Raw genomic sequence first — 54,259 nt, forward strand, 5'->3', positions numbered from 1 at the left:
GAACTGCCAGAAGGCACCGAAATGGTAATGCCTGGTGACAACGTGAACCTGACTGTTGAGCTGATCGCTCCGATCGCCATGGACGAAGGCCTCCGCTTCGCAATCCGCGAAGGTGGCCGTACCGTTGGCGCCGGCGTTGTAGCTAAAATCATCGCGTAATTTAATCACGGCGCCGGGCCTTGTTCCGGCGCCACTGTTAAGGTGTTAGATCAATGGAAGCGCAAAATATTCGCATCCGCCTGAAGGCTTTTGACCACCGTGTGCTTGACCAAGCAACCGGTGAAATCGCCAACACGGCTAAGCGTACGGGCGCCATGGTTCGCGGGCCTATCCCGATGCCAACCAGGATCGAAAAATTCACGGTACTGCGTGGCCCACACGTAAACAAAAAGTCTCGTGAACAATTCGAAATGCGTACCCACAAACGCTTGCTCGACATTGTCGACCCAACTCCACAGACCGTAGACGCGCTGATGAAGCTCGACCTCGCTGCTGGCGTTGATGTTGAAATCAAACTGCAAGGATAAGACCCATGCGTACTGGTTTGATTGCAAAAAAGCTTGGTATGACTCGCGTATTTAACGACGCCGGTCACCACGTGCCTGTAACTGTCCTGCAGCTCGACGGCTGTCAGGTTGTTGCCCAGCGCACGATTGAGAAAGACGGTTACACCGCTCTGCAACTTGGTGCGGGTTCCCGTAAAGTAAAGAACGTTTCGAAGGCACAGCGTGGCCACTTCGCGAAAGCAGAAGTTGAGCCAAAAGCGAAACTCGCTGAGTTCCGTGTTGCCGCTGATGCGCTCGTTGAAGTTGGTGCTGAACTGACTGCAGATCACTTCCTGGTAGGCCAGCGCGTTGACGTTGTTGGCACGTCCAAGGGTAAGGGTTTTGCTGGTGCGATGAAGCGTCACAACTTCGGCGGTCTGCGTGCCTCCCACGGTGTATCCATCTCCCACCGTTCACACGGTTCCACGGGTCAGTGTCAAGACCCAGGCCGCGTGTTCAAGGGCAAGAAGATGGCTGGTCACCTTGGTGATGTCCGCAAAACTGTGCAGAGCCTTGAAATTGTTGAAACGCGGGTTGATGAAGGCCTCATCCTCGTTAAAGGCGGTATCCCTGGTTCCAAAGAGGGCTGGGTACTGATCTCTGACGCTGCGAAGAAGGCTGCTCCGGAAGGTCTGCCGATGCCGGCTGCATTCCGCGCCCCTGCGAAAGCAGAAGCTCCTGCTGCTGAGGCTCCGGCTGAAGCACCAGCAGAAGCGCCTGCAGAAGCTAACGAGGAATAAGCGTCATGAAGACGAACGTCCTTACATTAGACGCCAAGAAAGCCGGCGACATCGAACTCGATGAGGCTATCTTCGGTGTGACTGCACGTGCAGACATCCTGCACCGTGTGGTGAACTGGCAGCTTGCCAAGCGCCGGGCCGGTACTCACGCTGTGAAGTTCCGTTCCGACATCGCTCGCACTGGTAAAAAGTGGGGCCGCCAAAAAGGTGGTGGTACCGCTCGTCACGGCGACCGTCGCTCCAACATCTTCATCGGTGGTGGTCGCGCTTTCGGTCCTGTTGTGCGCGATCATGGCTTCGATCTGCCGAAAAAAATCCGCAAGCTCGGCCTCAAATCGGCTCTGTCCGCTAAACAAGCAGACGGCAAGCTGATCGTGGTTGATGTTGCTGAACTGAAGGAAGGCAAGACGAAAGAACTGGCAGCCAAGCTCGAGAAGCTCGGCCTTGCTAATGCTCTGTTCGTTGACGGTGCTGAAGTGAATGAAAACTTCAAGCGCGCCGTTGCCAACATTCCGAATGTTGATGTGCTGCCAAGCCAAGGTGCGAACGTGTACGACATCCTGCGTCGTGACACGCTGGTTCTCACCAAAGCTGCAGTCGCCAAACTCGAGGAGAGGCTCAAATGAGCATGGTCAAGCATTATGACGTGATCAAGAGCCCTGTAATCACCGAAAAGGCGACTCTCGGCTCTGAAAACAACCAAGTAACCTTCAAGGTTGCGATCGATGCTACTAAGCCAGAGATCAAAGCCGCTGTCGAAGCTCTCTTCGACGTGAAGGTGAAGAAGGTCAATACGCTGCGCCAAGAAGGCAAGGTAAAACGTTTCCGTGGTGTAACCGGCAAGCGCGCCGAATACAAAAAAGCCATGGTAACGCTTGCTGAAGGTAACAGTATTGACGTGACAACGGGGGTTTAACCGATGGCACTCAAGCAATATAAACCGGTGACCCCGGGCCAGCGTGGCCTCGTTCTTGTTGACCGTGACGGTCTGCACAAGGGCAAGCCTGTAAAAGCGCTGACCGAAGGTCTCACCAAATCCGGTGGCCGCAACAACAAAGGCCGCATCACTGCCCGTCGCATTGGTGGTGGTCACAAGCGCTCTTACCGGATCATCGACTTCAAACGGACGAAATGGGACGTTCCAGCAACTGTTGAGCGTCTTGAATACGATCCTAACCGGACCGCATTTATCGCCCTGATCAAATATGAAGATGGTGAACTGTCTTACATCATCGCGCCACAGCGCCTCGCCCCTGGCGACACTGTGATTGCCGGTGACAAAGTAGACGTGAAACCAGGCAACGTGATGCCGCTCGCCAACATGCCAATCGGTACCATCATCCACAATGTGGAGATGAAGAAAGGCAAAGGCGGCCAGATCGCTCGTTCCGCTGGTGCATATGCCCAGCTGATCGGTCGTGACCGCGGTTACGCACAGCTCCGTCTGTCTTCGGGTGAAGTACGCGTGGTACGCGGCGAGTGTGTCGCAACCGTTGGCGCTGTATCCAACCCTGATAATCAAAACACGAAGCTCGCTAAAGCGGGCCGGAACCGTTGGTTGGGCAAACGCCCAAGCGTTCGTGGTGTTGCCATGAACCCGGTTGATCACCCACATGGTGGTGGTGAAGGCCGTACTTCCGGTGGTCGTCACCCAGTGACGCCATGGGGTAAACCAACGAAAGGTAAGAAGACTCGGTCTAACAAAGAGACTGACAAGCTTATCATCCGGTCGCGCCACGAGCGCAAGAAACGCTAAGGAGTCCTGAATATGGCACGCTCTGTATGGAAAGGCCCTTTCGTTGACATGCACCTTCTCAAGAAGGTGGAAGGCGCCCTGGAAAGCGGCAAAACGGCTGCAGTAATTCAGACCTGGTCTCGCCGGTCTACAATTCTGCCGAACTTCGTTGGCCTGACCTTCAATGTCTACAATGGGCAAAAGTTCATTCCGGTTTATGTGACCGAAGACATGGTTGGTCACAAGCTGGGTGAATTCGCTCCAACGCGGACCTACTACGGTCACGCTGCGGACAAGAAAGCGAAGAGGAAATAACTGTGGGTAAGCAATCTGCAAAACGCCGTTTGGCGGATAACGAAGCAGTAGCAACCGCTACAATGCTTCGCGGCTCGCCACAGAAACTCAACCTCGTGGCGCAGTCAATTCGTGGTATGAAAGTGGAAAAAGCTCTGGCAAGCCTGAGCTTCAACCGCCGCCGCACCGCGATCGACGTAAAGAAAGTTCTGCAGTCTGCAATCGCAAACGCAGAAAACAACCACAACCTGGATGTGGACAGCCTCGTTGTTGCTGAAGCAACTGTGGGCAAGGCACTGACGATGAAGCGTTTCCGTGCCCGTGCTCGTGGTCGCGTAGGCAAGATCGTTAAGCCGTTCAGCCGCCTGCGCATCGTTGTGCGCGAAGTAGAGGAGACTGCATAATGGGTCAGAAAGTAAGCCCTGTTGGTCTGCGCCTGGGTGTGAACCGCACCTGGGATTCGCGCTGGTACGCCGAAGGCGAAGAATACGGCTCGATGCTGCATGAAGACCTGAAAATCCGTGAGTTCGTAACCAAAGAACTGTCGCAAGCCGGCATTTCCAAAGTTGTGATCGAGCGTCCGGCGAAAAAATGCCGCGTGACCATCTACTCGGCTCGTCCGGGTGTGATCATCGGTAAAAAAGGCGCCGACATTGAGAAGCTCCGCCGCAAGGTAGCCAACTTCACATCTGCTGAAGTGAGCCTGAACATTGTCGAAGTCCGCAAGCCGGAAATTGATGCGAAACTGATCGCCGACAACATTGCACAACAGCTGGAGCGTCGTGTTGCGTTCCGTCGTGCGATGAAGCGTGCGGTACAAAGCGCAATTCGTCTTGGTGCCGGTGGTATCCGGATCAACTGTGCCGGCCGTCTTGGCGGTGCAGAGATCGCACGGACCGAATGGTACCGCGAAGGCCGCGTGCCGCTGCACACTCTGCGTGCTGACATCGACTACGGTGTAGCTGAAGCCCTGACTGCCTACGGCATCTGCGGCATCAAAGTATGGGTGTACAAAGGCGACATCATGGAACACGACCCGATGGCTCATGAACGCCGTGCTAACGAAGTTCAAAGCCAAGGAGGCCCGTCCCGCCGCTAGGCTGGGACGGCTAGAGTAGGAGCGACAAGCGATGTTGCAACCGAAGCGTACTAAGTTCCGCAAAATGCACAAAGGCCGTATCCACGGCTCTGCCCCAGGCGGAACGTCATTGAACTTTGGTCAGTTTGGTCTCAAAGCGACCACTCCTGGCCGTGTAACGGCTCGTCAAATCGAGGCAGCCCGCCGTGCCATGAACCGCCACATGAAGCGTTCTGGTAAAGTCTGGATCCGTATCTTCCCTGATACTCCAGTAACGGCTAAGCCTGCCGAGGTTCGGATGGGTAAAGGTAAAGGCTCTGTCGATCGTTGGGTGGCCAAGGTTAAACCTGGTCGCATCATGTTCGAGATCGACGGCGTCTCTGAAGAACTGGCCCGCGGTGCATTTGAGCGCGCAGCTGCAAAGCTCGCTGTTCAGACTCGCATCGTGGAACGGATGCATTAAGAGCTAACGGAGAAAAATGATGAAGGCAGCTGATCTTCGCCAAAAGTCGCAAGACGAGCTCCGTAAAGAGCTCGAAGACCTGAAAAAAGAGCAGCTTAATCTGCGCTTTCAGGCGGCGTCTGGCCAACTCGAAAACACGGCTCGCGTACGCGAGATCCGTCGCGACGTAGCCCGGATCAAGACGATCCTGGGCCAGTCGGCTGAGGCGTAAGGAGTAAACCCATGCCAAAGCGTATTTTGCAAGGAACTGTGGTAAGCAACAAGGGCGACAAAACCGTTGTTGTAAAAGTAGAACGTCGGATTAAGCATCCTTTGCTTGACAAAATTATTCGACGCTCTAAGAAGTACCACGCTCACGATGAGAGCAACGAAATTCAGGTTGGGGAGACAGTCCGCATTGAGGAGTGTCGTCCTATTTCGAAACTGAAGACCTGGCGTGTAGTAGGTGGTGAGGCTTAGGCCTCACCTTCTTGCTATTCGTCGGCAATAACAAAGGGTGTAACCCATGATTCAGATGCAAACCAACCTCGACGTGGCCGATAACTCCGGGGCCAAGAGGGTGCAGTGCATTAAAGTGCTTGGTGGTTCCAAGCGCAAAACCGCTGGAGTAGGCGACATTATTGTCGTCTCCGTAAAGGAAGCGATCCCACGGGGTCGTGTTAAGAAAGGTGACGTGCATCGCGCCGTCATCGTTCGTACTGCTAAAGAAGTTCGCCGTAACGATGGCACTGCCATCCGTTTCGACCGCAACGCAGCAGTACTTGTAAACAAGAACCATGAGCCGATCGGTACCCGTATTTTTGGCCCGGTCGTGCGTGAACTGCGTGCAAAGAAGCATATGAAAATCATCTCGCTTGCACCGGAGGTACTCTAAATGGCCGCGAAACTTAAAAAAGGTGACAAGGTCGTTGTGATTGCCGGTAAAGACAAAGGCAAGCGCGGCGAAATCACGTCCGTTCTCCCTAAAGAAGGTCGTGCATTTGTTTCGGGTGTAAACCTGATCAAGAAGCACAATCGTCCTACTCAGGCGAGTGCAGGCGGTATTGAGACGAAAGAAGCGGCTATTCAGCTCTCCAATCTGATGATTGAAGATCCGAAAGACGGCGCTCCTTCTCGTGTTGGTTTCAAAGTTCTCGAAGACGGTCGCAAGGTTCGCTTTGCGAAGAAGTCCGGGGAGGTGATCGATGGCTAAAGCAACTAAGGCAATGCCACGTCTTCGTACAATGTATGAAGAAAAAGTACGTGCTTCCCTGCAGGAGCAGTTCGGCTACAAAAACCCGATGCAGGTTCCAAAGCTCGACAAAGTTGTCATCAACGTAGGTGTTGGTGAAGCTGTTGCCGACAAGAAAAAGATCGACAAGGTTGTTGACGAGATCACAGCCATCGCTGGTCAGAAGCCTGTTGTTACGAAAGCTCGCAAGTCCATCGCAGGTTTCAAACTGCGTGAAGGCATGCCTCTTGGCGTGAAAGTGACTCTGCGTAGCGAACGTATGTACGAGTTTCTTGATCGTCTGATCACCATTGCAATGCCACGTATTCGTGACTTCCAGGGCGTAAACCCGAAGTCTTTCGACGGCCGCGGCAACTACGCAATGGGCCTGAAGGAACAAATCGTCTTCCCAGAAGTTGACTACGACAAAGTAGATCAGGTTCGCGGGATGGACATTATCATCTGCACCACGGCTCAAAACGATGAGGAAGCGCGTGCGCTTCTCGCCGGTTTTGACATGCCGTTTAAGAAATAACGGCAGCCGAAGGAGGGTTTTGATATGGCTAAGAAAAGTGCCATGAACAAGAACGCACGGCGGGAAAAGCTGGTAGAGAAGTATGCTGCCAAGCGCGCTGAGCTTAAGGCTAAAGTCTATGACAAGAGCCTGGGCGAAGACGAGCGCTGGCTTGCTGCACTCCAGCTCGCTAAACTGCCACGTAACGGCGCTAAGACGCGTCTTCGCAATCGTTGCGAAGTAACGGGTCGCCCACGTGGTTACTACCGTAAATTCAAGATGTCCCGTATCGCGCTGCGTGAGCTTGGCTCCGCTGCGAAGATCCCGGGCGTCGTTAAATCCAGTTGGTAAGGGGATAGGCTCATGTCGATGACAGATCCGATCGGCGATATGCTGACCCGTATCCGCAACGGTCTGCAAGCTCGCAAATCCGTTGTATCCACGCCAGCCTCCAAGACGCGTCAGCGCATCTTGGACGTGCTTCAGCGTGAAGGTTACATTCGCGGCTACTCGCGTGAAGAAGGTGAAGGCAACAAAGCCTCCATCTCCATCGAGCTCAAGTATCACGAAGGCGAACCGGTTATCCGCACGATCAATCGTGTGTCCAAACCAGGTCGTCGCGTCTATAGCTCAGTTCGTGACTTGCCACGTGTTCACAACGGCCTTGGTATTTCGATCGTTTCCACACCGAAAGGTGTGCTTTCCGACGCTGAAGCGCGGGAAAGCAATGTGGGCGGCGAAATTCTTTGCACCGTATTCTAAGGAAGGGAAGAAGACATGTCCCGTATCGGTAAAAAGCCAGTGGCGATCCCGTCCGGCGTGACCGTTTCCTTGAACGGCGCGGACCTGACGGTTAAAGGCCCTAAAGGCGAACTCGCAATGACTTTCGTTCCTGAGGTAATCGTTGCCCAGAACGACGACGGCATCGCAGTAACGCCAGTTAACGAAACCAAGCGTGCTCGCTCCATGTGGGGTATGCAGCGCACGATGGTTGCCAACATGATCGAAGGTGTAACCGACGGCTTCACCAAGAAGCTTGAGATCACCGGTGTTGGTTACCGTGCTGCTATGAAGGGTTCTGCCCTTAACCTGCAGCTTGGCTACAGCCACGATATTGATTTCCCGGTTCCAGCAGGCATCAAGATTGAGACGCCTGATCAGACCACGATCATTATCTCCGGCATCGACAAACAACAAGTCGGTGAAACTGCAGCCAAGATTCGCGAATTCCGTAAGCCTGAGCCATACAAAGGCAAGGGTATCAAGTACGCAGGCGAATATATCTTCCGCAAGGAAGGTAAGAAGAAGTAATGGGTGGCACGAATGGCTTCTAATAATACATTTGAACGGCGCCGCCAGCGCAACCGCACCGCGCTTAAGAAGCGCGCAGGCGGTCGGCCGCGTCTTTCTATTCACCGTACTAACCAGCATATCTATGCGCAGATTATCGACGATGTGAAAGGTGCAACTCTTGCAGCTGCCTCCACCGTTGAGAAGGACCTGCGTGAAGATTCGTCCAAGAATATCGAGGGCGCTTCCAAAGTTGGTAAGTTGATTGCCGAGCGAGCCAAAGCTGCGGGCGTCAAATCAGTGGTCTTCGACCGTGGTGGTTTCATCTACCATGGCCGTGTGAAGGCTCTTGCTGAGGCGGCGCGCGAAGGCGGCTTGGAATTCTAAGAAAAGTATAGAAAGGAAATCCAATGGCACGCCCAGAACGCAATCGCGAAGAAAGCGAACTGATTGAGAAATTGGTTCACATTAACCGCGTAGCCAAAGTTGTTAAAGGTGGTCGTCGGTTTGGTTTCGCCGCTCTCGTAGTGGTTGGTGACCAACGTGGCCGTGTAGGTTTCGGTAATGGTAAGGCCCGTGAGGTTCCTGAAGCCATCCGGAAGGCAACTGAAGCTGCTAAGAAAAACATGATCCGTGTACCGCTGCGCGAAGGCCGCACGCTGCACCACGACATCAAGGGCCGTTGGGGCGCTGGTCGGGTACTGCTGCGTACTGCTCAAGCTGGTACGGGTATCATCGCAGGTGGTCCGATGCGCGCAGTGTTTGAAGCACTCGGCGTACAGGACGTGGTAACTAAATCGCAGGGCTCTTCGAACCCGTACAACATGGTACGCGCTACGATCGATGCTCTGACGAAGCAGAACTCGCCACGTCAGGTCGCAGCGGCCCGCGGCAAGAAGGTAGCTGACATCGTAGCTCGTCGTGGCGACATCAAAGTCGTTGACGGTGCTGATGACGCTGCTGACGAAGCTCAAGCGGAGTAATGATCAATGGCTGCGAAGAAAAAGACTATTAAAGTTACCCAGATTGGTAGCCCAATCCGCCGCCAAGCTGACCAGCGCCAGACGCTGGTGGGCCTGGGTCTTAATAAAATGCACAAAACGCGTGAGCTCGAGGATACTCCTGCTGTACGCGGCATGATCAACAAGGTGCACCACCTGGTGCGCGTTGAAGATTAAGCCGGCGCGTTCGGAGAAGACTGATGAAAATCAACGAACTTCGTGACAACCCAGGCGCTCGCAAATCTGCAACGCGTGTGGGTCGTGGTATCGGTTCCGGCAAAGGTAAAACCGCCGGTTCTGGTCACAAAGGCCAAAAAGCCCGGTCTGGTGTAGCTATCAACGGCTTCGAAGGCGGTCAGATGCCAATCTACCGTCGTCTGCCGAAGCGTGGCTTCACCAGCATGAACCGGAAAGACTTCCAGATTCTCAACCTCGGCCGTCTGCAGAAGGCGATCGACGACAAGAAACTGGACGCCAAGAAGCCAATCACTGTCGAAACCCTGGTGGAAGCCGGTGTTGTTGGCAAGGTTATCGACGGCGTACGTCTGCTGGCTAAAGGCGAACTGAAAGCCAAGGTCGACATCACAGTAACTGGCGCATCCAAAGGTGCGGTAGAAGCTGTTGAAAAGGCTGGCGGCAAGGTTACCGTCGCTTAAAGCAAAAGCGTAGGCCGAGATATAAAAACAGATCAAGGGGCTTGGAGTATTTATGGCATCCGCTGCGGAACAATTGGCGTCCAATATTAGTTTGGCATCAATCGGCAAAGCCGAAGAGCTTAAAAAACGAATTTGGTTCGCCCTGGGTGCACTTATTGTGTACCGACTGTGTAGCTATATCCCCCTTCCAGGGTTGGATTCCGATGCAGTAGCAAATATGTTCGCGCAGATGGGTAGCGGCATGCTGGATATGGTGAATACCTTCTCCGGCGGCGCACTCCAACGCACCTCGATCATCATGTTGGGCATTATGCCCTATATCTCGGCCTCCATTATTATGCAGCTCCTCACCACCATGAGCCCGACACTGGCTCAGTGGAAAAAGGAAGGGGAGCAGGGTCGCCGGAAAATCAACCAATATACGCGTTATGGCACTGTGCTGCTGACCGTGGTGCAGGGCTATGCCATTGCAACCGGCCTTGAAAGCCAGCCGGGCGTTGTGGTTGACCCAGGCTTCTTCTTCCGCATGACAACGGTGATCACCCTTGTCGGCGGTACCATGTTCCTGATGTGGCTTGGTGAGCAGATCACCCAGCGCGGCATCGGTAACGGTATTTCCCTGATTATTTTCGCAGGTATCGTGGCGGAACTGCCATCGACCCTTGCACAGGCTTTCGAGCTGAACCGTACGGGCGCTATGTCGCTTGGCATCCTGCTGGCGCTGCTGGTAGGTGCTGCTGCCCTGGTTTGGTTCATCGTTCTCTGTGAACGCGCCCAGCGCCGGATCATCATCCAGTATCCGAAGCGCCAACAGGGCAACCGCGTGTTCCAGGGTGACAAGTCGCACCTGCCAATGAAGCTCAATGTGGCTGGCGTTATCCCGCCGATCTTCGCATCGTCCCTTCTGCTGATGCCTCTGACCGTTGCCAACCTGTATCAGGCTGGCGGCCCAGAGTGGCTGAGCACCGTGACGGCGATCCTCGGCCCGGGCAAGCCGCTCTATATCGCGCTTTACGTGGCAATGATCGTATTCTTCTGCTTCTTCTACACGGCTATTCAGTTCAACCCTGAAGACACGGCCGATAACCTGAAGAAGCACGGCGGCTTCGTGCCGGGCATTCGCCCAGGCAAGCGTACCGCCGAGTATCTTGATTATGTCCTGACGCGCCTGACGGTTATTGGCTCTGCCTACCTGTCCATCGTGTGTGTCATCCCTGAAGTGCTGATCAGCCAGGCGGCCGTACCATTCTATCTTGGTGGTACAAGCCTTCTGATCGTTGTGAATGTGACCATGGACACAGTAAGCCAGATCCATTCGCACCTGATGGCACAGCAGTATGAAGGACTTCTGAAAAAGACACGCCTGAAAGGGGGCCGCCGGTGATTATCATTCTGTTTGGCCCTCCGGGTGCCGGTAAAGGCACGCAGGCTCAGCGGATCGAAAAGTCCCGTGGTCTGGTGCAACTCTCCACCGGCGACATGCTGCGCGCAGCTGTTGCCGCTGGTACCGAAATGGGTAAGGCCGCCAAAGCTGCGATGGACAGCGGCAGCCTTGTAACCGACGAAATCGTAATCGGCATCATCCGTGACCGTATCCAGGAAGAAGACTGCAAGAACGGTTTCATCCTGGATGGCTTCCCGCGCACCGTTGCGCAGGCCGAAGCACTTGATGTGATGCTGGCAGACCAAGGCCTGAACCTTGACGCCGTTATCGAAATGAAAGTCGATGACGAAGCGCTGGTGGACCGGGTGTGCGGACGTTATACCTGCGCCAAATGCGGCGCTGGCTATCATGACACAAACCTGAAGCCGAAGGTGGAAGGTGTGTGTGATGAGTGTGGTAGCACGGAATTCACCCGTCGTAAGGATGACAATCCAGAGACGTTTGGAAGCCGGCTGAAAGCTTATTACGCAGATACGGCGCCTGTGTTGCCATATTATGCTGATAAGGGGACTTTGCAGCAAGTTGATGGCATGGCTGCCATCGATGAAGTTGCTGCACAAATTGACGCAGTCTTGACTGCGTAAAGAAACTGTCACTTGACGGTTGACGAACGGGGGTTAGTTCATATAATCCCCGGCTTCAACACGTCTTGTGATTCGTATGTATAGACGTGAACTTGTTTATTAGGAGAAACGGTCGTGGCGCGTATTGCTGGCGTTAACATTCCGACCAACAAGCGAGTAGAAATCGCTTTGACCTACATTCACGGTATTGGCCGCACCAAGGCCACGGAAATCTGCGAAAAGCTTGGTTTCCCCCGTGAGCGTCGTGTGTCGGAACTGACGGACTCTGAAGTTATTCAGATCCGTGAAATGATCGATACCGATTTCACTGTTGAGGGTGACCTCCGCCGTGAAGTTGCGATGAATATCAAACGGTTGATGGACCTCAAGTCTTATCGTGGTCTCCGTCACCGTGCAAAACTGCCTACACGCGGTCAGCGCACGAGCACAAACGCTCGTACTCGTAAGGGTAAAGCTGTTCCGATTGCAGGTAAGAAGAAGTAATCTCGGGTATCCGCTGTTTAGGACTCCCCATAATTATAGGGTCTGCTAGAGATGGCTAAAGACACTGGGCGCGTTAAGCGCCGTGAGCGGAAAAACATCACCAATGGTGTTGCTCACGTAAATGCATCGTTCAACAACACGATGGTTACAATCACAGACGTACAGGGTAACGCAATCTCCTGGTCGTCTGCAGGTATGATGGGTTTCAAAGGTTCTCGTAAATCGACGCCTTACGCTGCACAGGTTGCTGCAGAAGACGCTGGTAAGAAAGCCCAGGAACATGGCGTTAAATCATTGGAAGTGGAAGTGAAGGGTCCTGGCGCTGGTCGCGAGTCCGCTCTGCGCGCGCTTCAGGCAATTGGCTTCGTTATCACGAGCATTCGTGACGTAACGCCAATTCCACACAATGGTTGCCGTCCACCCAAACGCCGCCGCGTATAACGCACACGAGTTTCGGGTAAAGAGTATTGGCGCGAATCCTTTGGCGCTGAATTTGTAATAACAGCGTCATTCAAAAAGAGGGTTACACCGTGATCCAGAAAAACTGGCAGGAACTGATTAAACCAAATGGCGTTACGATTGAGCCGGGTGCAGACCCGCTTCGTAAAGCCAAAATCGTTGTAGAGCCGCTTGAGCGGGGCTATGGCATGACGCTGGGCAACGGCCTGCGTCGCGTGCTGCTGTCGTCCCTGCAGGGCGGTGCTGTTACAGCGATCCAAATTGAAGGTGTTCTGCACGAATTCTCTTCCGTACCAGGCGTGCGCGAAGACGTGACGGACATCGTTCTCAACATCAAACAGCTTCCCGTTCGCGTTCTGTGCGACGGCTCCAAGCGCCTGCACCTGACCGCTTCCGGCCCAGGTGAGGTGAAAGCCGACGCCATCAGCGAAGTAGCTGACGTTGAGATCCTGGATAAAGACCTTGTTCTGTGTCACCTCGATGAAGGTGCCACGCTGAACATGGAACTGACTGTCTCCTCTGGCAAAGGCTATGTGCCTGCAGACCGCAACCGTCCGGAAGACGCGCCAATTGGCCTTATTCCTGTGGATGCGCTCTACAGCCCAGTGAAGAAAGTAAGCTACAAGGTTGAGAACACCCGTGAGGGCCAGGTTCTCGACTATGACAAACTGTCGATGGAAGTTGAAACAGACGGCACAGTAACGCCTGAAGATGCCCTGGCATTCGCTGCCCGCATCCTGCAGGACCAACTGGCTGTGTTTGTGAACTTCGACGAGCCAGAAGAAGCCACCAAGCCGGAAGAAGACGAAGAACCAGCGTTCAACCGTCAGCTGCTGCGCAAAGTGGACGAACTGGAACTGTCCGTTCGTTCGGCAAACTGCCTCAAGAACGACAACATCGTCTACATTGGCGACCTGGTTCAGAAAACCGAAGCAGAAATGCTCCGCACGCCGAACTTCGGTCGCAAATCGCTCAACGAAATCAAGGAAGTTCTCGCGTCCATGGGCCTGCGCCTCGGCATGGAACTCCCAGCTTGGCCGCCTGAGAATATCGAAGAGCTCGCCAAGAAACTTGAGCAAGAATACTAAGCCTAGGGCACAGGGCCTCTCATCCGAGGGGCCCAAAGCTCTTTTTTAAAACCTCCCACACCAAACGTGGGACACCTGCCGGTACTAGGTAAATTGGTTACCCAAGGCCGGACAGGCAACCAGGAGTAAGACAATGCGTCACGGTAAATCTGGCCGCAAACTCAATCGGACCGCTAGCCACCGTAAGGCTATGTTCATGAACCTCAGCCAAGCGCTGATCAAGCACGAGCAAATCATTACGACTCTGCCAAAGGCAAAAGACCTGGCACCGATCGTTGAGAAGCTGATCACGCTTGCGAAGAAGGGTGGCCTTGCCAACCGTCGTCTGGCGATTGCTCGCCTGCAGGACGAAACGCTGGTTTCCAAAATGTTCGACGAGCTGGCTGACCGCTACAAAGAGCGTAACGGTGGTTACACTCGCGTTCTCAAAGCTGGTTTCCGTCACGGCGACAACGCGCCGATGGCTGTGATCGAGCTGGTTGACCGCAACGAAGACGCCAAAGGCCAGGACAGCGGCCCAACCGCTGACATGGACGAGGCTGAAGACGCGGCATAAGCCAACCGTCAATTCACGATTAGAGAAGGGCGTCCCACCCGGGGCGCCCTTTTTCTATTTTGGCTTCCGCTTCGCAGCAGGCCCCAGCACAAATCAGAATGACTTCCCTCAAAAGTTCTTCCATTTCCCTCTTTGGTTTACTCGCCATTCATCAGCCGTTCAGTTAACGATGGCTATCTGAATAACGCGACTGGCAGCAGCCAGCGCTTTGACACGACAGATATGAGTATATTGGGGGACAATATGACCGACATTATTTTGGACGACACCATCGTTGGTGGCGATGGGGACGACACGGTTTCTGGTGGCCAGGGCAACGATATTATCTCGGCTGGGGCAGGCAATGACCTGGTGATCGGCGATATCGGGCAGGACCGCATCCATGGCGACGACGGCGATGATATCATGGTTGGCGGCCAGTATGCCGCAGCGGACGACAGCTCCGGTGGCCGTATGACCGAAGACACAGGTGAGGATATCCTTTATCTGGTTAGGCCCGCACCAGAAGGACTCGCTGAAAAGCTTTTTGGCGGCGCGGGCGCTGATGTGATCGTTGGCGGCAACTGGTTTGACCGCGATGACGACGGTATCGTCGACTATGAAGAAATCGATGCTGGTAGCGCCAGCCTTGAATACCAGCCAGGCTTTGCTAACCAGCTTTGGGGCGGCGCGGGTGATGATACGCTCTATGGTGCCAATGGCTTCGACACCATGGGAGGCGGCGCCGGCGATGATGTCCTGAGTGGCTTTGGCGGCGTGGACGTCATCTTTGGCGGTGCCGGCAACGACCTGGTCTTCGGCGGTGATGGCGACCCGGAGTATTTCCATCAGTTCGATGGCCCAGGCTCAACCCGCGTGGAAACCCTCTATGGCGGCGAAGGCAATGACACGCTTTGGGGTGAAGGCGGTGTCGATGTGCTTTATGGTGGCAGCGGCAGTGACCTGCTTAATGGCGGTTGCGGCGACGATACGCTTAATGGCGGTTCCGGCAACGACAGTATTTATAGCGGCACTGGCAATGATGTCATCAGCACGGGTTCCGGCTACGACATCGTCTTTTTCGAATTCGACGGCAGCCGCGACACCGTCACAGACTTTGATGTGCAAACTGACACCATCTTCGTGGCGGATGCAGACGAGCTCAGTGACTTCCAAGACGCAATTTCGAACGCTGTCCCGGCTGAAATTGATGGCCAGCAAGGCCTGCTGATTGAAAGCGGGGAGGGCTCGATGTTCCTTGTCGGAGTGAGTGCTACTGATATGCACGCAATCCAGGTCGGCCATTACCTGGACGACTGACCCTTAGCGGTACTATGGCAAGAACTATGGCAAGGGCGGCCTTTTGGTCGCCCTTTTTTATACGCCGACCAGATAGCGGCTTCGGTGCCCCAGCAGCTTGCGGCAGGAAACCAGCCCAAGGGTGCAGGCAAGGGCGGTCACTGTCGTCAGCAGTACATAGCCCAACCAGTCGGCGGTCAATATATCCGCCAGGGCTGTTTGCCCCTGCAGCACAAAGGATAGCGCCTTCAGGGCGTAGCCGTGGACGAAATAGATGCCGAAGCTGTAGGTGCCCAGAGTTTCAATGGGCCGCAGCGGCAGCCCCTTCGGTAGCGTGCCCAAGGCCGTCAGCACCAGTGCAGCAGACATCAGTTTCCAGGCAAAGGCCCAGTGAAGACCAGGCAGGGCACCTGTCAGCAGGAAGGCAAAGGGGATGCTTGTCATTGCAGTCAGCGGTAACCAGTGCTTGCGAATAAGGGGATCGAGCAGGTCATAGTGCCGCCGCATGGCCATGCCCGCAATATAGGCCGGCAACATATAGAGGGCCTTGGATGCAGGCGCCGCCACCAGACCCAGACCGGTCACAAGCTGGAGGCCGTCCCGGCTCATCACCAGGGACCACAGACACAGCGGGATAAGCAGCCAATAGAGAGTTCCCCGTCGCTCCAGTGCCAGCAATCCCGGCCCGATCAGATAGACCAGCGCGATCGCTGGGATAAACCAGAAATGCGCCATATGGCTGCCGGTCAGCAGCATGACCAAAGCCTGCTTCAAGGGCGTCAGGTCGGTCAAGGCAGCCGGTAAATTCTCGGGATACAGGGTCAGCGTCAAGGCCAATGCCGGGACTGAGCAGATCAGATAGGGCATGATGACGTTCTTGAGCTTACTCTTGAAATAGGAACTAGGCGTATGGCGCGGGGCAAGGTGCAGAAAAAGGAAGCCGGCGATGAAGATGAACCACAGCGAGCTTTCACGGATGATAGCCTGGCTGAGTTGGGCGAGGGATGAGCTCTCAGGCCACACCAGCAGGTCATTGGCGTGGGTCGCGACGATGAACAGGATCGCCAAGCCCCGAAACCAATGGACATTTTGAAAGAAGCCCTGGCTCGCAGCCCCCCGTTCAACCTTCCCCATTTTTGCTTCCCTGATGTTGCCCCTCGGTGCCTGATGTTACATGATCCTCGGAGCGCAGCCAAGTGCAGGTCGGTTTTTCCAGCACCAAAACGCGCGAGCGTGTCTCCCTGCAGCGAAGGAGCTTCCCCATGAGTGAAGATGTTATCCTCAAGCAATCTCATATGGTCTACAGCAGCCCATATGTGGGGGTGGAAGACCGTACCTACAGCCACAAGGGCCGCGAATACCGCTATCAAGTTACCACGCTTCCTGAATTTTCAGTCGTCGGCGCTGTTACCAAGGGCGGCAAGATATTGATCGTGCGGCAGTTCAGGCCCGGGCCGGGCCACTTCACCTATGACCTTCCAGCGGGCATGATAGATCCGGGTGACACGCCAGCTGAGACCGCAGCCAAGGAACTGCTGGAAGAAACTGGCTACAGCGGTCGGATTGAGCCTGTCACCACCACCTATGTCACGGCTTATTCAACGGCTAAAAAGCATATCTTCCTGGCGTTTGACTGTGAAAAGGTGGCCGAGCCCGAGGAAGACCCGGGCGTGATCGGCGCGCCGCTTGGCTTGGAAAGGGATGAGTTCAAAGCCCTTCTGCGCTCCGGCGAGATGCTTGACCTTGACGTAGCGCTTATCTTGGCCGCCCGTCTGGGCATTCCGTTTTAGTCAAGAAGAACCAAACCTACATCGCGCTGAGAGGGGAGAGCTGCGGGATTGGCCTTTGTTGCAAATAATAATAAGAATGACTTGCAATTAGAGTTCAGGACTCCTATCGTCCTGCGCACCGCTTGATGCGGAAAAAACAAGAACGCACAGATTTGATAGGAACTAATCCAATGACTTTTAAGCTGATTTCAGCGAGCGCGCTGGCAGCCCTTGTGGCTTGCTCTGGTGCGGCTCAGGCAGACGAAAACCTTCTGGGGCATGTCAAGGGTGCCGAGGTGCTTCCCAAAGGCGCAAGCGACTTATACGCAAAGATCAACTGGCGCTCAGGCAAGGGGTAGGGCGACTATGATGCCGTCGATTATGAAGTGGAATATGAATATGGCGTCTCGAACCGCTTCCAGTTCGGGACTGCCCTCAAGGCGCGTTCGGTCAACACCGAAGGCCTTCTTATCGATGGTTACCTGCCACTTGAAGGCGACTTCGGCCCGAAACTGGCCGGTGTGCAACTGACAGGCAAATATATGTTCCTCAGCCCAGCGCTGGATGACTTCGGTCTCGCGAGCTACGTGGCGCTCGACTATGACTGGGTTGATCCGCATTCCGGACAGGACAAGAATACCCTGAGCCTGGAGCTGGAGTTCATCGGCCAGAAATATTTCCTCGAGGGCCAGTTGATCTGGATGGGTAACCTCTCTGTTGAGGGCACATATTCCGACCGCGGCGCAATTGAAGGCCTGCCTGCGGACTTCGAATGGCCCACTGACCCGGAAATGGAACTTGAGATTACCGCTGGCACCGGCCTTTCCTACCGTTTTGCCCCAAACTGGTATATTGGCGCGGAGCTTGAGTATCAGACCGAGTTTGAAACCGAAGTCGGCCAGGAGCGCTATAGCTGGTTCGGTGGCCCGTCCATTCATTATGGCGGCCAGAAATTCTGGGCGACGCTCACCTACCTGCCACAGATTTCAGGGGGCGGCGAAACCTACGAAGGTCAGCCGGACGGCCTGCATCTTATCGAGAAAACCAAGAATGAGCTTCTTTTCAAGATTGGGTTCAACTTTTAATCAGGCCAGTGGAGCAATCAGATGAGCCGACATATCGGTATTTTGCTGGCCTTGCCAGTTGTGGGGATTAGCCAGTCTGTCTATGCGAAAGACTATCTGTCCGTTGCGCAGGCCCAGGCTGCACTGTTCCCGGGTGCTGACAGCTTCCAGGCCAGCCACCTGAGCCTGTCCAAGGACCAGCGCAAGGCGATCAAGAAGCTTTCTGGTGTTCGCCAGCGCTGGGATGAACAGAAGGTCTGGCGGGCCATGGCAGGCGACCAGACGCTGGGCTGGTTCATTGTCGATGACGTCGTGGGCAAGCATGAATTCATCACCTATGCGGCGGCAATTTCGCCGGATGGCCATGTGCTGGGCGTCGAGGTGATGAGCTACCGTGAAACCCACGGCGATGAGATCATGGAGGCAGACTGGCGCCAGAACCTTGTAGGCAAGAGTCTTGATGACAGGTTCAAGCTGGGTGATGACGTGCCCAACATTTCGGGAGCGACGCTTTCCTGCCGCAATGTCACAGATGGGGTACACCGCCTGTTGGCCCTTGTGGAGGTCATGCTGTCCGATGGCTGAGATATTGCGCACACGGCCCCTTCTTGGGACGTTTGTCGAAATCTCGGCGACGGGAGGCGAAGCTTTGGTCATGGATGCAGTCTCTGCGGCTTTTGCCGTCGTGGAGGCAATCCACAAAAGCCTGAGCTTTCAGTCCCCTGAAAGTGACCTCACGCGGCTCAATCTGGCGGATGGGGCGTGGGCCACCATGCCCCGTGATGCCGTGCGGGTGATACGGCTTGCCCGCGCGATGACGCGGGCATCCGGTGGCCTGTTCAACGCCACCCTTGGCGGCCAGATGGTCGCGCTGGGCATTTTACCGGATCATGGCTTTGCGCCAGCCTGCTCGAGAGGCAGTGCAGACGATATCGAAATCAATGGGAACAGTGTGCGCTTAAGGCGAGGGATTCTGCTCACGCTCGACGGTATTGCCAAGGGCTATGCGGTTGATCGTGCCGTGGCCGTGCTGAAGCGGCATGGCGCGTGGGGCGGCGCAGTTAACGCAGGCGGCGACCTGCGCGTGTTTGGCAATGCCCGCGCGCCCATCAGCATACGGCAGGGCGAAAGCTTTGTGCCTGCGGGTATTTTGGCGGACGGCGCCATTGCCAGTTCAGGCGGCCAGCAGGCAGAAGACGGCCGCTTCCGGGGCAGGATCGTGGGTGACACACTTCCTGCGTTACGGACCATGACGGTGATGGCGGCCCAGGCATGGCGGGCAGATGCACTGACAAAAGTGGCGTGCCTTTCGGCTGGCGATGGCGCGCGTGATCTGATAGGACGCCTTGGCGGACAATTGATTGGGGATGCGCAAGCACAATGAAAGGCTATCCGAAATCGTTTCGGCCCATGCTTTATGGGGTGTCACTCGCCACTTTGGTGACGGGCCTTCTGCTGGTGCCCACGTTTCTGGATATGCGCCTGGAATGGGATGTGCCCTGGCGGCTTGAATTTAGCATGCGCTTGCCGGTTGTGGCTGCCCACGCGCTGGTGGCTTTCTGGCTTCTGATGCTGTTCGGTGCCACATGGACCGTGCATATCCGCCACGGCTGGCGTATTCGGGGAAACCTTGTCTCCGGCTTCACGCTTGTGGGCGGCATGCTCTTGCTGGCCGTGACAGGCGTCGGCATATATTATTTTGGCGACGAGGACCTGAGCTTGCTCTCTAGCGCGGCGCATACGCTTGCCGGTATCATTGCGCCTCTGTTCCTTTTCTATCATATCAGCGTTGGTAAATTCCGCGCACGCGAACACCGTGCAGGTGTGCTCCTGCAGCGAAAAGCTTGAACAACGGCCTTTCTTTGGCCAACTTTTGCGCCAATTCTGCCGCGCAGGGAAGGCATCCTGTCGCCATGGCCCTTGCGAATGGTCACCGGCTCCGCCATATAAAGGCAGGGAAAAATTCAACGACACCGTAACAGTGCCGGATTTGGATCAAAACCGGAAACAAGAGGTATGTTCATGAAGCGCGTTATCACAGCAATCACACTATTGATCGCTGGCATCACAGCAAGCTTTTCCGCCACACAGGCGCAAGACGGGGATGTGGCCCGCATGGTGCCCCAGTCCGATATGCAGGTGAAGCTTTCCTACGCCCCGATCGTGTCGGAAGCGGCACCGGCGGTCGTGAACATCTATACGAAGAAGATCGTGCGGTCGCGCCGGTCTGCCCTGTTTGATGACCCATTGTTCCAGCGCTTCTTTGGCGACCGCTTCAGCTTCGGCGCGCCGCAGGAACGCGTGCAGGGCTCGCTGGGCTCCGGCGTGATCGTGCGGCCAAACGGTGTGATTGTGACCAACAACCACGTGATTGAAGGCGCGGATGAAATTCAGGTGGTGCTGAATGACCGGCGCGAGTTTGACGCCACCATCGTGCTGGCGGACCCGCGCACAGACTTGGCGATCCTGAAGATCGATGCGGGTGATGAGCCGCTTTCAAGCCTGCGCCTCTCGGATTCCGACAATGTTCTGGTGGGTGATATCGTGCTGGCTATCGGCAACCCCTTCGGTGTGGGGCAGACGGTAACGGGTGGTATTGTGTCCGCCACGGCCCGCACGCAGCAGGGCATTTCCGATTTCGGCTTCTTCATCCAGACAGACGCAGCCGTAAACCCCGGTAACTCAGGCGGTGCGCTTGTGGGCATGAACGGTGAGCTTCTGGGCATCAACACAGCCATCTACAGCCGCACAGGCGCCTCAAACGGCATCGGCTTTGCGGTGCCTGCCAATATGGTGAAGTCTGTGCTTAAAGCGGCGCTCAATGAAGGCCAGCTGACCCGGCCATGGCTTGGCGTACGTGGCCAGAATGTCACGGGTGACCTGGCAGCAAGCCTGGGCCTCGACCGGGCGGGCGGCGTGCTGGTGGACGAAGTTTATGAAGGCGGCCCAGCGGCAAATGCAGGAATCCTTCCGGGCGATGTGATCATGGCTATTGACGGCAAGGAAGTCATCGACGAACCGGGCCTGAATTTCCGTATCGCTACGATGGACGCGGGCACAGAGGTGCCGCTTGCTGTCCTGTCCGAAGGCTTTATCCAGCAGCGTAACGCCACACTGGCCCTGCCACCGGAGGACCCCGCGCGCAACGTGACCAAGCTTGATGGCCGTCATCCGTTCCAGGGCGTGACCGTGGGCAATCTGTCGCCCCGCTTCAATGACGAACTGCAGATCGACCCGTTCCTCAAGGGCGTGGTGGTGTTGAAGGTGGATGGCCGCACACCTGCAGCTCGTTACCAGCTTCTGGTGCCGGGCGATATCCTCTTGAAGGTCAACAATGTGGACGTATCCCGCGTGGCTGACCTTGAGGTCGCACTGCCTGAAAACGAAGACCAGTATCTTTACCAGATACTGCGTCGTGGCCGGGTGCAGGAATGCTTGCTGGCGGGGCAGGGCCGGTCTTACCGCTGCCGCGTGGTGCAGTAAGCATGTCGAACCTCTTTGAGCAAGCTGGTCTTGAGACGGGCGCACCGCGTCCGCTCGCTGACCGGCTGCGCCCCAAGGCGCTTGAAGAGGTTGTCGGCCAAAGCCACCTTCTGGGCGATGATGGCGCGCTTGGCCGCATGGTCAAATCGGGCCGGATTTCCAGCCTGATCCTGTGGGGGCCACCGGGCACCGGCAAGACCACCATCGCGCGCCTCCTAGCGAACCATGCCGATCTGGCATTTGAGCAGATATCGGCGATTTTTTCAGGTGTCGCAGACCTCAAAAAGGTATTCGAGGCCGCCAAGGCCCGCCGCATGGGTGGGCGGGGCACGCTTTTGTTCGTGGACGAAATCCACCGCTTCAATCGGTCCCAGCAAGACAGCTTTTTGCCGTATGTTGAAGACGGCACCATTACGTTGATCGGTGCCACCACGGAAAACCCGTCGTTCGAAATCAACGGTGCGCTGCTCTCAAGAATGCAGGTGCTGGTCCTAAACCGGCATGATGATGCGGCTCTGGATGAGCTTCTGGACCGCGCGGAAGCCGAGATGGACGCACCGCTGCCGCTTGACGGTGACGCGCGCCTGCAACTTAAGGCGATGGCAGACGGGGACGGCCGGTTCCTCTTGAACTGCGTGGAAACCCTGTATGATCTGGCTTCCGGCGAAACGCTGGGCCCGAAAGACCTTGCGAAGCTCTTGCAGAAGCGCGCGCCTTCTTATGACAAGGACCGTGACGGGCACTATAATCTGATTTCCGCGTTGCATAAGTCCCTGAGGGGCTCTGACGCTGATGCCGCTCTTTATTGGACCGAACGGATGCTCACGGCGGGCGAGGACCCATTGTATGTCATCCGCCGTCTTGTGCGCTTCGCAAGCGAGGACATCGGCCTTGCGGACCCTGAGGCCATCCATCAGGCGCTGGCAGCGAAGGACGCGTATGAGTTCCTTGGCAGCCCGGAAGGGGAGAGCCAGATCGCACAGGCTGTGATTTATCTGGCAACCGCGCCCAAGTCGAACGCGGCCTACAAGGCGGAAAAGGCGGCCAAGAAAGCGGCCAAGGCCAATGGGAACCTGATGCCGCCGTCGCATATCCTGAACGCACCAACCAAGATGATGAAGGATATGGGTTACGGCGCGGGCTATGCCTATGACCATGACACCGAAGCTGGTGTCTCAGGGCAGGATTATTTCCCCGAAGACATGCCGCGGCAGGAATTCTACCGTCCCGTCGAGCGCGGGTTCGAACGGGAAATCCAGAAACGGCAGGCCTATTTTGCCCGTATCCGCGCCGAATATGCCGCAAAAGCCAAGCCTGACGCGGAAAACGATTAAGCCTATTCCTTTATTACGCGGCGGGTTTCATCCGTCAGGTCCTCTGCCGGGCCCACGCCTTTGCCGTCTGCTGTGTGGAAGGCCTCAAGTGTCCAAGTCTTCAGGTCAAAGACCGCGTCGCCGTTCATAACAGGTACGGCCGTCTTGCTCTCCAGCCCTGACATGATGCGGGATTCGCATTTGCTTCTGGCGCCATCTGCGTTCCAGTCAATGCCGCTGCCGGCACCGCACACGGGCCACATATGGTAGCCGTCGCCGCGGGAAGCCGTATAGCCGTTGGTGACAACGCGCACAGGGTCTGTCGGTCCAACGGGCATGCCGTTCGCCGTTACCGCATGCACCTCTGCCGTGCCCCGGCTGCCGCCGAAGCTATAGCGCACGCCCAAACCGCTCAGGTGCGGCCAGCGGCCTTCACCCGGTGCGCCCAGCCCGTTTTCCAGCGCGGCCTTCAGTTCCGTGCCTGTCATGCATATCGCCACAAGCGGCAGAGAGAAGGGGAACAGTTCTTCTACTTCCCGTCGTTTCAGGTCAAAATCAGCAGGCAGGTCATAATTCAGGCGCAGGCTACCAGCTGCGAGCAAACCAACGGTGGGCGTGCTGGCATCGCACTGGTCGAACGTCGGGATATCTGGCGTTAGCATCTGGTCAGCCAGCCAATTACCGATGGCGGTTTCCATCTCCCGGTTGCTGTTTTCTTCCAGCTGCCAAACAACCTGTGTGGTGCCCATGCCGTCAGAAAGGCAGCCTTCGCCAAGCCCCTTCTTTGTGCAGAAGGCTTGCTCATGCTCAGCCATCTTCTGGTCCACATAGGCCTGCACGGTTGGATCTTTTGCAGGCGAGTTGCCCTTCAGGGCATAAACAGTGCGGTCGGACGCCTTGATGCTGCCGTCGTCCGCGCGGGTCAGTGTAATGGCCCCCACGTCGCGGGCATCTGCGGTTTGTTTATAAATAAAGCGCCCGCCAATGGGGCCGATTTTCATGGCCGCGTGGTCATGCCCGCCGATGATCAGGTCCGGCCCCGCGTCGCCCAATGTCTCAAGGATTGCGCTATCCTGGAAGGAGGCCAGGTGCGTAAGGCCAATCACAAACTCTGCCCCGTCAGCCCGAAGGTCCGCGCTCAGCCTTTTTGCCGCCGCGATATAGCTTTCGGTGATCGAGCTTGTGCCTTCGCGGTCGGTCAGCAGGCCTGCGTATACTGAATTGTTGATGGTTACGCCGAAGACGCCAATCTTGATGCCGTGCAGGGTGACAATTTTACGGGGCATGACGTTATCGGCGTTAGCCAGCGGGTCAAAACCGGGCTCAGTCGTGCATTTGCTAAAATCCATATTGCCAGCAAGCCAGGTGAAATCGGATGCGCCGACCTGGGCCACAAGGGCGTCGGGCCTGTCGCAGCTGGAGGCATCAAATTCATGGTTGCCGAAGGTGATGAAAAGGCGGTTGTCGCTGTCATCATCGCCGTCCAGCAGGTTCAGGGCTTCCACCATCTGCGCGCCCTTGTACATGTCGCCCAGAAGGGAAGGCGAAAGGGCATCGCCTGCATGCAGGACAAGCACCGCGCCGTGCTTTTCTTCCAGCTGCTTGCGAATGCTGGCGATCCGCGCCAGGCCGCCTTCCTCGCCGCGCTTGATGCCATTTATGCGGTAGATGTCATTCATGAACAGAACTGTGGCGCTTTCGGGCGCTTTATGGCTTTCCGCCACATAGACGGCATAGGCCCCGGCGCCAACCATGGCCAACAGCCCGATTTTTCCCAACAGGCGGGTTGTTCGTGAAGGTCCTGGGTGTACCCTGCTTGTGGTGCTGGCCATATCTGTCCCCCTTGATAAAATCCGACGGGCAGGGTAACGCCGCACAGCCAGCAAGGGAAGAACTAAACCTATGAGGTATTATGCCACACGCTGACTTCACGCATTTTGTCGGGATCGACTGGACGGGCGCCAAGGGAAAGCGCCACGCCGGGCTAGCTGCTGCCGTGTGCGAAGCGGGTGAGGGCGCGCCCAAGATGGTTGTGCCGCCATCCGGCCAAAGCCGCTGGAGCCGCCAGGACTGCGCGAACTGGCTTTCGGGTGGCGTGGGGCGCCGGGCAGGCGAAAGGGTGCTTGTAGGTATCGATTCGTCCTTCGGCATGCCTTTTGTGGATGAAGGCGCCTATCTGCCGGGTGATGTACTGCCGGCGGATGTGAAAGCCCTGTGGGCCCATGTGGCCGACCTGTGCGCGGGCGGCGACCTGTATGGCGGGCCTTTTGTCGATGAGCACGCGGCCTATTACCTCAGGAGCCGGGGCGGGGAGACGCTGAGGGGCGAGTATTATAGCCGCCGCATGCGCGTGCCCGAACAGTTGGCGGTGGATAGCGGCGCAGGGCCATGCGAAAGCGTGTTTCACCTGATCGGACCAAGCCAGGTGGGGCTTTCGGGCCTGTCGACCATGGCGATGCTGCATCAGTTGAACGATCAGGGTCACATCGCCATCTGGCCCTTTGATGACATATCGAATGCCCGTATTGTGGTGGTGGAAATTTACGCGGCTGCCTTTGCCGCCATGGGCGGCCACCGGGGCAAAATCAGGGATATGGTGGCCTTAAGGCCCATCCTGCAGGCGCTGGGCACAAGGCGTATGCCGCGCCTTGGCCTGGGCTTTACAGACCATGCAGCAGACGCCTGTGTGACCGCCGCCGCACTCAGGCATATTCACCATGACCGCAAATACTGGAATCCCGATGCACTCTCGGCTATGGTGCGCCGCACCGAAGGTTGGGTTTTCGGTATCGAATAACTATATGCTCAAGAGAAGATGGGCTGGCACCTTTCTTCCGGGCTACACTGGCCTGATGGGCTTTTAAGGAATTTGGCATGCAGATGCTGCTTGCAATTGCTGTTGGTGGCGCCGCTGGTGCGCTTTCCCGCCACTTTGTGGCGGGCGCGATCATGCGTGCGGTGGGGATTGGATTTCCCTATGGCACTTTCGCGGTGAACATCCTGGGCAGCCTGATCATGGGCTTCCTGGTGACAGCCTTTGCCCATAGCCTGTCGGTGTCGCAGGAAATGCGCGGCCTTCTGGCAGTTGGCTTCCTTGGAAGCTTCACGACTTTTTCAACCTATTCGCTGGAGATCGTGCGACTGATCGAACGCAGCGAATGGATGCTGGCATCGCTGTATGCCTTTGGATCATTGGCGCTGGGTGTGGCCGGGCTTTTTGCCGGCATCCGGCTGGGACGGATTTTGTTATGAGTGGCGTAAAGAATATCACGGTAAAGGCGGACGACGACGGCATTCGCATCGATCGCTGGTTCAAGCGGCATTTTCCTGAGGTGCCGTTCGGCACGCTTCAGAAGAAAATGCGCAAGGGCGAAGTCCGGCTGGACGGCAAGCGGGTAAAGGGGCCTGAGCGGGTTGAGAAGGGCCAGGTGGTGCGTGTGCCGCCGTTCGGCGACCTGCCGGAAGCACCAAAGCGGGAGCCGAAGCCGCGCCTGAGCGATAAGGACATCAAGGAAGTCCAAAGCTGGGTGCTCTATAAGGACGACCATGTGATCGCGATCAACAAGCCCGCTGGCCTGCCAACGCAGGGCGGTACGGGGCAATCGCGTCATCTGGATGGCCTTCTTGACGCGCTCAGGTTCGGGTCGGAGCACCGCCCGCGCCTTGTTCACCGGCTGGATAAAGACACATCAGGCGTGTTGCTTTTGGGCCGTACGCCCAACGCTGCAGCGGCGCTTGCTAACGCCTTCAAGACCAAGGAAACCGACAAGCGCTATTGGGCGCTGGTGATCGGTTGCCCGAACCCTCGCGATGGCCGGATCATCCTGAATATGTCCAAGGCACCCATCAAGGGCAATGAACGCATGGTGGTTGACCCTGACGGCCAGCATTCGCTGACGGACTATGCCGTTGTCGATAACGCTGGCCACCAGGCCGCCTGGCTGGAGCTGAAGCCGCACACGGGCCGCACGCACCAACTGCGCCTGCACTGCGCGGAAATGGGCCACCCCATTGTGGGCGACGGCAAATATGGCGGGGCGGATGCGTTCCTTTCGGGCGCGATTTCCAAGAAACTTCATCTGCACAGCCATACGGTGCGTTTCCCGCACCCGGCTGGCGGTCGCGCCAGCGTAACAGCACCACTGCCGCCCCATATGGCGGAAAGCTTCGCGATGCTCGGGTTCGAGGTTGGCGAATATGAAGATCCGCTTGTGGAGGACGGTGCATGAGTGCGGCCAACCGGCTGGTAATCTTTGATTGTGACGGCACGCTGGTGGACAGCCAGCATATGATCGTCGGCACCATGCACGACACGTTCGAGGAACTTGGCCTGCCGATCCTTAGCGATGCAGAGGTCAGGAACATTGTGGGCCTCAGCCTTGTGGAAGCTATGGCCGCCCTGCTGCCCGAGGCCGAGCGCGCCTTTCATGAGGTGGCAGCGGAAAAATACAAAGCCAATTTCTACAAGCGTCGGGTAGAGCAGGCGGCAGGGCCAGACCCACTCTATCCTGGCACGCTTGAGGTGCTGGAGCAGCTGAACGGCGAAGGTTATGTGCTGGGTGTTGCCACAGGCAACAGCGTGCGCGGGCTGGAGCGTGTTTTGAAGGAACACAGCATCGGTCATCATTTTGTTACGCTGCAGACCGCCGACGGGCACCCGTCGAAACCGCACCCGTCCATGATCCACACGGCGATTGTGGAGGCCGGGAGTGACGCAGAGCAGACAGTGATGATCGGCGATACCAGCTTTGATATGATGATGGCCCAAAACGCCCCCTGCGGTGGGATCGGTGTTGACTGGGGCTATCACCATGCGGACGAGCTTACGGGCGCGGGGGCCGCGCATGTGGCGTCCAGCTTTTACGACATACCCAAGGCTGTTAAGGCCCTGATTGGATAAGACAATGATACGCGACAAACTCAACAAGCAAGAACAGGATGACCTTCAGGCGGAAGCTTTGCGTCCGCGCATCGGTTTTCTCATTGCATCCGCAATCACCGGTATTTTGGCGGTGGTCGCCTATTTTGCCCTGGCGGCGCAAAACGGGGATTTCCTCTATGTGTTGTTGATTGGTTTTCTGATTTTCCTCGCCATGTTTTTGCTGCTGTGCTACCGGCAGCCGCAGCTTGGTAACCGCTTTCTGGGCTATGACGTGGTCGTGAGGCAGGGACGCGAGAAGGAAAAATCCAGCTTGAATTACGCCGGGTCGTTCGAAGTGGAATCTGGCCTGGCGGAAAAGCGCATGGCCAGCAAACGCAAGCAGGCGCGCCACTCGCGCCGCAAATTGGCTGAAGTGACGCGCCAGATGCAGGTTGAGAAAACATCTGAACCAACAAAGAAAACAGACGACTGAGCCATGAAACGATTTTACGAGATAGTCGCGACGGAAGCCGCAGACACGGGCCATGTGGTCACGCTGGATGGCCGCTTGGTGAAAACCCAGGCGAGGGCAACCCTGGTGCTGCCGACTAAGGCGCTCGCGGAAGCCGTGGCGGAAGAGTGGCGCGCGCAAGACGACAAAATCGTTCCCGCCAACATGCCCAAAACCCAGCTGGCCTATACAGCACTCGACCGTGTGGCGCCGCGCCACGACGATGTGGTGCGCGAGGTCGCGGCCTTCGGCGGCACGGACCTTCTGTGCTACCGCGCGGACGAGCCCAAAGACCTAGTGGCGCGCCAGAAGGATGTCTGGAACCCGTATCTGGACTGGGCGCGCGACACATTGGGCGCTGAGCTTCAGGTGACTGACGGCATCATGCCCATTCAGCAATCCGACGCAGCGCTGAAGGCGCTGATAGCGGAAGTTGCCGGCCATGACGCCTTTGAGCTGACGGTGCTGCATGCTTTCACAAACGGGCTTGGGTCGCTCGTTCTGGCGCTGGCCTACATGAAGGGCTATAGTCCGCTTCAAGCTGTGTGGCAGGCCAGTATCCTTGATAGCCTGCACCAGGAAGAATTGTGGGGGCTCGATCAGGAAGTGGAAGAAAAGCGGGACGCCGCCTATGCCGACCTTGTCGCGGCGGCGGAGTTCCTTTCGCACCTGCGAACGAAAACGCTGGAATCTGTCTGAGTGACAGGATAATAAGGGTCAACAAATTTGGCGGTGATGGCCGCAAAGGGGCGCAAAATATAGGGTTTGCTGCCCTGCACAATAAAACCGAGGGAAGGCGGATCTATGAAAGAAATCCTGGAGCGGTTGGAAGAAAAGCGGGCGCAGGCGCGCCTTGGTGGCGGGCAGAAACGGATCGATGCGCAGCATGCGCGCGGCAAGCTGACAGCGCGGGAGCGGATCGAGCTTCTCCTCGATGAAGACAGCTTCGAAGAATATGACATGTTCGTTGAGCACCGCTGCAACGACTTCGGCATGGGCGATACCAAATTCGCGGGTGACGGCGTCGTGACCGGCTCTGGCACCATCAATGGCCGCCTTGTCTATGTCTATAGCCAGGATTTCACCGTATTTGGCGGTTCGCTCTCGGCCACACACGCGCAGAAAATCATCAAGGTCATGGACATGGCCATGAAGGTTGGCGCACCGGTGATCGGCCTTAACGATAGCGGCGGCGCGCGCATCCAAGAAGGTGTGGCAGCCCTTGGTGGTTATGCCGACGTGTTCCAAAAAAACGTGCTGGCCAGCGGCGTGATCCCGCAGATTTCCATGATCATGGGCCCGTGTGCGGGCGGCGCGGTCTATAGTCCGGCCATGACAGACTTCATCTTCATGGTGGAAAACAGCTCCTACATGTTCGTGACCGGTCCTGATGTGGTGAAAACCGTGACGAACGAAGTGGTAACCCAGGAAGAGCTGGGCGGGGCAAGCACCCACACCACCAAATCCGGTGTGGCCGACAAGGCCTTTGAAAATGACGTGGAAGCACTGGCGCAGCTTCGCCGCTTCTATGACTTCCTGCCGCTCAATAACCGCGAGAAACCGCCGGTTCGCGCGACGTTCGACAAGCCTGACCGGATTGAAAAGTCGCTCGACAGTGTGATCCCGTCGAACGCCAACAAGCCCTATGACATGCATGAAGTCATCAACAAGATGGTTGATGAGGGCGATTTCTTTGAGCTTCAGCCAAATCACGCAGGCAATATCATCATCGGTCTTGCGCGTATGGACGGCGAAACTGTGGGTATTGTTGCCAACCAGCCGATGGTGCTGGCGGGCTGCCTGGATATCGACAGCTCTAAGAAAGCGGCGCGTTTCGTGCGCTTCTGCGACTGTTTCAATATTCCGATCATCACGCTGGTGGACGTGCCGGGCTTCCTGCCGGGGACAAGCCAGGAATATGGCGGCATCATCAAGCACGGCGCCAAGCTTCTGTTCGCTTATGGTGAAGCAACTGTACCGAAAATCACCGTCATTACGCGCAAAGCATACGGCGGCGCTTATGATGTGATGGCCTCCAAGCATCTGCGCGGCGACCTCAATTACGCCTGGCCGACGGCTGAGATCGCCGTGATGGGCGCGAAGGGTGCGGTGGAAATCCTCTACCGCAAGGACCGGGATGATGCCGACAAGATCGCCGAGCGCACCAAAGAGTATGAAGACCTGTTCGCCAACCCGTTCGTGGCGGCGCAGCGCGGCTATATCGACGAGGTAATCATGCCGCACTCCACACGGAAGCGCATCATCACTGGGCTCAAGAAGCTTGCGAACAAGCATCTTGAGAACCCGTGGAAGAAGCACGACAACATTCCGCTGTGAGCTGAGATTGGGGAGGGATACCTATGACGACGGCACAGAAAATCGGCATATGGGGCTGCCTGATCGTGGGCATCATCATGATCGTCGGCACTTACCTGGGCTTCGGCACCGAAGAGCCAATGCGCTACACTGGCGGTGTGAGCCTCTTGATGTTCAGCTTTGCCTTCTGGTTGTTCAAAAAGAACGCCGACATGATGAAGGACATCGGCAAGGACGACAAACAGGATGAAAAATCCGATGGCTAGACCAATCCCCAAAGACGCGGAAGACAAGGTTGGCGGTATCGCCAAACGCTCCGAATTACGCTCCGTTGCTATCTGGGCCTTCATCCTGGGTGGTGTATTTGGTTTTGCGCTTGGCGCCACCTTCTTCAGCAAGGGCGGTGGCAGCATCTATTTCATGCTGGGGGCGGCTGTGATTGGCGCGCTCTGGTACCTGGCGTCTGGGCGCCGGTGGAAGAAAAACAAGGAATAAGGGACCCGTTTTATGTTCAGTAAGATCCTGATTGCCAATAGGGGTGAAATTGCATGCCGCGTGATCAAGACCGCACGGCGCATGGGCATCAAGACGGTTGCCGTATATTCCGACGCTGACGCCGACGCGCTGCATGTGGAAATGGCGGATGAGGCCGTGCATATCGGCCCACCGGCGGCGGCGGAAAGCTACCTGCTGGCTGACAAGATCCTGCAGGCCGCCAAGGACACAGGCGCTGAAGCGATCCACCCTGGCTACGGTTTCCTGTCAGAGCGCGCGAGCTTCGTGGAAGCGGTGCAGAAGGCGGGCATTGCCTTTATCGGGCCGGACCCGAAGGCCATCGACGCCATGGGCGACAAGATCACATCAAAGAAACTGGCGGCGGAAGCCGGCGTTTCCACCGTGCCGGGCCATATGGGCATCATCAAGGACGCCGAAGAGGCCGCCAAAATCTCTGCCGAGATCGGTTATCCCGTGATGCTGAAGGCGTCCGCGGGCGGTGGCGGCAAGGGCATGCGCATCGCCTATAATGACGAAGAAGCCAAGGAAGGCTTTATTTCCGCCCAGAATGAGGCGCGCACATCCTTCGCCGATGACCGGGTATTTATCGAGAAGTTCGTTGAAGAGCCCCGCCATATCGAAATTCAGGTGCTGGGCGACAAGCACGGCAACGTGATTTACCTGGGCGAGCGCGAATGTTCGATCCAGCGCCGTCACCAGAAAGTGGTTGAAGAAGCGCCAAGCCCGTTCCTTGACGAAGCAACCCGCAAAGCCATGGGCGAGCAGGCCGTGGCACTGTCGAAAGCTGTGGATTATTGCAGTGCCGGTACGGTTGAGTTCATTGTGGACAAGCACAAGAACTTCTATTTCCTTGAAATGAACACCCGCCTGCAGGTGGAACACCCTGTGACCGAGCAGGTCACGGGCGTGGACCTTGTGGAGCAGATGCTGCGCGTTGCGAACGGCGAAAAATTGGCGCTCACGCAGGACGATGTGAAGCTGACCGGTTGGTCCATCGAGACGCGCGTCTATGCGGAAGACCCCTTCCGTGGCTTCCTGCCGTCCATTGGCCGTCTGACGCGCTATGTGCGCCCGTCCGAGGATGAGGCCGTGCGTGTTGACACTGGCGTTTATGAAGGCGCTGAAATCTCCATGTTCTACGACCCGATGATCGCCAAGCTGATCACCACGGGCAAAACGCGGGATGAGGCCATCGCGGCCCAGCGCCGGGCGCTGGACGAATATTATATTCGCGGTATCGCCCACAATATCCCGTTCCTTGCGGCCCTGATGGCGCACCCGCGCTTCCAGTCCGGCGACATGACCACAAATTTCATCGCCGAAGAATATCCTGACGGCTTTGAAGGCGGCGTGCTGCGGGACGAAGTGAAGGAAGCCATGATTGCGGCGGCCACCTTTATCAACGCGGTTGAAAAATCCCGCGAGACGCAGATTGATGGCCAGATTTCAGAGCCACACGGCCCGCAGGAGCGCCCTTGGGTGATCTCCATCAACGGCGACAGCGTCACCACTGGTATCCTGCCGCTCGAAGATCATGCAGAAGTCATCATCGGCAAGAAGCACATTGAGATCACAAGTGACTGGATGCCTGGCCAGCCGGTGTTCCATGCCACGATTGACGATGTCGATTACGCCATGGAAATCGACCGCCTGCCGCTTGGCGTGAGGCTGACGTGCGATGGTGTGTCGATGGATATCCGTATCCAGACCGAACGTGCCGCAGAGCTTTACAAGCTGATGCCAGAGAAGGTGGAGCTGGACACATCCAAGTTCCTGTTGTGCCCGATGCCGGGCCTTGTGGTGTCCCTCAATGTGGCTGAAGGCGATGAGGTGAAGGCCGGTCAGGCGCTCGCAGTTGTTGAAGCCATGAAAATGGAAAACATCCTGCGCGCCGAAAAAGACGGCGTCGTGAAGGCCGTGAACGCCGAAGCGGGCGACAGCCTTGCGGTTGATGCCGTGATCCTTGAGTTCGAATAGGGTGGCGGGCGAAACACACACGACTGATGCAATTCTTGAAAGGCTGGTGGCATTTGACACCACCAGCCGCCTATCCAATCTTGAGCTAATCAGTTACATTCAAAGTTACTTGCAAGACTTTGAAATAGAATCTGAAATTCAGCTAAATGAGGAAGGCTCAAAAGCCAATATCATCGCCACCATCGGGCCCAATGTGCCGGGCGGTGTTGTGCTTTCCGGCCACACGGATGTGGTGCCGGTGGACGGACAGGACTGGACGACTGAGCCGTTCAAGCTGACCGAAAAAGACGGCAAGCTACATGCGCGCGGCAGCGCTGACATGAAGGGCTTTATCGCCAGCGCATTGGCGGCGGTTCCGGCTTTCAAGGCGGCAGAACTGAAACGCCCAATCCATTTCGCTTTCACTTATGATGAAGAGGTCGGCTGTCTGGGGATCCAGTCGCTTCTACCTTTGATGAAGGATCATATTGCCGCGCCGCGCCTGGTGGTGGTGGGCGAGCCCACAAGCATGCAGGTGGCGAACGCCCACAAGGGCCAGTATGTGTCGAAAACCCGCATCTGGGGCAGGGAAGCGCATTCAAGCAGGCCCGAGGACGGTATCAACGCGGTGGCTGTGGCGGCGGAACTGATCACTTTTATCGGCAGCCTGGGCGCCAAGGCGCGCATTCACGGGCCCCATGACGAAAGTTTTGACCCCACCTACACCAGTTTCAATGTGGGGCCGATATCCGGCGGCAGCGCCTTCAATATCATCCCCAATTATTGCGAGTTCGATTGGGAGTTCCGCGCGGTGCCCACAGCAGACCCTGCGGCGATCCTCAAGGAATATACCGATTTCCTTGATAATGTGATCAACCCGCACCTTCAGGCCAGCTTCCCCGAATGCCGGGCCGAAAACACCGTGTGGGCCTATCTGCCGCCCCTCAAGGCTGAGCCGGGCTCAGACGCGGAGACGCTAGCGCTTGCGCTCGCGGGCCGCAACGACACCACCGTGGTGGCCTTTGGCACCGAAGCCGGGCATATCCAAAGCATCGATTTCCCGGCCGTGGTATGCGGCCCCGGCGATATTGCCCAGGCCCACAAGCCGGATGAATTTATCGACAAAAGCCAGCTTGACGCCTGCGACGCTTTCATGAAGCGTCTGGCTGAAGTAATGGGCAGCTGAGAGGTCCTGCATGTCTGACGCTACCAAATGGATCGCAGTGCGCGCCCGCATCTATGGCAAGGTACAGGGCGTGTGGTATCGCGGCTGGACAGAAGAGGAAGCCCGGCGCCTTGGCCTTCACGGCTGGGTCAGGAACCGGCTGGACGGTACGGTAGAAGCGCTTTTCTACGGCCATGCAGAAGATGTGAACCTGATGCTGGAGATGTGCCTGAACGGGCCGCCGGCGGCTGATGTGGACCGTGTGGAGAAAGAACCGGCGCAGGGCATGGTGCGGCTCCGGTTCGAGATCAAACCGACGGTCTAGTCCTTTGCAGGCTAAATCTGGAAAACCGGATGGCTTTCCTCGGGTCGCTCGCCCGTTTCGACTTCGCCGCTTTCGGTCGGCTGGGCTTCATACGGCTGCTTGGCCTTGGGGCCTTCGGGCGCTTCCTGGTACTGGAGCGTCATCGGGCGGGCCTCAATGCCGAAAATGTCGTCGAACACTTCCCTGAGCACCACATCCAGGTCATCCATGGTGATCGGCAGGCCAAGGTCTGCCATCGACGTCACGCCGTGTTCGGAAATGCCGCAGGGCACGATGCCCTCGAAATGGCTGAGGTCAGGTTCCACATTGATGGCGATGCCGTGATAAGTCACCCACTGGCGCACGCGTACGCCGATGGCGGCAACCTTGTCTTCGCGTCCGCCCCCACGCTCAACCCAAACGCCCACGCGGCCCTTGCGGCGCTCTGCCGTCACGCCGAACTTGGCCAGCGACTGGATGATCACTTCCTCAAGCCCATAGATGAACTGGCGCACGTCCTTGCCGCGCTTCTTCAGGTCCAGAAGGAAGTAGACCACGCGCTGGCCCGGGCCATGATAGGTATATTGCCCGCCGCGGCCCGCGTCATAGACGGGGAAGCGGTCCGGGTCTACCAGATCGGCAGGGTCGGCACTGGTGCCGGCGGTATAAAGCGGCGGGTGTTCCAGGCACCAGACCATCTCAGCCGCCTCGCCCGCACGAATCGCACGCACACGCTCTTCCATCTCTTCAAGCGCATCGGGGTAGGCGACAAGCTCGTCGCTGATTCGCCACTCAAGGGGAAACTGGTCTGCCATGGCCAAAAACTCACAAAATACCTAAACCTTGGGCGTTACATACCGCTTTTGCGCGTGTGAGCCAAGAAAGTTTCCTGTGAGGCGGGCCATGACGGTGCTTGAAGTGTGCTGATCTTTTGGGTTAATCATTTGATAAGGATGCCGTGGCAAGCTGGCCCCAGCGTTTTCCAGACGAGGAAATGATGAATTATCAGGCTGTTAACAGGGTTACCGTTGAAATCACCGTCGTGCTCGGGCGTACCCACATGCCTATTCGCCAGCTTTTGAAGATGGGCCGGGGTGCGGTGATCGACCTGGACGCCAAGCATGAAGACGAATGCTGGGTATACGCCAACAATGAGCTGATCGCGCGCGGCGAGATCATGATCGTGGGCGAAAAGATCGGTGTGTCCATCACGCGGATGATGAGCCAGCTTCAGGTTTAGGCTCCCCAGCCGCCTGTGACCGTCAGGAAAACCGGGCTTTTTCAGATAGTTTCAAAATCATGTCATTTTCCGCTTGCGGGGCAGGGGCTTCCTTGATAGATAAGCGCCCGACCTCGCGGCCGTGGCGGAATTGGTAGACGCGCAGCGTTGAGGTCGCTGTGGGGTAACACCCGTGGAAGTTCGAGTCTTCTCGGCCGCACCAATGAAAGCCCGTAGGGAACGCCCTGCGGGTTTTCTTTTTATTGCGGCGCGCATCTTTTCTCCACCTTTCGCTGGAAACCTTTGGGGCTTTCTTTTATCACTTAAGAATGAATAGCGGCACCAGTTGGGGGTGCGCCAAAAAACCAACATTATTTCGAGCAAATCAGGGGAGGCATACATGGCTGAAAAGGAAAAAAATCCAGATCTGCCCGAAGATGATGTGCTGACCATGCCACCCGAAGGCGAGCCGCCCCACGACGAGGAAGAGCAGGCTAAGGAAGAGCTGGACGAAGGGCCCGAACTTGAAGTTCACCAGGACAAGGAATTTATCCAGCAGGTCCTGAGCGCGGTTAAGGAAAACAACCAGGACCAGGCTGTCGATCTGGTTGAAGACCTGCACGCCGCAGACATCGCCGACCTTCTTGAGGTTATGTCGTCGCCGCAGCGTGTTGGCTTCATCGAGCTACTTGGCGAACGGCTGGACCCTGACGTGCTTATCGAGGTTGAGGGCGCGGCCCAGGACGACCTCTATGAGCATATGCCCAACGAGCAGATCGCCGACGCGGTCACCGAGCTCGAGACCGATGACGCCGTTTACGTTCTTGGTGAACTGGACGATGAGGACCGGGAAGAGGTTCTGCGCTCGCTGGCAGCTGACGACCGGGTGGCGATCGAGGAAAGCCTGAGCTATCCGGAAGAATCCGCCGGCCGTCTGATGAGCCGCGACCTGGTGGCGGTGCCCCAGTTCTGGACAGTGGGTCAGACCATCGACTATCTGCGTTCTGAGAACGAGGATATCCCGGACGATTTCTATGACATCTTCGTGGTTGATCCGTCGCACAAGCCTGTGGGGACAGTGCCGCTGTCTCGCGTGATGCGCACCCACCGCCCTGTGACCATCGGCGAGATCATGGATGATGACCCAACGCTTGTGGATGTCACGGCCGACCAGGAAGAAGTGGCCTACCAGTTCAGCAAATACCACCTGATTTCCGCCGGTGTGGTGGACCAGAGCCAGCGGCTGGTCGGTGTGGTCACGGTTGACGACGTGGTCGAAGTGATCGGCGACGAGGCCCAGGAAGATATCCTGGCCCTTGCCGGTGTGTCTGAAGAATCCGGCGTAAACGAGAACTTCCTTGAAGTAACGAAAGACCGCTTTACCTGGCTTTTCGTGAACCTTGGTACCGCGATCCTGGCGTCTGTGGTCATCGGGCTTTTCGACGCCACGATCGAACAGATGGTGGCGCTGGCGGTTCTGATGCCCATTGTGGCCTCCATGGGAGGGAACGCAGGCACCCAGACAATGACCGTTGCCGTGCGCGCAATCGCCACCAAGGACCTCAGCTCAACCAACGCCCTCCGCGTGGTGAACCGGGAACTCGCAGCCGCAGCCGTCAATGGCTTCGCGCTGGCTGTCTTTTCCGGTCTGGTGGCCTGGATCTGGTTCGGCAATGCCGGTTTGGGGCTCTTGTTCGCGATCGCCATGTTGGTCAATATGGTTGTCGCGGGGCTCAGCGGTGTGCTTGTGCCCCTTGGGCTCAATAAGGCGGGCGCTGATCCTGCCATCGCCTCCAGCGTGTTCGTGACCACGATCACTGATGTGGTGGGCTTTTTCGCATTCCTGGGGCTGGCCGCCCTGTTTCTGCTCTAGGACGCTTTGCACATGGACAAAGGCCTCGTTTTGCTGGTGGATGATGAGCCTGTCGTCCTGCGAATTCAGGCCGCCGCCGTCCAGCAATTCGGTTTTGAAACCCTGATCGCGGAAACCGTTGAAGAGGCGATCGCCACCACCCGTGCGCACCGGCCGTCCCTGATTATCAGCGACGTTCAGATGCCGGGCGAAGGCGGGTTCGACTTTGTCGATTCCCTGGAAAAGCAGGGCCTGAAGAATATGCCGGTGATTTACCTGACAGGGTATGACGATATTGACATCATCCGCGGCGGCCTGCGGGCCGGCGGCGATGATTTTGTCATCAAGGGCGGGTCGGTGGAGCGGCTGAGGAACCGGATTGCCTTCTGGATGGTTAGCGGCTTCCAGGAGCTGCCATCAGACCTGAGGCGCCGCGCGCTGGTGGACGCCAACGCCATGAAAGGCGATGCCTTTACCCATGTGGAAGACCATATCAAGGTAGACGACGCCATCACCGAACGGGTCAGCGCGCGCATCGCGGAAGAAGTGGCGACTGTGCCGAAGGATTACGGCATGCGGCTTGTGGAACGTGTTTGTTTCCTGGGGCGTTTGTCAAAAATCATTATCGAGGAAAGCCACACCTTCGGCCACTATCTGCGCTTTCCGGACTATATGATTGGCGCTGTGAACCGCGTCAATCCGCCCTGGAAGCGGGAACTGTGGCCGCTTCTCAAGCGTTTCGAAGACTGGTCGTGCGACACGCGCTTTGTGCTTTCCGGCATGGAGCCCCTGAAGCCGTTCCAGCAATATGAATGGTATACCGACGGGCTGTAGGGCCGCAGCGCCGTCATCTGGTTCAAAAGGAAAGTCATGTTTAAAAAATCGATCCTTGCAGCATCTGTTGCACTTGGTTTCAGCGGCATTTTCGGTGCTGCTTGCGCCGGTGACGCGCCTGACCTGGGCGTCATCTCCAAAATCCGGGATGAAGGTTTCAACCATTCGCAGGTGATGAAAACGCTCAGGCATCTCACGGACCGCATCGGGCCGCGCCTGACGGGCACACCTGCCATGATGCAGGCCAATGAGTGGACGCGGGATCAGTTGACGGAATGGGGGCTGGAGAACGCGCACCTTGAAGGGTTTGAGTTCGGGCCTGGCTGGACGTGGGAAAGCGTGGACGTGCGCATGACAGCGCCGCGAACAGACCAGCTTCATGCGCTTCCGATCAGCTGGTATCCGGGCACCGAGGGCCCGGTGACGGGGGATGTGATTTTTGCGCCGATGAAATCGAAGGCCGATTTTGAGAAATACAAGGGTAAGCTCAAGGGCAAGATTGTTCTTGTGGATGCGGTATCGCCCTACAAGGATCCGACCGAGATGAACGCGGAAGACCGCCGCCGTGCCAACGAGCCGATCCGCCGCTATACGGAAGAAGAGCTTGAGAATATCAGCACCTATGACGTCCCTGAAGGCCACCCGGGGGAAGATGGCTGGACTGATTATAAAAGCTGGGGCTATTACCTGACGGATTTCCTGGAAGAAGAGGGGGCAGTTGCCGTGGTGCGCCGCTCGCCGCGCCGCAACATGCTGATTGGAGCCACCGGCTATCAGTATCTGCAAGGTCATCTGCCCGGGCTGCCGGGTGTGCGCATGGCGTCAGAGCATTATGACCGCGCCGTTCGCCTGCTGAAGGATGATCAGGCCGTGAGCATGAGCCTGGATGTGAAGGCCACCTATTACACGGACGATATGCAGTCCTATTCCACACTGGCGGAAATCCCGGGCCGGGGCCGCAACCCTGAAGTTGTGATGCTGGGCGCCCACCTTGACAGCTGGTTCATGGGTGACGGTGCGGTGGACAATGGCGCGGGTGTGGCGGTGACCATGGAAGCTGTGCGTATTCTGAAAGCCATTGGGTTCCAGCCCAAACGCACCATCCGGATCGGGCTTTGGGGCGGCGAGGAGCAGGGCTATTACGGTTCGTACCAATATGTGAAGAACCATCTGGCGACGCGCCCGGAAAGCGATGATGAAAAGCTGAAATATATGGAACCCTATGCCAAGGAATTCGGCATGTTCCCGATTGCCAAGAAGCCGGACTATGAGCGTTTTTCAGCCTATTTCAACCTGGATAACGGCTCGGGCAAAATCCGCGGTATCTACGCCGAAGGCAATGCTGCCGCCGCCGCCATTTTCACTGAGTGGCTGGAGCCTTTCCATGATCTGGGCGCGGACACCGTTACCATGAACGACACAGGCGGCACGGACCATGAGGTGTTTGATGACATTGGCCTGCCGGGCTTCCAGTTCATTCAGGACCCGCTGGATTACGGTAGCCGCCTGCACCACAGCACAGTCGATACCTATGACCATGCGTTTGAAAAGGACCTGAAGCAGGCAGCCGTGATCATGGCCAGCTTTGTCTATAACGCCGCGATGCGCGAGGAGCGCTTCCCGCGCGAGCCGGAGCCCCGCGAGCGCGAAAAGGACAAGAAAGACGATGACGCCGAGGTCGCTCAGGACTAGGCGCTTCAATCAAGGAAAAAAGGCCCGAAGGTTGCACAGCCTTCGGGCCTTTTCTGTATCTGGCTCAGTGGCGCAGGATGCGCGAGTTCACCCAGCCCTTATCCCTTAGCCTCCAGTCGCTCCAGCAGCTGTTGCAGGACGACATCTTCCTTGGTTGGGGCAATCGGCGAAGGAATTTCCCAGTCCGGCGTGACGCCGTCTGATTCCCGTGTGCCAGAGGGGCGGATGATATGGGCTTTTGGGAAGCCAACGGAAATCCCGGTCGCGGGCAGGGTGAAGCTTTCCATCGCGCCATAGGTTGTTGCCATGTCGGAGGTTTTTTCCCCAACAATGGTTGCAAAGCCATAGTCCTGCGCCATGGCCGCCATCGTCACGGCATTGGAAAAGGAGTGCCGATTGACAAGGATATAGACCTGGCCTTCAAAGCGTTCGCCCTTGCGCGGCTCAGCATAGTCTATATCGAAGTCGAACAGCTCTCCGCGCGGCGTTTCGGCATACATGCGTGCATAGCGGCCTGATATTCCTTCCTTGGCTGCCGGATTGGCATCCAGCCGTGCCTGGTTCGACGCTGCTGCTTCATCGCTCGAACGGACCAGGAAGGCCGAACAGAAGCGAAAAGGCCTGTCTGCAAACCACGCCAGGATCGGGTCGCTGAAGGAATTGTCCCCGCCCGGGTTTTCCCGTAGGTCGATAATCAGCTGGCGGGCGCCTTCTTTGATGAAGGTCTCGAACGCATCGTCTGTGAAGGTAAGAAAGGCGCTGTTGTCCCAGACAGCTGCGGGGTTTTCAAAGTTGTAGAATGGACCGGGCCGCAGGTAGGCCGTTTGGGCTGTGAGCATTTTCGCTGTCCGCTCCGCGCCGTTAAGTGCAAATCGGGCTGGTTGATTATCCGCCGCAAGTGTCTGTTCTTGCCGCGTCGTGGCCTTCACCTGAACATCCAGGATGTTGCCGTCTTGTGCTTTTAATGTCAGGTCAAAATAGGGCCTTTCCCCCAATTCAAGCCACAAATACTGTGGAAGGGCGAATTCAAGAATTGAGTGGGCGATATAGTCGGTGTCGGCAGAGATATGTGCGGCTGTCCTTGCCAGCCAGTTGGCGATTGGTTCGCCGTTCAGGGCCAGGATCTCATCGCCTGAGCGGATGTCCGCATTGCCGGAATAGTTTTCCCCAACATAAACATGGTCGCCAGCGATCCGGGGGTAGATGGGGAAACTCCGGCCGCCCTTGTCCCGGAAATCGCGATATACGTCTTCCGGGAATTCGATCCTGGCGTGTGCGACATTGCCATATGCAACAAACTTCTGGAAGGCGACCCGTACTTCGAACAAGCTGAGCGGACGGTTGAATGATGTGAGCATCTCTTGATAGCGGGCGTCATAGGCGGCTTTGGTGCGGTGGGCATAAAGGTCGACGTGCGCACGCTTGAGGCCAGCATATAGGGCCTCAAAATCGCTGCGGATTACTTCCACTGGAATGGTAGGGTTATTCTCCTTTGGCTCTGCCTGTGCCCATGGTGCTGTCCAAAGGACAAGCAGAACGGCCAACCCTCTCGCTATCAGTCTTCTCGCTATCGGTAACTTCTTCGTATTCATTTTATTCTCCACATGGAAACTCGATGCATCGGTCATGCGGGCAATCTCGAACCGTGTCCATGTGGGGCGGCTCCTTTATTCCTGACGAAAGCCTGACAACATTGAAATTCCTGCTGTTTTTGGAATTTGTCTCCGCTACTATCCGCTTCATGAGCATGAAGAATATGAAGCAAATACCGCAGCAAGTGCCCTTCAAAGTGGGCGACTGGACTGTCCATCCTGACACTGGCCGGCTTGTGCGGGGCGATGAAACAGTATCGCTTGAACCCAAGGTTATGGGCTTGTTGTTGTTGCTAGCGGTGGCGAACGGTGCGGTCCTATCGCGCAGGGAGATAGAGGAACGCCTGTGGGCAGGCGTGGTGGTTGGCGAGGATACTGTTGCCCGCACAGTGTCCCGCCTTAGGGCTGCGCTGGGCGATTCCGCCAAAGACCCGGCCTATATCGAGACACTGCCGCGCCGCGGATACCGCCTATTGTTGCCGGTAACGGCAGGTGTCAGCGCGAAGCCCAGCCCAAAGATACCCGTCCTGCTGGCTGTTGTTGGGCTTGCGACCGTTGTCGCCCTGGCCCTTTTCATTGTGCTGAAGCCCAGAGAGGCGGAGCCTTCGAAGGCCGCGGCACTGACAGCGCGGGCAAATGATCTCTATATGCAGTTCACGCAACAGGACAATGAAACAGCCATCGCGCTTTATGAAAAGGCATTGGCCCTGGACACAGACCTGGCGGCGGCACAGGCCGGGCTTGCCAATGCGTTGGTGCAGCGTGTCATCAGGTGGCCAAGCACGCCTTTCGCCACAGGGGCCAGCAGCGTGCAGGAGGCGCTTTCGCGTGACATGCACCAGTCGGATTCGGCCATGAGGATACTTGCACGGGCGACAGCCCTGGCCGAAAGGGCAGTAAGGCTGACCCCAAGGGACGCCGACGCCCTGAAGGCGTTGGGGTTGGTCTATGCGATGCAGAACCGTATCGACCTTGCCGAAGAGATTTATCTGCGCGCCATCGAGGTTGATGAAACCGCCTGGGAGTCGATGGTCAATCTGAGCGAGATATACGACATCAAGGGCGATCAGCAGCAGAGCGTCCTGATGCTGGAGGCCGCATTTGAGACCATGGGTCAGGTTTACGACCAGGAACCGCAACGGGTCGGCCCTTGGCAAGCGGCGATTGGTGCTCTTATAGGCAAGAAAAAAGAGGACGCCGGCAGGCTGGAAGAAGCCGAGCTATGGTATCGGCGCACGCTTGAAATCGCGCCCTATGAACCTGAGGCGACCAAGCACCTTGCCGCGATCCTGAGGCAGGCTGGAGACGAGGCTCAGGCCGAGCAGCTGTGTTCTGTATTGGTCGAAAAACTTGGCCCGGAACATGGGTGTGAAGACGCGCCGGTCGCCCGGTAGCCTCAAAGCTAAAAGGTGCTGTGCGCAAGGGTGAGGCTTCAGCGGGCCTCTATCGCCATATTGTCCAACAGGCGCACACTGCCGATGCGGGCGACCGCCAACACGCGTGCAGGTGTGGTGATTTTATCAATAATTTCCAATGAGTTGGCGTCAACTATTGAGACATAATCTACGGCCTTGAAACCCGCTTCTAGCAGCTTGTCACTGGCGGCTTGTTCCGCAGTGCGCAAGTCCGCGCCGGCTGAGACATCTGCGACCAGTTCCTTCAAAATCACATTGAATTTTCCTGCGATCGCCCGCTCTTCAGCGTTCAGATAAGCATTGCGGGAGGAGGCCGCGAGGCCGTCGCTTTCCCGGATCAGCGCGCCGCCCATGATCTCCACCGGGATATCAAGGTCTGCGACAAAGCGGCGGATCACCGCCAGCTGCTGATAGTCCTTCTCGCCAAAGATGGCCACGTCCGGCAGGCACTGCAGCAACAGTTTTGTCACCACCGTGGCGACGCCGTCAAAATGGCCGGGCCGGGACGCGCCTTCGAAGCGGTCTGTCAGGCCCGCTACGGTTACGGTGGAGGCGTGCCCGGTGCGGTACATTTCAGCGCCGTTTGGGGCAAACACAAGGCTTGCGGGTGTATCGGCCAGCTTTTTCCGGTCTTCAGCTTCGGTGCGGGGGTAGGCGTCAAAATCCTCGCCTTCACCGAACTGGGTCGGGTTCACAAAAATGGAGACAACGATCCGGTCCACTTTCTCGGCTATCGCGTTCACAAGCGACAGGTGCCCGTGGTGCAGGGCGCCCATGGTGGGCACCAGGCCAACGCGCAGGCCTTCACGCTTCCAGGCATGCACCTGCGCACGCAGGTCTTCAACGGTTCGTACGGCAGGAACAGAAGCGGTCATAAGGCTATCCGGAAATGGGTTGTTCAAGAGTTCTGGGCCACGAGGCGGGCGTCGTCAAGGCCGTCCAGATCGTTATAGTTGATGATCGACAGAATGTCGCTGACATACTCAGCACCGCGTTCTGAATAGCGCACCAGCGCTGGAGCGAGCGCAGCACCCGTGATGCCGATATTCAGTTCCCTCAGTTCCGCGCGGCGACGGCGCAGGTCTTCATAACTTGCATGCCGGTTCAGGTTGGTCATATAGCTTCGAACGCTATCCAGAAGATATTCGAAGCTCTTGATCTTATGGGTTTTTCCCTCATCCCGGTTTTCGGGCAGAAGGCCATCGGCATCGCCCCATACCCATTCACCAAACAGGGCATTTCCGGCCTGCGCGAACCGGCTGGTGCCCCAGCCCGATTCCATCGCAGCCTGCGCCAAAGCGAGCGACGGCGGGATCACATCCACCTTATAGAGCAGGAAATCGATATCCTTGGTGCGGAAGTCCTGCTTGCGCTTCAGGCGGTAGGTCTTGGCCATCTGGCGCAGCCATTTTTTCTCGGCGCGCTTGAGCGGCTGCTGATTCTCAAACTTTTGCCTGAGCGCCAAAAGACGCCCGCGGTCAGCCAGGATCAGCTCGTTGGCGCGCAGCACAATCGGCAGCAGCGTTGAGGTGAACAGGCGCTTCTTGCGATTGGCGTCGTTCACCTCTGGCAGGTCTTCCGGCAGGCGGGTCAGGAATACTCGAGGGACGGCCTCAACGGCATGCAGTTCCTTCTTGAGGAGCCGCGCGAGCTTAGGCGTCATTTTGATTTTCTTGGGTGGTGGCGTGTGGGCCAGGTAATTGGGCTGGTCCGCAACAAAGGCGTCCGTGCGGCTGATCGCAAGCATGTGGCGCGCAAGCAGAATTGGGCCGACAATCATGACGGCCACAAGCACCAATATTCCAGCAATGTTACGCGCGCTTAAGGGCACTTTGTACTTTTCTCCCTGCGGATAATTTACCAATATCTAGCTAATAAGTGTAGGTGCAAATCGCAAGATCGTCTAATGATAAGGCGTCAGATGCGTGACATGCATGACACAGTCAGTATTGCGTAAGGGAGAGGGCCAAGTGCCGGATAACAAGGCAAACCCAGAGACTGCGGGCAATGGCACCGGTGAGATGGGCCGACCGTATCTCATTGTTTTAGGAAACGAAAAAGGCGGATCGGGCAAATCCACAACCGCCATGCATATTGTTGTATCGCTGCTGCGTGAAGGCCGCCGCGTTGGCACCATTGATCTGGATGCCCGGCAAAAAAGCCTGACGCGCTATATCGAAAACCGCCGGGCTTACGCTGAAAAGAAGGGCCTTGATCTGCCGCATCCGACCGAACTGGTGGTGCCCAAGTCCGAACTGCGGTCCGCAGACGAGGCTGAGGCGGATGAAAAGCAGCGCTTTGAGGAAGCCTATCTCAATCTGGCCGACAAGGTGGATGTGGTTGTGATCGATTGCCCTGGCAGTGACACATTCCTGTCGCGCCTGGCGCATACGGCCGCAGACACGCTGGTAACGCCAGTGAATGACAGTTTCGTGGACCTTGATCTGCTCGCACGGGTGAATGCCTCAAGCCACAAGGTGGAAGGCCCAAGCCTTTATGCCGAAATGGTCTGGAAAGCGCGCCAGCGGCGCGCCATGGCCGACGGCAGTTCCATCGACTGGGTGGTGCTGAGAAACCGTGTGGGCGCCCTGCATGCCAAGAACAAGGAGCGGGTTGAGCGCGTGCTTAATGAATTGACGAAGCGTATCGGAATCCGCCATGTGCCGGGGCTTGGCGAACGGGTGATTTACCGCGAACTGTTCCTGCGCGGCCTGACGCTGATGGACCTCAAGGAAGCAGGCGGGCTGGACGGCAAGGGCCTTTCCATGTCGCATGTGGCAGCGCGGCAGGAAGTCCGCAAGCTGATGGACGCCCTCAATCTGCCTTTCCGCAAGACTGAGGAGGCCTGAGCCCTGTGATTGCCTGGTTGGTCATCGGTCTGATCCTTGCCTTTTCCTTGCTGGTTCTTCTGAACTGGTGGGCAAACGCTGATGTAGAGACGGCGAAACGGTCGCTTTTCTGGGCCATCGTGGGCCTGTGCGCGCTGTTTGGTGTTGTGATGCTGGCAGCAGGCAAAGGCTTTTTGGCCGTCATTCCCGCAGGATTTGCAGCCTGGCGCATGTTCGGCACCAAGGCGTCTGAACGCCTGAAGAGCAAGAGCGAAGGTCGCGCCCGGTCGTCCGGTGGGATGACCCGTCAGGAAGCGCTGGACGTCCTTGGGCTTGAAGACGGCGCCAGTGAACAGGAAATTAACCAAGCTTACCGTAAGCTGATGGCGCAGTGCCACCCGGACAAAGGCGGAAACGACTATCTGGCTGGCAAGCTGAATGAGGCGAAACAGACGCTTTTAGGGCGGTGAGGCGCGATCTTATGAGACGCGGGTACCTTTTGTTGGTGGGGATTCTGGCTCTTTTCGGGGTGCAGCCCCTGTGGGCTGAGCCGGATACATGGCAACAGGGCCAGCCAGTCATCGTTGGCACCATCACCCATAATCCGCCTTATGTGCTTGAAGACCCTTCCTCCGGCATTGATCTGGATATGGTTGCGGAAGCCTTTTCCCATGCGGGGCTGAAGGTTGAATTCGTGCATGCGCCGCTTTCACGGGTGCAGGTGCTTCTGTCTTCCGGCAAAGTGGACGCCATGACCACCTTCAGCACCAATGAAGACTTGTGCATCAACAGCGAGATATTCAGCTATTGGCATGACGGAATATCGGTTCCGATAGAATCGATGGACCCGATCGCATCTGTCCAGGACCTGAAGGGCATGCGCGTTGGAATGTTCCCAGGCGCGGTAGATGTGCTGAAGGAGCTGACGCCCGAGGATATCGTCACCTTCGGCAGCAGCGTGACGGTCTATAACCGCGGGCAGCTGATCCGGATGATGCTCTACCGCCGGTTGGACGCCTATATCGGCGACTATTGGGCGCTTGAATATGCCTATCAGCAACTGGCGGCCGACCAGCCGCGACCGTTCAAGGTGGCTGTTCGGTTCCCGCCGACGCCGCGGCGCCTGTGTGTCCGGGATTCGGCTTTGGTGAAACGCTTCAATGATGGGGTCAAGGCCCTTGCAGAAGGTGATGTCGCAGAGCGGATCAGGGCGCGCTACCTGAAAGAAAAATGATGAAATGCACTGTCAGTTTGACAGATTGCAACCGGCAGGGCAGGCTGAATATAACAACTCGCCGTTAAATAGGGACCGCCTCATGTGTCAACCTGGGGGTGAAAATCGGGTAAGCTATTCATTCAGGTCTCCGTCAGAAGCGCGGGACCTGGCGCGCAAGCTTTCGCAGCATGCGCCAGAGCCACCCAGGGCGGAAATGGGCCTCTTCGAATTGATGATGAACGCCATTGAGCACGGCAATCTTGAGATTGGCGCCCACGAGAAACGCAACTTACTGGCCGAGGACAGGTTGGTGGAGGAAATCCAGGCCCGCCTGACAGATGGCCCCTACAAAGAGCGCCTGGCGAAAGTCGACATCATCAAGAATGATGGGGTTCTGCAATACTGCATCACTGATGAGGGCAAAGGGTTCGATTGGGCGCGGTTCATGCAGGGCGACACGGATGCGTCTTTGAACGAGAGCGAGTTTGGGCGAGGCATTTTGCTGGCCAAGTCCATCGGCTTCGACGGACTGGCCTATAGCGGTATCGGTAATGTTGTAACAGCTTCCATAAAGCTGAAGTAAAAAAAAGCCCAGTATCCAGCCAAGTGGTAACGGATTGTTTAGTATTTATGGCTGAATATGGTCTCGCCGGCGGGGGTCTGATACAATCTATCCTTGAAGATACACAGACGCATACGGGATTTCTAATCAATGAGTGATGACCGCACACATGTTACGGGTGTTGAAGTATTTTTCGAACCCGATGACATCATCGTTTCCAAAACGAACAAGCAAGGCCATATCACCTACGCCAATGACGTGTTTCTCGATATTGCGGGATACACTGAAGAGGAAGTAGTCGGTAAGCCGCACAGTGTTATTCGCCACCCTGACATGCCTCGTTGCATCTTCAAGGCGCTTTGGGATTCTATCCAAAGTGGCGAGGAGATCTTCGCCTATGTCATGAACAGGGCAAAAAACGGCGACCACTATTGGGTGTTGGCGCACGTCACTCCCTCTTTCAGTACTTCTGGTGAAATCATTGGGTATCATTCCAACAGGCGGGTTCCCAACCGGGCCTCGCTTGAGGGGACCATTATCCCGCTTTACCAGGACCTGTTGAGGATTGAGGCCGCAGGTGGCCGCAAGCAGGGTCTTGAAGATTCGAGCGCGCACCTCGCAAAGCTCCTGAGCGACAAAAACATGACTTTGAACGAATTTTCGCTGTCGCTTGCTTGACGGCAGAGTAGGAACCGGTGATGACGGAACAATCAGTAAACCTCGATGCATCGATCCAGAAGGCGATAGATGTATGCCAGGCAGTGGCAGGCGGCGATTTTGAGGCGCGTATCCTGAACCTTCAGGAGGACGGCGAACTCAGACCTCTTTTCAATGCAATCAACCGAATTATTGACCGCAACGACGCCTTCGTTCGTGAAGCAAAGGCGGCGATGCAGGCGGTCAAGGAACACCGCTATTACCGGAAGATCCTTGAACCCGGCATGCCCGGCGTCTTCCTGCATGCGGCAAGGGATATCAACGCGTCGATCGAAAACATGGGCGCCATCCACAGCCAGTCAACCTCGCTGATTTCGCTGGTGGACTCGCTGGTTGAAGATGTGGCCGACAAGAAGAATGAAATTCAGGACGCTGCGCACGATTCGATCAAACGTACAGAGGAAAACTCTTCGAACACGATTGAGGTGTCCCGCGCTGCCACGCGGACGCTGGAGAACACCAACGGGGTCGCCGCTGCGACTGAGCAGATGAGGGCCTCTTCGCAGGAAATCGCCCGCCAGATTACCATGTCGGCGGACTGTGCGGCCAAATCTTTGTCCGAAACCGAGTTGGCGGCGGAGAAGATCTTGTCGCTGGAAGAGGCGGCAAAGGCCATCAGTTCCGTGGTTGACCTTATCACCAAGATTTCCAGCCAAACCAACCTGCTGGCGCTAAATGCGACCATTGAGGCCGCGCGGGCTGGCGAAGCAGGCAAAGGGTTTGCGGTCGTGGCAAGCGAAGTGAAAAGCCTGGCGAACCAGACATCGGCGGCGACCGAGAATATTACCAACCAGGTTCACCACATTCAGCAGACCACGTCCGAAAGTGTGGACGCGATTGCCAGCATCAAGAAAATCACGCAGGAACTGAGCGAGATCAGCGCAGGTATTTCCGCAGCGGTCGAAGAGCAGGACGCGGCAACCGGCGAAATCGGGGAGCAGGTGGGGCGGCTGCGGGATGACATCGAGATCGTGTCTGAAAATGTTACCAAACTGGTTCAGACAGCTGCGTCTTCATACTCATCGTCTATCCAGGTGATCTGGTCATCCGATGAGATCGACGAACCACTCTTTAAACTATCTGACGCGATGGGCGACTTCGTCCGCATTGTGAATAGCTGATCAGAAAGGCAGGCTAGGAAATGGACCATAAGATCACCACATCCGGCAACAAGACAACAATTGCCATGAGCGGGCGCCTGACCTTTGATGACCAGGGCACCTTCAGGGTCATGCTAAAGGATTTGGCGGAAGAGTCCGGCGCTGAATGGCTGCTCGACATTACGCCGCTTGAATTCCTTGATTCAGCGGGGCTTGGCCTGCTGCTGCGCGCCAAAGCGATCGCAGAAAAGGAAGGCAAAAGCATCGCGATGAAGGCCCCCACGAGCGGCCACGTGGCCGACATCATGAAAATTTCTCAGTTCCACGCCTTGATTCCCTTCGTTTAAGGGCGGCTGAGGCTTTCTAGGTATTTATCGGGGCGTCTGAACCTATGGGGTTTGGGCGCCCCTGTTCATTTTTGCTGCGATAGAAGTCACACCGGCCGAGAGCATTCATTGTCAGGTGCTCTGGGCCCCCCACAGTTTCCTGCTTTTGGGCGCACTGGTCGCACCATTCGGTGTCGCCGCATTTCAATTTTTGGGTCATGACAGCCCCTTCCATTGGCTATCGGCCCCTTCGTGCAAATGTGCTTTTACTATAGCGGCGTTTAAAAACCGTTAAATGCGGCAGGTTGCCGCGCAGCCCACCCGAAACGATATCGCAGGATTTCCATATTGACGGCAAGCGCCGCCGCTGACACTTTGGTCAAAATTTCTCCATTTATCCAAAGGTATTTTCATGGCAGGCCACTCTTTCCATCACACCGTTTTGCGCGAATATGATGTCCGCGGCATCGTTGACGAGACGCTGCATTATGAAGACGCGAAAGCGCTTGGGCAGGCATATGGCACGCATGTGAAACGCGCTGGCGGCAGCCGCGTGTGTGTGGGCTATGACGGTCGGGTGTCCTCCCCGAAGATGGCGGAAAACCTGATGGCGGGGCTGGCATCCACCGGCCTTGAGGTGATCAACATCGGCCTCGCGGGCACGCCGATGCTTTATTTCAGCGTGTTCGAGCTCGATACAGACGGCGGCATCATGATCACCGGCTCCCACAATCCGGCCAACTATAACGGCTTCAAGATGATGATGGGCAAGAAGCCCTGCTTCGGCGAGGCCATCCAGGCCATCGGCAAAACCGCGAATGCGGGCGACTATGAGGTGGGTGAAGGCAGCATCCGGGAAGAGGACGTGTTCGACCGCTATATCGACCGCCTGATGCGTGATGTGGACATGAAGGCCTTCACCATTGTGTGGGACCCAGCCAATGGCTCGCTCGGCCCTGCGGTCGAGGCGCTGGTGAAGCGCCTGCCGGGCAAGCATATCGTGATCAACGCGGAAGTGGACGGCACTTTCCCGAACCATCATGCGGACCCGACTGTGGAAGCCAACCTTGAACAGCTCAAGGCTGCTGTTGCAAAACACGGCGCAGACATGGGCCTTAGTTTCGACGGTGACGGTGACCGCATCGGCGCCATCGACGCCCACGGTCGCGTGGTGTGGGGTGACCAGATGCTGGCCATCATGGCGGGTGACCTCTTGAGGGAAGTGCCGGGCGCGCCGATCATCGCGGACGTCAAGGCCAGCCAGGCGCTGTTTGACCGCATCAAGGAGCTCGGCGGTGAGCCCGTGATGTGGAAAACCGGCCACAGCCTGATCAAGGACAAGATGGTTGAGCTGAACGCGCCGCTCGCGGGCGAAATGTCAGGCCATATTTTCTACAAGCATAAATTCTACGGCCATGATGACGCGCTTTATGCCGGGATCCGGTTCCTGAATGCCATCACCAAGCAGGGGGGCGATCTGGCCGCGCTCAAGGACGGCCTGCCGGCCGCCATCAACACGCCGGAACTGCGGTTTGACTGTGACGACGTGCGCAAGTTCGACGTGGTCAGGGAAGTGAAGGCCCGGCTTGAAGAAGCAGGCGCTGATATGTCCACCGTTGACGGCGTGCGGGTGCAAACATCAGACGGTTGGTGGCTCCTCCGCGCCTCGAACACGCAGGCTGTGCTGGTCGCACGCTGCGAGGCATCCACTGAGGCAGGCCTCGCCCGCCTCAAGCATGCTCTCGTCGAAGCCCTTAAGGCCTCCGGTGTCGACGCGCCAAGCGACCTTTAATGTGGCAGTGACGCATCATGAAAGAATACTTCGTAGGCTATGACTATGGGATGGGCGGAATTTGGACATACCTTATAGCGCCTTCAAAGAAGGCTATTCATGAGGTCTACCCTGATATCGGAGTGTGGCTGAGGCCGCCATTCTTTGACGATAGTTTACTAGAATCTATCAAGGCAAATGGCTGTTATCCCCTAAGTGAAGTGCCTGAACCAATGCACAATGCGCTATTGGCCGCACCGAGAAATAAAATATGAATAGTCGTCAGAGCGCTATTGCTTAAAACGTAGATTTAGATTTCGAGTCCATACTCATAGAACTTCGCAACTAAAACATGCCGTTGTCGTTTTTGGATGTCTCCGGCACCGGCATGGCCACGCCCCAGTGTTCCACCATCTTGCCGTCTTTCATGCGGAAAATGTTCACCACGGCGCCGCCACGTTCCTCTGGCGAGCGCTTCACGTGCATATGCAGCCACACAAGGTCACCGCTGGCGGCTGAACGCACGATGCGGGCGGAATACTCAGGATACCGCTTGGCCCGCGCGCGAAACAGCGCGATCAGGGAATCCCGCCCGTCCTCGAGCCGCGGGTGGTGCTGGATATAGGGGTCGCCAAAACATTCGTCTGCTGCCTTGTCCACGTCCAGCTTGTTTTCCAGCAGGTCCATGCAATAGATAGCTTTCTCAAGGTTTGCCGCCTCAAGCGCGTGCTGGGCTTCGTCGCCAGCATGTGCGGTTGAGGCTGCAATAAGGGCGAGGGCGCTACCCGTAAGGTAGGCAAAAGTTTTGGTTTTCATCGTGTCATGTCCCCATCGGATTAGTCTTGAAGCCACAATAGCGTCCGGCCGGTCTGGACGAAGACTTCTGCGACGGGTAGACCCTGGTACGCGGCAGATGGGGAAGGTGTCACATTCTTTGCCAACTTCTTAACAACAAAGTCGCTTTTTTTCACCGCATCTTTACCCTTTTGCCCCACGCTGAAGGGAATACAACCGGGTCCAAAATCGTTCATCACTTAATGGTGACGAAAAAAGTACCGACGGAGTATTTGTAGTGGGCGTCAGATATACTACATTATGTAGGTATGGATTGACGGAGGACCGATGCCTGACAAGCGTAAAGACGGAAATGACGGTGGCGACACGGGTGTATTGACCCGGACAGAGGCCAAAACCAAAAAGCCGTCCATGTATAAAGTCCTGCTTCTGAATGACGATTACACCCCAATGGAATTTGTGGTGCACATACTGCAACGCTTTTTCCGCATGACGATCGAGGAAGCAACCGAGGTCATGCTGCATGTTCACCAGAAGGGTGTGGGCGTGTGTGGCGTATTCACCTATGAGGTTGCCGAAACCAAGGTAAATCAAGTGCTTAGTTTCGCGCGCCAGAATGACCACCCGCTACAATGTACGCTTGAGAAAGAATGAGTTCCCCCGCGCCGTTTGCTTTATCAAATGGTGCCGACAGCTGAAGGATAAAAAGAGTGCCCAGTTTTTCCCCACATCTTGAAGAGACCCTTCACAGAGCGCTCAAGGAAGCAAACGAGCGTAGCCACGAGTATGCCACGCTTGAGCATCTCCTTCTGGCGCTTCTGGACGATCCTGAAGCTGTTGCGGTCCTGAAGGCCTGCGACGTGGATATCGACGTGCTTAGGGGCCAGATCATCGAGTATCTCGATGACGACATGGAAAACCTGAAAGTTGATTCCGACGGGCTTGAGGCCACGCCAACGGCAGGCTTCCAGCGCGTGGTGCAGCGGGCGCTCCTTCACGTCCAAAGCTCTGGCCGCGAGGAAATGACCGGTGCGAACCTTCTGGTTGCCCTGTTCTCCGAGCGGGAAAGCCACGCTGTCTACTTCCTGCAAAGCCAGGACATGACGCGCCTTGATGCTGTCAGCTATATTTCCCACGGCATTGCCAAGGTGCCCGAGTTCGGTGAAGAACGCCGGGTGCGTGGTGCGGCTGAGGACGAAGAAGAAACCGTGCAGGCAGAGCCCGCAGCAAAGGCCGAGAAAGCCGATACAGCCCTTGCGGCTTACTGCGTGGACCTGAACCAGAAAGCCCGCGACGGCAAGATCGACCCGCTCATCGGCCGCGATGCCGAGCTTGAGCGCGCGGTCCAGATCCTGTGCCGACGGTCCAAGAACAACCCGCTGCTGGTGGGTGACCCGGGCGTGGGCAAAACCGCCATCGCGGAAGGCCTTGCGCGCCGCATTGTCGAGCATGATGTGCCTGAAGTGCTTGAAGGCGCCACCATCTTCGCGCTGGATATGGGCGCGCTTCTGGCCGGCACGCGCTACCGCGGTGACTTTGAAGAACGCCTCAAGGCGGTGGTGAAGGAACTTGAGGCCACTGAAGGCTCGGTCCTGTTCATTGACGAAATTCACACGGTGATCGGGGCAGGGGCCACATCTGGCGGCGCCATGGATGCCTCGAAC

68 protein-coding genes, 1 tRNA gene and 2 pseudogenes (1 of these 71 cut by a window edge) are annotated in these 54,259 nt (G+C 56.9%); 64 read left to right on the top strand and 7 right to left on the bottom strand.

Annotated features, from left to right (window positions below; genetic code table 11):
- From ACFO5Q_RS18010 to ACFO5Q_RS18150, 29 genes are all read left to right on the top strand, one after another.
- On the top strand, positions 1-159 hold a 159-nt coding region (locus tag ACFO5Q_RS18010; protein ID WP_452176557.1), incomplete at its 5' end, for an EF-Tu C-terminal domain-related protein.
- A gap of 53 nt (positions 160-212) precedes the next feature.
- Complete coding sequence (gene rpsJ, locus ACFO5Q_RS18015; RefSeq protein WP_068144725.1) at positions 213-527, top strand: 30S ribosomal protein S10; 315 nt, start codon at positions 213-215, stop codon at positions 525-527.
- A gap of 5 nt (positions 528-532) precedes the next feature.
- A complete protein-coding gene (gene rplC / locus ACFO5Q_RS18020) occupies positions 533-1,285 on the top strand; it encodes a 50S ribosomal protein L3 (RefSeq protein WP_068144722.1) in 753 nt (250 codons plus the stop codon).
- A 5-nt stretch (positions 1,286-1,290) separates the two neighbouring features.
- The gene (gene rplD / locus ACFO5Q_RS18025; protein WP_068144717.1) at positions 1,291-1,911 is read left to right on the top strand and encodes a 50S ribosomal protein L4; all 621 of its coding nucleotides are present in this window, start codon (positions 1,291-1,293) and stop codon (positions 1,909-1,911) included.
- On the top strand, positions 1,908-2,201 hold the full coding sequence (locus ACFO5Q_RS18030) for a 50S ribosomal protein L23 (RefSeq protein WP_068144713.1): 294 nt from the start codon (positions 1,908-1,910) through the stop codon (positions 2,199-2,201). Before rplD ends, ACFO5Q_RS18030 begins: the two co-directional genes overlap by 4 nt.
- A gap of 3 nt (positions 2,202-2,204) precedes the next feature.
- Positions 2,205-3,041: a 50S ribosomal protein L2 gene (rplB, locus tag ACFO5Q_RS18035; protein WP_068144710.1), complete on the top strand. Its 837-nt coding sequence runs from the start codon at positions 2,205-2,207 to the stop codon at positions 3,039-3,041.
- 12 nt (positions 3,042-3,053) lie between these two features.
- Positions 3,054-3,335: a 30S ribosomal protein S19 gene (rpsS, locus tag ACFO5Q_RS18040; protein WP_068144706.1), complete on the top strand. Its 282-nt coding sequence runs from the start codon at positions 3,054-3,056 to the stop codon at positions 3,333-3,335.
- 2 nt (positions 3,336-3,337) lie between these two features.
- Positions 3,338-3,718 carry a 50S ribosomal protein L22 gene (rplV, locus tag ACFO5Q_RS18045; RefSeq protein WP_068144700.1) on the top strand — a complete coding sequence of 127 codons (381 nt, stop codon included), beginning with the start codon at positions 3,338-3,340 and terminating at the stop codon, positions 3,716-3,718.
- A complete protein-coding gene (rpsC, locus tag ACFO5Q_RS18050; protein WP_068144697.1) occupies positions 3,718-4,413 on the top strand; it encodes a 30S ribosomal protein S3 in 696 nt (231 codons plus the stop codon). Before rplV ends, rpsC begins: the two co-directional genes overlap by 1 nt.
- Before the next feature lie 31 nt (positions 4,414-4,444).
- A complete protein-coding gene (gene rplP, locus ACFO5Q_RS18055; protein WP_068144693.1) occupies positions 4,445-4,855 on the top strand; it encodes a 50S ribosomal protein L16 in 411 nt (136 codons plus the stop codon).
- Between the two features lie 19 nt (positions 4,856-4,874).
- Positions 4,875-5,066: a 50S ribosomal protein L29 gene (gene rpmC / locus ACFO5Q_RS18060; RefSeq protein WP_068144690.1), complete on the top strand. Its 192-nt coding sequence runs from the start codon at positions 4,875-4,877 to the stop codon at positions 5,064-5,066.
- An 11-nt stretch (positions 5,067-5,077) separates the two neighbouring features.
- Entirely contained in the window at positions 5,078-5,314 is a 237-nt protein-coding gene (rpsQ, locus tag ACFO5Q_RS18065; protein ID WP_068144687.1) for a 30S ribosomal protein S17, read from the top strand.
- Positions 5,315-5,360: 46 nt separating this feature from the next.
- Entirely contained in the window at positions 5,361-5,729 is a 369-nt protein-coding gene (gene rplN, locus ACFO5Q_RS18070; protein ID WP_068307070.1) for a 50S ribosomal protein L14, read from the top strand.
- The gene (gene rplX / locus ACFO5Q_RS18075; protein WP_068144682.1) at positions 5,730-6,047 is read left to right on the top strand and encodes a 50S ribosomal protein L24; all 318 of its coding nucleotides are present in this window, start codon (positions 5,730-5,732) and stop codon (positions 6,045-6,047) included.
- Entirely contained in the window at positions 6,040-6,600 is a 561-nt protein-coding gene (gene rplE / locus ACFO5Q_RS18080; RefSeq protein ID WP_068144679.1) for a 50S ribosomal protein L5, read from the top strand. The genes rplX and rplE overlap by 8 nt, the downstream gene beginning before the upstream one ends.
- Positions 6,601-6,624: 24 nt before the next feature.
- Positions 6,625-6,930 carry a 30S ribosomal protein S14 gene (rpsN, locus tag ACFO5Q_RS18085; protein ID WP_068144676.1) on the top strand — a complete coding sequence of 102 codons (306 nt, stop codon included), beginning with the start codon at positions 6,625-6,627 and terminating at the stop codon, positions 6,928-6,930.
- Between the two features lie 12 nt (positions 6,931-6,942).
- Entirely contained in the window at positions 6,943-7,341 is a 399-nt protein-coding gene (rpsH, locus tag ACFO5Q_RS18090) for a 30S ribosomal protein S8 (protein WP_068144671.1), read from the top strand.
- A 15-nt stretch (positions 7,342-7,356) separates the two neighbouring features.
- The gene (gene rplF / locus ACFO5Q_RS18095; protein WP_068144667.1) at positions 7,357-7,890 is read left to right on the top strand and encodes a 50S ribosomal protein L6; all 534 of its coding nucleotides are present in this window, start codon (positions 7,357-7,359) and stop codon (positions 7,888-7,890) included.
- Positions 7,891-7,902: 12 nt separating this feature from the next.
- Positions 7,903-8,256 (top strand): 50S ribosomal protein L18, encoded by a 354-nt coding sequence (gene rplR, locus ACFO5Q_RS18100; RefSeq protein WP_068144664.1) that lies wholly within the window; start codon positions 7,903-7,905, stop codon positions 8,254-8,256.
- Between the two features lie 23 nt (positions 8,257-8,279).
- Positions 8,280-8,852: a 30S ribosomal protein S5 gene (gene rpsE, locus ACFO5Q_RS18105; RefSeq protein WP_068144662.1), complete on the top strand. Its 573-nt coding sequence runs from the start codon at positions 8,280-8,282 to the stop codon at positions 8,850-8,852.
- A gap of 6 nt (positions 8,853-8,858) precedes the next feature.
- Positions 8,859-9,047 carry a 50S ribosomal protein L30 gene (gene rpmD / locus ACFO5Q_RS18110; protein ID WP_068144658.1) on the top strand — a complete coding sequence of 63 codons (189 nt, stop codon included), beginning with the start codon at positions 8,859-8,861 and terminating at the stop codon, positions 9,045-9,047.
- Positions 9,048-9,070: 23 nt separating this feature from the next.
- On the top strand, positions 9,071-9,526 hold the full coding sequence (gene rplO, locus ACFO5Q_RS18115) for a 50S ribosomal protein L15 (protein ID WP_068144652.1): 456 nt from the start codon (positions 9,071-9,073) through the stop codon (positions 9,524-9,526).
- A 52-nt stretch (positions 9,527-9,578) separates the two neighbouring features.
- Positions 9,579-10,910, top strand: a complete 1,332-nt coding sequence (secY, locus tag ACFO5Q_RS18120) for a preprotein translocase subunit SecY (protein WP_068144649.1) — start codon at positions 9,579-9,581, stop codon at positions 10,908-10,910.
- On the top strand, positions 10,907-11,554 hold the full coding sequence (locus tag ACFO5Q_RS18125) for an adenylate kinase (protein ID WP_068144647.1): 648 nt from the start codon (positions 10,907-10,909) through the stop codon (positions 11,552-11,554). Before secY ends, ACFO5Q_RS18125 begins: the two co-directional genes overlap by 4 nt.
- A gap of 114 nt (positions 11,555-11,668) precedes the next feature.
- Positions 11,669-12,037 (top strand): 30S ribosomal protein S13, encoded by a 369-nt coding sequence (gene rpsM / locus ACFO5Q_RS18130; RefSeq protein ID WP_068144644.1) that lies wholly within the window; start codon positions 11,669-11,671, stop codon positions 12,035-12,037.
- 51 nt (positions 12,038-12,088) lie between these two features.
- Positions 12,089-12,478, top strand: coding sequence for a 30S ribosomal protein S11 (gene rpsK, locus ACFO5Q_RS18135; RefSeq protein WP_068144641.1), 390 nt, complete (start codon positions 12,089-12,091; stop codon positions 12,476-12,478).
- 89 nt (positions 12,479-12,567) lie between these two features.
- Complete coding sequence (locus ACFO5Q_RS18140) at positions 12,568-13,584, top strand: DNA-directed RNA polymerase subunit alpha (protein ID WP_068144638.1); 1,017 nt, start codon at positions 12,568-12,570, stop codon at positions 13,582-13,584.
- Positions 13,585-13,717: 133 nt separating this feature from the next.
- Positions 13,718-14,140: a 50S ribosomal protein L17 gene (gene rplQ, locus ACFO5Q_RS18145; protein WP_068144636.1), complete on the top strand. Its 423-nt coding sequence runs from the start codon at positions 13,718-13,720 to the stop codon at positions 14,138-14,140.
- Positions 14,141-14,383: 243 nt separating this feature from the next.
- The gene (locus ACFO5Q_RS18150) at positions 14,384-15,439 is read left to right on the top strand and encodes a calcium-binding protein (protein ID WP_068144632.1); all 1,056 of its coding nucleotides are present in this window, start codon (positions 14,384-14,386) and stop codon (positions 15,437-15,439) included.
- A 57-nt stretch (positions 15,440-15,496) separates the two neighbouring features.
- Here ACFO5Q_RS18150 and ACFO5Q_RS18155 read toward each other — a convergent pair whose 3' ends face one another.
- Positions 15,497-16,552, bottom strand: a complete 1,056-nt coding sequence (locus tag ACFO5Q_RS18155) for an acyltransferase family protein (protein WP_068144631.1) — start codon at positions 16,550-16,552, stop codon at positions 15,497-15,499.
- A 128-nt stretch (positions 16,553-16,680) separates the two neighbouring features.
- On the opposite strand from ACFO5Q_RS18155, the gene ACFO5Q_RS18160 reads away from it, so the two are divergent.
- From ACFO5Q_RS18160 to ACFO5Q_RS18190, 7 genes and pseudogenes are all read left to right on the top strand, one after another.
- Positions 16,681-17,208: an NUDIX hydrolase gene (locus ACFO5Q_RS18160; RefSeq protein WP_068144629.1), complete on the top strand. Its 528-nt coding sequence runs from the start codon at positions 16,681-16,683 to the stop codon at positions 17,206-17,208.
- A 170-nt stretch (positions 17,209-17,378) separates the two neighbouring features.
- Positions 17,379-18,272, top strand: a pseudogene (locus ACFO5Q_RS18165) (DUF6662 family protein).
- Between the two features lie 21 nt (positions 18,273-18,293).
- The gene (locus ACFO5Q_RS18170) at positions 18,294-18,836 is read left to right on the top strand and encodes an FMN-binding protein (protein ID WP_068144627.1); all 543 of its coding nucleotides are present in this window, start codon (positions 18,294-18,296) and stop codon (positions 18,834-18,836) included.
- Positions 18,829-19,635, top strand: a complete 807-nt coding sequence (locus ACFO5Q_RS18175; RefSeq protein WP_068144623.1) for an FAD:protein FMN transferase — start codon at positions 18,829-18,831, stop codon at positions 19,633-19,635. Before ACFO5Q_RS18170 ends, ACFO5Q_RS18175 begins: the two co-directional genes overlap by 8 nt.
- On the top strand, positions 19,632-20,099 hold the full coding sequence (locus tag ACFO5Q_RS18180; RefSeq protein ID WP_068144621.1) for a hypothetical protein: 468 nt from the start codon (positions 19,632-19,634) through the stop codon (positions 20,097-20,099). Before ACFO5Q_RS18175 ends, ACFO5Q_RS18180 begins: the two co-directional genes overlap by 4 nt.
- Positions 20,100-20,273: 174 nt before the next feature.
- Positions 20,274-21,734, top strand: a complete 1,461-nt coding sequence (locus tag ACFO5Q_RS18185) for a DegQ family serine endoprotease (protein WP_068144765.1) — start codon at positions 20,274-20,276, stop codon at positions 21,732-21,734.
- Positions 21,735-21,736: 2 nt separating this feature from the next.
- Positions 21,737-23,068, top strand: a complete 1,332-nt coding sequence (locus ACFO5Q_RS18190; RefSeq protein WP_068144617.1) for a replication-associated recombination protein A — start codon at positions 21,737-21,739, stop codon at positions 23,066-23,068.
- A 2-nt stretch (positions 23,069-23,070) separates the two neighbouring features.
- Here ACFO5Q_RS18190 and ACFO5Q_RS18195 read toward each other — a convergent pair whose 3' ends face one another.
- Positions 23,071-24,879: a bifunctional metallophosphatase/5'-nucleotidase gene (locus ACFO5Q_RS18195; protein WP_068144615.1), complete on the bottom strand. Its 1,809-nt coding sequence runs from the start codon at positions 24,877-24,879 to the stop codon at positions 23,071-23,073.
- 80 nt (positions 24,880-24,959) lie between these two features.
- Between ACFO5Q_RS18195 and ACFO5Q_RS18200 the strand changes: the two genes are divergently transcribed.
- From ACFO5Q_RS18200 to ACFO5Q_RS18255, 12 genes are all read left to right on the top strand, one after another.
- Positions 24,960-25,844 (top strand): hypothetical protein, encoded by an 885-nt coding sequence (locus ACFO5Q_RS18200; protein WP_068144611.1) that lies wholly within the window; start codon positions 24,960-24,962, stop codon positions 25,842-25,844.
- A 77-nt stretch (positions 25,845-25,921) separates the two neighbouring features.
- Positions 25,922-26,299, top strand: coding sequence for a fluoride efflux transporter CrcB (gene crcB / locus ACFO5Q_RS18205; protein ID WP_068144607.1), 378 nt, complete (start codon positions 25,922-25,924; stop codon positions 26,297-26,299).
- Positions 26,296-27,276, top strand: a complete 981-nt coding sequence (locus ACFO5Q_RS18210) for an RluA family pseudouridine synthase (RefSeq protein ID WP_068144605.1) — start codon at positions 26,296-26,298, stop codon at positions 27,274-27,276. The genes crcB and ACFO5Q_RS18210 overlap by 4 nt, the downstream gene beginning before the upstream one ends.
- Complete coding sequence (locus ACFO5Q_RS18215) at positions 27,273-27,947, top strand: HAD-IA family hydrolase (protein WP_068144602.1); 675 nt, start codon at positions 27,273-27,275, stop codon at positions 27,945-27,947. The genes ACFO5Q_RS18210 and ACFO5Q_RS18215 overlap by 4 nt, the downstream gene beginning before the upstream one ends.
- 4 nt (positions 27,948-27,951) lie before the next feature.
- Complete coding sequence (locus ACFO5Q_RS18220; RefSeq protein WP_068144599.1) at positions 27,952-28,401, top strand: hypothetical protein; 450 nt, start codon at positions 27,952-27,954, stop codon at positions 28,399-28,401.
- 3 nt (positions 28,402-28,404) lie between these two features.
- On the top strand, positions 28,405-29,118 hold the full coding sequence (locus ACFO5Q_RS18225; RefSeq protein WP_068144596.1) for an ATP12 family chaperone protein: 714 nt from the start codon (positions 28,405-28,407) through the stop codon (positions 29,116-29,118).
- 105 nt (positions 29,119-29,223) lie between these two features.
- Positions 29,224-30,756, top strand: coding sequence for an acyl-CoA carboxylase subunit beta (locus tag ACFO5Q_RS18230; RefSeq protein ID WP_068144593.1), 1,533 nt, complete (start codon positions 29,224-29,226; stop codon positions 30,754-30,756).
- A 23-nt stretch (positions 30,757-30,779) separates the two neighbouring features.
- A complete protein-coding gene (locus ACFO5Q_RS18235) occupies positions 30,780-31,001 on the top strand; it encodes a hypothetical protein (protein WP_068144590.1) in 222 nt (73 codons plus the stop codon).
- The gene (locus ACFO5Q_RS18240; protein WP_068144587.1) at positions 30,994-31,230 is read left to right on the top strand and encodes a hypothetical protein; all 237 of its coding nucleotides are present in this window, start codon (positions 30,994-30,996) and stop codon (positions 31,228-31,230) included. The genes ACFO5Q_RS18235 and ACFO5Q_RS18240 overlap by 8 nt, the downstream gene beginning before the upstream one ends.
- Before the next feature lie 12 nt (positions 31,231-31,242).
- Entirely contained in the window at positions 31,243-33,228 is a 1,986-nt protein-coding gene (gene accC, locus ACFO5Q_RS18245) for an acetyl-CoA carboxylase biotin carboxylase subunit (protein WP_068144584.1), read from the top strand.
- Position 33,229: 1 nt separating this feature from the next.
- Complete coding sequence (argE, locus tag ACFO5Q_RS18250; RefSeq protein WP_068144582.1) at positions 33,230-34,393, top strand: acetylornithine deacetylase; 1,164 nt, start codon at positions 33,230-33,232, stop codon at positions 34,391-34,393.
- 10 nt (positions 34,394-34,403) lie between these two features.
- Positions 34,404-34,697, top strand: a complete 294-nt coding sequence (locus ACFO5Q_RS18255) for an acylphosphatase (RefSeq protein ID WP_068144581.1) — start codon at positions 34,404-34,406, stop codon at positions 34,695-34,697.
- A 158-nt stretch (positions 34,698-34,855) separates the two neighbouring features.
- Here ACFO5Q_RS18255 and lipB read toward each other — a convergent pair.
- Positions 34,856-35,491, bottom strand: a pseudogene (lipB, locus tag ACFO5Q_RS18260) (lipoyl(octanoyl) transferase LipB); the annotation flags it as partial.
- A gap of 182 nt (positions 35,492-35,673) precedes the next feature.
- Here lipB and ACFO5Q_RS18265 point away from each other — a divergent pair.
- The 5 genes from ACFO5Q_RS18265 (at position 35,674) to ACFO5Q_RS18285 (ending at position 40,273) form a co-directional block, all read left to right on the top strand.
- A complete protein-coding gene (locus ACFO5Q_RS18265) occupies positions 35,674-35,916 on the top strand; it encodes a FliM/FliN family flagellar motor switch protein (RefSeq protein WP_068144577.1) in 243 nt (80 codons plus the stop codon).
- A 115-nt stretch (positions 35,917-36,031) separates the two neighbouring features.
- A tRNA-Leu gene (locus ACFO5Q_RS18270) sits at positions 36,032-36,118 on the top strand.
- Positions 36,119-36,295: 177 nt separating this feature from the next.
- Complete coding sequence (gene mgtE, locus ACFO5Q_RS18275; RefSeq protein WP_068144575.1) at positions 36,296-37,768, top strand: magnesium transporter; 1,473 nt, start codon at positions 36,296-36,298, stop codon at positions 37,766-37,768.
- A gap of 12 nt (positions 37,769-37,780) precedes the next feature.
- A complete protein-coding gene (locus tag ACFO5Q_RS18280) occupies positions 37,781-38,581 on the top strand; it encodes a response regulator (protein ID WP_068144571.1) in 801 nt (266 codons plus the stop codon).
- A 36-nt stretch (positions 38,582-38,617) separates the two neighbouring features.
- A complete protein-coding gene (locus ACFO5Q_RS18285; protein ID WP_068144568.1) occupies positions 38,618-40,273 on the top strand; it encodes a M20/M25/M40 family metallo-hydrolase in 1,656 nt (551 codons plus the stop codon).
- Between the two features lie 98 nt (positions 40,274-40,371).
- Here ACFO5Q_RS18285 and ACFO5Q_RS18290 read toward each other — a convergent pair whose 3' ends face one another.
- Positions 40,372-41,865, bottom strand: a complete 1,494-nt coding sequence (locus ACFO5Q_RS18290; RefSeq protein WP_197420949.1) for a S41 family peptidase — start codon at positions 41,863-41,865, stop codon at positions 40,372-40,374.
- Between the two features lie 23 nt (positions 41,866-41,888).
- On the opposite strand from ACFO5Q_RS18290, the gene ACFO5Q_RS18295 reads away from it, so the two are divergent.
- Positions 41,889-43,259 carry a winged helix-turn-helix domain-containing protein gene (locus tag ACFO5Q_RS18295; protein ID WP_197420948.1) on the top strand — a complete coding sequence of 457 codons (1,371 nt, stop codon included), beginning with the start codon at positions 41,889-41,891 and terminating at the stop codon, positions 43,257-43,259.
- 38 nt (positions 43,260-43,297) lie between these two features.
- Here the strand turns inward: ACFO5Q_RS18295 and panC are convergent, their stop codons facing one another.
- Both panC and ACFO5Q_RS18305 read right to left on the bottom strand, forming a co-directional pair.
- Complete coding sequence (gene panC / locus ACFO5Q_RS18300; RefSeq protein ID WP_068144762.1) at positions 43,298-44,155, bottom strand: pantoate--beta-alanine ligase; 858 nt, start codon at positions 44,153-44,155, stop codon at positions 43,298-43,300.
- A gap of 23 nt (positions 44,156-44,178) precedes the next feature.
- Positions 44,179-45,111 (bottom strand): glucosaminidase domain-containing protein, encoded by a 933-nt coding sequence (locus tag ACFO5Q_RS18305; RefSeq protein ID WP_156431878.1) that lies wholly within the window; start codon positions 45,109-45,111, stop codon positions 44,179-44,181.
- Between the two features lie 139 nt (positions 45,112-45,250).
- Between ACFO5Q_RS18305 and ACFO5Q_RS18310 the strand changes: the two genes are divergently transcribed.
- From ACFO5Q_RS18310 to pgmG, 8 genes are all read left to right on the top strand, one after another.
- Positions 45,251-46,129: a division plane positioning ATPase MipZ gene (locus ACFO5Q_RS18310; protein ID WP_156431877.1), complete on the top strand. Its 879-nt coding sequence runs from the start codon at positions 45,251-45,253 to the stop codon at positions 46,127-46,129.
- Positions 46,130-46,134: 5 nt separating this feature from the next.
- Positions 46,135-46,578, top strand: coding sequence for a DnaJ domain-containing protein (locus ACFO5Q_RS18315; protein WP_068144554.1), 444 nt, complete (start codon positions 46,135-46,137; stop codon positions 46,576-46,578).
- Between the two features lie 11 nt (positions 46,579-46,589).
- The gene (locus ACFO5Q_RS18320; RefSeq protein WP_068144551.1) at positions 46,590-47,342 is read left to right on the top strand and encodes a substrate-binding periplasmic protein; all 753 of its coding nucleotides are present in this window, start codon (positions 46,590-46,592) and stop codon (positions 47,340-47,342) included.
- A gap of 82 nt (positions 47,343-47,424) precedes the next feature.
- Positions 47,425-47,907 (top strand): ATP-binding protein, encoded by a 483-nt coding sequence (locus tag ACFO5Q_RS18325; RefSeq protein WP_068144548.1) that lies wholly within the window; start codon positions 47,425-47,427, stop codon positions 47,905-47,907.
- Positions 47,908-48,036: 129 nt separating this feature from the next.
- Entirely contained in the window at positions 48,037-48,564 is a 528-nt protein-coding gene (locus ACFO5Q_RS18330; protein ID WP_068144545.1) for a PAS domain-containing protein, read from the top strand.
- Positions 48,565-48,584: 20 nt separating this feature from the next.
- Complete coding sequence (locus ACFO5Q_RS18335; protein WP_068144542.1) at positions 48,585-49,724, top strand: methyl-accepting chemotaxis protein; 1,140 nt, start codon at positions 48,585-48,587, stop codon at positions 49,722-49,724.
- A gap of 20 nt (positions 49,725-49,744) precedes the next feature.
- Positions 49,745-50,050 carry an STAS domain-containing protein gene (locus ACFO5Q_RS18340; protein WP_068144538.1) on the top strand — a complete coding sequence of 102 codons (306 nt, stop codon included), beginning with the start codon at positions 49,745-49,747 and terminating at the stop codon, positions 50,048-50,050.
- 391 nt (positions 50,051-50,441) lie between these two features.
- Positions 50,442-51,821 carry a phosphoglucomutase/phosphomannomutase PgmG gene (gene pgmG, locus ACFO5Q_RS18345; RefSeq protein WP_068144531.1) on the top strand — a complete coding sequence of 460 codons (1,380 nt, stop codon included), beginning with the start codon at positions 50,442-50,444 and terminating at the stop codon, positions 51,819-51,821.
- A gap of 324 nt (positions 51,822-52,145) precedes the next feature.
- On the opposite strand, the gene ACFO5Q_RS18350 is transcribed toward pgmG, so the two are convergent.
- Positions 52,146-52,616 (bottom strand): nuclear transport factor 2 family protein, encoded by a 471-nt coding sequence (locus ACFO5Q_RS18350; RefSeq protein ID WP_068144525.1) that lies wholly within the window; start codon positions 52,614-52,616, stop codon positions 52,146-52,148.
- Positions 52,617-52,922: 306 nt separating this feature from the next.
- Between ACFO5Q_RS18350 and clpS the strand changes: the two genes are divergently transcribed.
- Positions 52,923-53,249: an ATP-dependent Clp protease adapter ClpS gene (clpS, locus tag ACFO5Q_RS18355; protein WP_068144522.1), complete on the top strand. Its 327-nt coding sequence runs from the start codon at positions 52,923-52,925 to the stop codon at positions 53,247-53,249.
- Between the two features lie 56 nt (positions 53,250-53,305).
- On the top strand, positions 53,306-54,259 hold the start of the coding sequence (gene clpA, locus ACFO5Q_RS18360; protein WP_068144519.1) for an ATP-dependent Clp protease ATP-binding subunit ClpA. 1,428 nt of this gene lie beyond the right edge of the window; the window shows 954 of its 2,382 coding nt (coding positions 1-954); it begins with the start codon at positions 53,306-53,308; the stop codon falls past the right edge of the window.

This window comes from Kordiimonas lipolytica (genome assembly GCF_042651265.1).
Taxonomy (GTDB): domain Bacteria; phylum Pseudomonadota; class Alphaproteobacteria; order Sphingomonadales; family Kordiimonadaceae; genus Kordiimonas; species Kordiimonas lipolytica.

Coding starts and splice junctions, on each gene's coding strand:
- rpsJ (WP_068144725.1), top strand. CDS start 213: ATGGAAGCGCAAAATATTCGCATCCGCCTGAAGGCTTTTGACCACCGT.
- rplC (WP_068144722.1), top strand. CDS start 533: ATGCGTACTGGTTTGATTGCAAAAAAGCTTGGTATGACTCGCGTATTT.
- rplD (WP_068144717.1), top strand. CDS start 1,291: ATGAAGACGAACGTCCTTACATTAGACGCCAAGAAAGCCGGCGACATC.
- ACFO5Q_RS18030 (WP_068144713.1), top strand. CDS start 1,908: ATGAGCATGGTCAAGCATTATGACGTGATCAAGAGCCCTGTAATCACC.
- rplB (WP_068144710.1), top strand. CDS start 2,205: ATGGCACTCAAGCAATATAAACCGGTGACCCCGGGCCAGCGTGGCCTC.
- rpsS (WP_068144706.1), top strand. CDS start 3,054: ATGGCACGCTCTGTATGGAAAGGCCCTTTCGTTGACATGCACCTTCTC.
- rpsC (WP_068144697.1), top strand. CDS start 3,718: ATGGGTCAGAAAGTAAGCCCTGTTGGTCTGCGCCTGGGTGTGAACCGC.
- rplP (WP_068144693.1), top strand. CDS start 4,445: ATGTTGCAACCGAAGCGTACTAAGTTCCGCAAAATGCACAAAGGCCGT.
- rpmC (WP_068144690.1), top strand. CDS start 4,875: ATGAAGGCAGCTGATCTTCGCCAAAAGTCGCAAGACGAGCTCCGTAAA.
- rpsQ (WP_068144687.1), top strand. CDS start 5,078: ATGCCAAAGCGTATTTTGCAAGGAACTGTGGTAAGCAACAAGGGCGAC.
- rplN (WP_068307070.1), top strand. CDS start 5,361: ATGATTCAGATGCAAACCAACCTCGACGTGGCCGATAACTCCGGGGCC.
- rplX (WP_068144682.1), top strand. CDS start 5,730: ATGGCCGCGAAACTTAAAAAAGGTGACAAGGTCGTTGTGATTGCCGGT.
- rplE (WP_068144679.1), top strand. CDS start 6,040: ATGGCTAAAGCAACTAAGGCAATGCCACGTCTTCGTACAATGTATGAA.
- rpsN (WP_068144676.1), top strand. CDS start 6,625: ATGGCTAAGAAAAGTGCCATGAACAAGAACGCACGGCGGGAAAAGCTG.
- rpsH (WP_068144671.1), top strand. CDS start 6,943: ATGTCGATGACAGATCCGATCGGCGATATGCTGACCCGTATCCGCAAC.
- rplF (WP_068144667.1), top strand. CDS start 7,357: ATGTCCCGTATCGGTAAAAAGCCAGTGGCGATCCCGTCCGGCGTGACC.
- rplR (WP_068144664.1), top strand. CDS start 7,903: ATGGCTTCTAATAATACATTTGAACGGCGCCGCCAGCGCAACCGCACC.
- rpsE (WP_068144662.1), top strand. CDS start 8,280: ATGGCACGCCCAGAACGCAATCGCGAAGAAAGCGAACTGATTGAGAAA.
- rpmD (WP_068144658.1), top strand. CDS start 8,859: ATGGCTGCGAAGAAAAAGACTATTAAAGTTACCCAGATTGGTAGCCCA.
- rplO (WP_068144652.1), top strand. CDS start 9,071: ATGAAAATCAACGAACTTCGTGACAACCCAGGCGCTCGCAAATCTGCA.
- secY (WP_068144649.1), top strand. CDS start 9,579: ATGGCATCCGCTGCGGAACAATTGGCGTCCAATATTAGTTTGGCATCA.
- rpsK (WP_068144641.1), top strand. CDS start 12,089: ATGGCTAAAGACACTGGGCGCGTTAAGCGCCGTGAGCGGAAAAACATC.
- rplQ (WP_068144636.1), top strand. CDS start 13,718: ATGCGTCACGGTAAATCTGGCCGCAAACTCAATCGGACCGCTAGCCAC.
- ACFO5Q_RS18150 (WP_068144632.1), top strand. CDS start 14,384: ATGACCGACATTATTTTGGACGACACCATCGTTGGTGGCGATGGGGAC.
- ACFO5Q_RS18155 (WP_068144631.1), bottom strand. CDS start 16,552: ATGGGGAAGGTTGAACGGGGGGCTGCGAGCCAGGGCTTCTTTCAAAAT.
- ACFO5Q_RS18160 (WP_068144629.1), top strand. CDS start 16,681: ATGAGTGAAGATGTTATCCTCAAGCAATCTCATATGGTCTACAGCAGC.
- ACFO5Q_RS18170 (WP_068144627.1), top strand. CDS start 18,294: ATGAGCCGACATATCGGTATTTTGCTGGCCTTGCCAGTTGTGGGGATT.
- ACFO5Q_RS18175 (WP_068144623.1), top strand. CDS start 18,829: ATGGCTGAGATATTGCGCACACGGCCCCTTCTTGGGACGTTTGTCGAA.
- ACFO5Q_RS18180 (WP_068144621.1), top strand. CDS start 19,632: ATGAAAGGCTATCCGAAATCGTTTCGGCCCATGCTTTATGGGGTGTCA.
- ACFO5Q_RS18185 (WP_068144765.1), top strand. CDS start 20,274: ATGAAGCGCGTTATCACAGCAATCACACTATTGATCGCTGGCATCACA.
- ACFO5Q_RS18190 (WP_068144617.1), top strand. CDS start 21,737: ATGTCGAACCTCTTTGAGCAAGCTGGTCTTGAGACGGGCGCACCGCGT.
- ACFO5Q_RS18195 (WP_068144615.1), bottom strand. CDS start 24,879: ATGGCCAGCACCACAAGCAGGGTACACCCAGGACCTTCACGAACAACC.
- ACFO5Q_RS18200 (WP_068144611.1), top strand. CDS start 24,960: ATGCCACACGCTGACTTCACGCATTTTGTCGGGATCGACTGGACGGGC.
- crcB (WP_068144607.1), top strand. CDS start 25,922: ATGCAGATGCTGCTTGCAATTGCTGTTGGTGGCGCCGCTGGTGCGCTT.
- ACFO5Q_RS18210 (WP_068144605.1), top strand. CDS start 26,296: ATGAGTGGCGTAAAGAATATCACGGTAAAGGCGGACGACGACGGCATT.
- ACFO5Q_RS18215 (WP_068144602.1), top strand. CDS start 27,273: ATGAGTGCGGCCAACCGGCTGGTAATCTTTGATTGTGACGGCACGCTG.
- ACFO5Q_RS18220 (WP_068144599.1), top strand. CDS start 27,952: ATGATACGCGACAAACTCAACAAGCAAGAACAGGATGACCTTCAGGCG.
- ACFO5Q_RS18225 (WP_068144596.1), top strand. CDS start 28,405: ATGAAACGATTTTACGAGATAGTCGCGACGGAAGCCGCAGACACGGGC.
- ACFO5Q_RS18230 (WP_068144593.1), top strand. CDS start 29,224: ATGAAAGAAATCCTGGAGCGGTTGGAAGAAAAGCGGGCGCAGGCGCGC.
- ACFO5Q_RS18235 (WP_068144590.1), top strand. CDS start 30,780: ATGACGACGGCACAGAAAATCGGCATATGGGGCTGCCTGATCGTGGGC.
- ACFO5Q_RS18240 (WP_068144587.1), top strand. CDS start 30,994: ATGGCTAGACCAATCCCCAAAGACGCGGAAGACAAGGTTGGCGGTATC.
- accC (WP_068144584.1), top strand. CDS start 31,243: ATGTTCAGTAAGATCCTGATTGCCAATAGGGGTGAAATTGCATGCCGC.
- ACFO5Q_RS18255 (WP_068144581.1), top strand. CDS start 34,404: ATGTCTGACGCTACCAAATGGATCGCAGTGCGCGCCCGCATCTATGGC.
- ACFO5Q_RS18265 (WP_068144577.1), top strand. CDS start 35,674: ATGAATTATCAGGCTGTTAACAGGGTTACCGTTGAAATCACCGTCGTG.
- mgtE (WP_068144575.1), top strand. CDS start 36,296: ATGGCTGAAAAGGAAAAAAATCCAGATCTGCCCGAAGATGATGTGCTG.
- ACFO5Q_RS18280 (WP_068144571.1), top strand. CDS start 37,781: ATGGACAAAGGCCTCGTTTTGCTGGTGGATGATGAGCCTGTCGTCCTG.
- ACFO5Q_RS18285 (WP_068144568.1), top strand. CDS start 38,618: ATGTTTAAAAAATCGATCCTTGCAGCATCTGTTGCACTTGGTTTCAGC.
- ACFO5Q_RS18290 (WP_197420949.1), bottom strand. CDS start 41,865: ATGAATACGAAGAAGTTACCGATAGCGAGAAGACTGATAGCGAGAGGG.
- ACFO5Q_RS18295 (WP_197420948.1), top strand. CDS start 41,889: ATGCATCGGTCATGCGGGCAATCTCGAACCGTGTCCATGTGGGGCGGC.
- panC (WP_068144762.1), bottom strand. CDS start 44,155: ATGACCGCTTCTGTTCCTGCCGTACGAACCGTTGAAGACCTGCGTGCG.
- ACFO5Q_RS18320 (WP_068144551.1), top strand. CDS start 46,590: ATGAGACGCGGGTACCTTTTGTTGGTGGGGATTCTGGCTCTTTTCGGG.
- ACFO5Q_RS18325 (WP_068144548.1), top strand. CDS start 47,425: ATGTGTCAACCTGGGGGTGAAAATCGGGTAAGCTATTCATTCAGGTCT.
- ACFO5Q_RS18330 (WP_068144545.1), top strand. CDS start 48,037: ATGAGTGATGACCGCACACATGTTACGGGTGTTGAAGTATTTTTCGAA.
- ACFO5Q_RS18335 (WP_068144542.1), top strand. CDS start 48,585: ATGACGGAACAATCAGTAAACCTCGATGCATCGATCCAGAAGGCGATA.
- ACFO5Q_RS18340 (WP_068144538.1), top strand. CDS start 49,745: ATGGACCATAAGATCACCACATCCGGCAACAAGACAACAATTGCCATG.
- pgmG (WP_068144531.1), top strand. CDS start 50,442: ATGGCAGGCCACTCTTTCCATCACACCGTTTTGCGCGAATATGATGTC.
- ACFO5Q_RS18350 (WP_068144525.1), bottom strand. CDS start 52,616: ATGAAAACCAAAACTTTTGCCTACCTTACGGGTAGCGCCCTCGCCCTT.
- clpS (WP_068144522.1), top strand. CDS start 52,923: ATGCCTGACAAGCGTAAAGACGGAAATGACGGTGGCGACACGGGTGTA.